The organism is Streptomyces sp. MA5143a (genome assembly GCF_900290235.1).
GTDB lineage: Bacteria > Actinomycetota > Actinomycetes > Streptomycetales > Streptomycetaceae > Streptomyces.
Genome location: NZ_OLMK01000109.1, coordinates 1 through 57,148 on the forward strand (window position 1 = coordinate 1; position 57,148 = coordinate 57,148).

At 71.8% G+C, this 57,148-nt stretch carries 50 protein-coding genes (1 of these 50 cut by a window edge); 36 read left to right on the forward strand and 14 right to left on the reverse strand.

Annotated features, from left to right (window positions below):
- Positions 1 to 40: 40 nt before the first annotated feature.
- From SMA5143A_RS36840 to SMA5143A_RS36900, 13 genes are all read left to right on the forward strand, one after another.
- The gene (locus SMA5143A_RS36840) at positions 41 to 1,105 is read left to right on the forward strand and encodes a sugar ABC transporter substrate-binding protein (RefSeq protein WP_107467159.1); all 1,065 of its coding nucleotides are present in this window, start codon (positions 41 to 43) and stop codon (positions 1,103 to 1,105) included.
- A 44-nt stretch (positions 1,106 to 1,149) separates the two neighbouring features.
- Positions 1,150 to 2,712 carry a sugar ABC transporter ATP-binding protein gene (locus tag SMA5143A_RS36845; RefSeq protein WP_107467160.1) on the forward strand — a complete coding sequence of 521 codons (1,563 nt, stop codon included), beginning with the start codon at positions 1,150 to 1,152 and terminating at the stop codon, positions 2,710 to 2,712.
- Positions 2,705 to 3,745, forward strand: coding sequence for an ABC transporter permease (locus tag SMA5143A_RS36850; RefSeq protein WP_107467161.1), 1,041 nt, complete (start codon positions 2,705 to 2,707; stop codon positions 3,743 to 3,745). Before SMA5143A_RS36845 ends, SMA5143A_RS36850 begins: the two co-directional genes overlap by 8 nt.
- Positions 3,746 to 3,839: 94 nt before the next feature.
- A complete protein-coding gene (locus SMA5143A_RS36855; protein WP_107467162.1) occupies positions 3,840 to 5,165 on the forward strand; it encodes an L-fuconate dehydratase in 1,326 nt (441 codons plus the stop codon).
- On the forward strand, positions 5,158 to 6,075 hold the full coding sequence (locus SMA5143A_RS36860; RefSeq protein ID WP_107467163.1) for an amidohydrolase family protein: 918 nt from the start codon (positions 5,158 to 5,160) through the stop codon (positions 6,073 to 6,075). The genes SMA5143A_RS36855 and SMA5143A_RS36860 overlap by 8 nt, the downstream gene beginning before the upstream one ends.
- Positions 6,066 to 6,503, forward strand: coding sequence for an RbsD/FucU domain-containing protein (locus SMA5143A_RS36865; protein WP_107467164.1), 438 nt, complete (start codon positions 6,066 to 6,068; stop codon positions 6,501 to 6,503). Before SMA5143A_RS36860 ends, SMA5143A_RS36865 begins: the two co-directional genes overlap by 10 nt.
- Entirely contained in the window at positions 6,500 to 7,543 is a 1,044-nt protein-coding gene (locus tag SMA5143A_RS36870) for a zinc-dependent alcohol dehydrogenase (RefSeq protein ID WP_107467165.1), read from the forward strand. Before SMA5143A_RS36865 ends, SMA5143A_RS36870 begins: the two co-directional genes overlap by 4 nt.
- Positions 7,540 to 8,301 (forward strand): SDR family oxidoreductase, encoded by a 762-nt coding sequence (locus tag SMA5143A_RS36875; protein WP_107467166.1) that lies wholly within the window; start codon positions 7,540 to 7,542, stop codon positions 8,299 to 8,301. Before SMA5143A_RS36870 ends, SMA5143A_RS36875 begins: the two co-directional genes overlap by 4 nt.
- Entirely contained in the window at positions 8,298 to 8,930 is a 633-nt protein-coding gene (locus tag SMA5143A_RS36880; RefSeq protein WP_107467167.1) for a bifunctional 4-hydroxy-2-oxoglutarate aldolase/2-dehydro-3-deoxy-phosphogluconate aldolase, read from the forward strand. The genes SMA5143A_RS36875 and SMA5143A_RS36880 overlap by 4 nt, the downstream gene beginning before the upstream one ends.
- On the forward strand, positions 8,927 to 9,964 hold the full coding sequence (locus tag SMA5143A_RS36885; protein ID WP_107467168.1) for a sugar kinase: 1,038 nt from the start codon (positions 8,927 to 8,929) through the stop codon (positions 9,962 to 9,964). Before SMA5143A_RS36880 ends, SMA5143A_RS36885 begins: the two co-directional genes overlap by 4 nt.
- 44 nt (positions 9,965 to 10,008) lie before the next feature.
- Positions 10,009 to 11,055, forward strand: coding sequence for an aldo/keto reductase (locus SMA5143A_RS36890; protein WP_107467169.1), 1,047 nt, complete (start codon positions 10,009 to 10,011; stop codon positions 11,053 to 11,055).
- A complete protein-coding gene (locus SMA5143A_RS36895) occupies positions 11,030 to 11,761 on the forward strand; it encodes a FadR/GntR family transcriptional regulator (RefSeq protein WP_107467207.1) in 732 nt (243 codons plus the stop codon). Before SMA5143A_RS36890 ends, SMA5143A_RS36895 begins: the two co-directional genes overlap by 26 nt.
- 347 nt (positions 11,762 to 12,108) lie before the next feature.
- Positions 12,109 to 14,388 carry a M4 family metallopeptidase gene (locus SMA5143A_RS36900; RefSeq protein ID WP_107467170.1) on the forward strand — a complete coding sequence of 760 codons (2,280 nt, stop codon included), beginning with the start codon at positions 12,109 to 12,111 and terminating at the stop codon, positions 14,386 to 14,388.
- A gap of 31 nt (positions 14,389 to 14,419) precedes the next feature.
- Here SMA5143A_RS36900 and SMA5143A_RS36905 read toward each other — a convergent pair whose 3' ends face one another.
- Complete coding sequence (locus tag SMA5143A_RS36905; protein WP_107467171.1) at positions 14,420 to 16,726, reverse strand: MMPL family transporter; 2,307 nt, start codon at positions 16,724 to 16,726, stop codon at positions 14,420 to 14,422.
- A gap of 143 nt (positions 16,727 to 16,869) precedes the next feature.
- On the opposite strand from SMA5143A_RS36905, the gene SMA5143A_RS36910 reads away from it, so the two are divergent.
- On the forward strand, positions 16,870 to 17,235 hold the full coding sequence (locus SMA5143A_RS36910; RefSeq protein WP_107467172.1) for a cupin domain-containing protein: 366 nt from the start codon (positions 16,870 to 16,872) through the stop codon (positions 17,233 to 17,235).
- Positions 17,236 to 17,310: 75 nt separating this feature from the next.
- Here the strand turns inward: SMA5143A_RS36910 and SMA5143A_RS36915 are convergent, their stop codons facing one another.
- Positions 17,311 to 18,270 (reverse strand): hypothetical protein, encoded by a 960-nt coding sequence (locus tag SMA5143A_RS36915; RefSeq protein WP_107467173.1) that lies wholly within the window; start codon positions 18,268 to 18,270, stop codon positions 17,311 to 17,313.
- 98 nt (positions 18,271 to 18,368) lie between these two features.
- Between SMA5143A_RS36915 and SMA5143A_RS36920 the strand changes: the two genes are divergently transcribed.
- Entirely contained in the window at positions 18,369 to 18,833 is a 465-nt protein-coding gene (locus SMA5143A_RS36920; RefSeq protein ID WP_107467174.1) for an SRPBCC family protein, read from the forward strand.
- Between the two features lie 49 nt (positions 18,834 to 18,882).
- Here SMA5143A_RS36920 and SMA5143A_RS36925 read toward each other — a convergent pair whose 3' ends face one another.
- From SMA5143A_RS36925 to SMA5143A_RS36950, 5 genes are all read right to left on the reverse strand, one after another.
- A complete protein-coding gene (locus tag SMA5143A_RS36925; protein WP_375136592.1) occupies positions 18,883 to 20,472 on the reverse strand; it encodes a hypothetical protein in 1,590 nt (529 codons plus the stop codon).
- Positions 20,473 to 20,636: 164 nt separating this feature from the next.
- Positions 20,637 to 21,599 carry a hypothetical protein gene (locus tag SMA5143A_RS44345; RefSeq protein WP_258193952.1) on the reverse strand — a complete coding sequence of 321 codons (963 nt, stop codon included), beginning with the start codon at positions 21,597 to 21,599 and terminating at the stop codon, positions 20,637 to 20,639.
- 131 nt (positions 21,600 to 21,730) lie between these two features.
- A complete protein-coding gene (locus SMA5143A_RS36935; RefSeq protein ID WP_107467176.1) occupies positions 21,731 to 22,462 on the reverse strand; it encodes a response regulator in 732 nt (243 codons plus the stop codon).
- A gap of 395 nt (positions 22,463 to 22,857) precedes the next feature.
- Positions 22,858 to 23,649, reverse strand: coding sequence for a sensor histidine kinase (locus SMA5143A_RS36945; RefSeq protein ID WP_107467177.1), 792 nt, complete (start codon positions 23,647 to 23,649; stop codon positions 22,858 to 22,860).
- A gap of 120 nt (positions 23,650 to 23,769) precedes the next feature.
- A complete protein-coding gene (locus tag SMA5143A_RS36950) occupies positions 23,770 to 25,845 on the reverse strand; it encodes a DUF1996 domain-containing protein (protein ID WP_107467178.1) in 2,076 nt (691 codons plus the stop codon).
- 327 nt (positions 25,846 to 26,172) lie between these two features.
- Between SMA5143A_RS36950 and SMA5143A_RS36955 the strand changes: the two genes are divergently transcribed.
- The 7 genes from SMA5143A_RS36955 to SMA5143A_RS36985 all read left to right on the forward strand — a co-directional run bounded on the left by SMA5143A_RS36955 (position 26,173) and on the right by SMA5143A_RS36985 (position 35,996).
- Complete coding sequence (locus tag SMA5143A_RS36955; RefSeq protein WP_258193954.1) at positions 26,173 to 28,938, forward strand: SpoIIE family protein phosphatase/ATP-binding protein; 2,766 nt, start codon at positions 26,173 to 26,175, stop codon at positions 28,936 to 28,938.
- Positions 28,939 to 28,999: 61 nt separating this feature from the next.
- A complete protein-coding gene (locus tag SMA5143A_RS36960; protein ID WP_107467179.1) occupies positions 29,000 to 29,875 on the forward strand; it encodes a Gfo/Idh/MocA family protein in 876 nt (291 codons plus the stop codon).
- A gap of 518 nt (positions 29,876 to 30,393) precedes the next feature.
- Positions 30,394 to 32,310 (forward strand): NHL repeat-containing protein, encoded by a 1,917-nt coding sequence (locus SMA5143A_RS36965; RefSeq protein WP_181362201.1) that lies wholly within the window; start codon positions 30,394 to 30,396, stop codon positions 32,308 to 32,310.
- A gap of 138 nt (positions 32,311 to 32,448) precedes the next feature.
- Positions 32,449 to 33,435, forward strand: coding sequence for a glycosyltransferase family 4 protein (locus tag SMA5143A_RS36970; protein WP_375136593.1), 987 nt, complete (start codon positions 32,449 to 32,451; stop codon positions 33,433 to 33,435).
- Between the two features lie 116 nt (positions 33,436 to 33,551).
- Positions 33,552 to 33,914, forward strand: a complete 363-nt coding sequence (locus tag SMA5143A_RS36975) for a hypothetical protein (RefSeq protein ID WP_146194011.1) — start codon at positions 33,552 to 33,554, stop codon at positions 33,912 to 33,914.
- 96 nt (positions 33,915 to 34,010) lie between these two features.
- A complete protein-coding gene (locus tag SMA5143A_RS36980) occupies positions 34,011 to 34,676 on the forward strand; it encodes a hypothetical protein (RefSeq protein WP_107467182.1) in 666 nt (221 codons plus the stop codon).
- 531 nt (positions 34,677 to 35,207) lie between these two features.
- Positions 35,208 to 35,996 (forward strand): hypothetical protein, encoded by a 789-nt coding sequence (locus SMA5143A_RS36985; RefSeq protein ID WP_107467183.1) that lies wholly within the window; start codon positions 35,208 to 35,210, stop codon positions 35,994 to 35,996.
- Positions 35,997 to 36,054: 58 nt separating this feature from the next.
- Here the strand turns inward: SMA5143A_RS36985 and SMA5143A_RS36990 are convergent, their stop codons facing one another.
- Positions 36,055 to 36,837, reverse strand: a complete 783-nt coding sequence (locus SMA5143A_RS36990; RefSeq protein WP_107467184.1) for an alpha/beta hydrolase — start codon at positions 36,835 to 36,837, stop codon at positions 36,055 to 36,057.
- A gap of 187 nt (positions 36,838 to 37,024) precedes the next feature.
- Between SMA5143A_RS36990 and SMA5143A_RS36995 the strand changes: the two genes are divergently transcribed.
- Complete coding sequence (locus tag SMA5143A_RS36995) at positions 37,025 to 37,990, forward strand: DUF1152 domain-containing protein (RefSeq protein ID WP_107467185.1); 966 nt, start codon at positions 37,025 to 37,027, stop codon at positions 37,988 to 37,990.
- 29 nt (positions 37,991 to 38,019) lie between these two features.
- Positions 38,020 to 39,003 (forward strand): aldo/keto reductase, encoded by a 984-nt coding sequence (locus SMA5143A_RS37000; protein WP_107467186.1) that lies wholly within the window; start codon positions 38,020 to 38,022, stop codon positions 39,001 to 39,003.
- A gap of 156 nt (positions 39,004 to 39,159) precedes the next feature.
- On the opposite strand, the gene SMA5143A_RS37005 is transcribed toward SMA5143A_RS37000, so the two are convergent.
- A complete protein-coding gene (locus SMA5143A_RS37005) occupies positions 39,160 to 39,624 on the reverse strand; it encodes a hypothetical protein (RefSeq protein WP_107467187.1) in 465 nt (154 codons plus the stop codon).
- 181 nt (positions 39,625 to 39,805) lie between these two features.
- Between SMA5143A_RS37005 and SMA5143A_RS37010 the strand changes: the two genes are divergently transcribed.
- The 3 genes from SMA5143A_RS37010 to SMA5143A_RS37020 all read left to right on the forward strand — a co-directional run bounded on the left by SMA5143A_RS37010 (position 39,806) and on the right by SMA5143A_RS37020 (position 42,506).
- Positions 39,806 to 41,170 carry an FAD-dependent oxidoreductase gene (locus tag SMA5143A_RS37010; RefSeq protein ID WP_107467188.1) on the forward strand — a complete coding sequence of 455 codons (1,365 nt, stop codon included), beginning with the start codon at positions 39,806 to 39,808 and terminating at the stop codon, positions 41,168 to 41,170.
- 155 nt (positions 41,171 to 41,325) lie between these two features.
- On the forward strand, positions 41,326 to 41,856 hold the full coding sequence (locus SMA5143A_RS37015; protein WP_181362202.1) for a GNAT family N-acetyltransferase: 531 nt from the start codon (positions 41,326 to 41,328) through the stop codon (positions 41,854 to 41,856).
- Between the two features lie 29 nt (positions 41,857 to 41,885).
- Positions 41,886 to 42,506: an L-threonylcarbamoyladenylate synthase gene (locus tag SMA5143A_RS37020; RefSeq protein ID WP_055511653.1), complete on the forward strand. Its 621-nt coding sequence runs from the start codon at positions 41,886 to 41,888 to the stop codon at positions 42,504 to 42,506.
- A gap of 55 nt (positions 42,507 to 42,561) precedes the next feature.
- Here the strand turns inward: SMA5143A_RS37020 and SMA5143A_RS37025 are convergent, their stop codons facing one another.
- Together SMA5143A_RS37025 and SMA5143A_RS37030 are read right to left on the reverse strand one after the other, a co-directional pair.
- Complete coding sequence (locus SMA5143A_RS37025) at positions 42,562 to 43,671, reverse strand: DUF6745 domain-containing protein (RefSeq protein WP_181362203.1); 1,110 nt, start codon at positions 43,669 to 43,671, stop codon at positions 42,562 to 42,564.
- 46 nt (positions 43,672 to 43,717) lie between these two features.
- On the reverse strand, positions 43,718 to 44,044 hold the full coding sequence (locus SMA5143A_RS37030) for a hypothetical protein (protein WP_055710768.1): 327 nt from the start codon (positions 44,042 to 44,044) through the stop codon (positions 43,718 to 43,720).
- 278 nt (positions 44,045 to 44,322) lie between these two features.
- Between SMA5143A_RS37030 and SMA5143A_RS37035 the strand changes: the two genes are divergently transcribed.
- From SMA5143A_RS37035 to SMA5143A_RS37055, 5 genes are all read left to right on the forward strand, one after another.
- A complete protein-coding gene (locus SMA5143A_RS37035) occupies positions 44,323 to 45,291 on the forward strand; it encodes an STM4015 family protein (RefSeq protein ID WP_107467190.1) in 969 nt (322 codons plus the stop codon).
- A 48-nt stretch (positions 45,292 to 45,339) separates the two neighbouring features.
- Complete coding sequence (locus SMA5143A_RS37040; RefSeq protein WP_107467191.1) at positions 45,340 to 46,506, forward strand: STM4014 family protein; 1,167 nt, start codon at positions 45,340 to 45,342, stop codon at positions 46,504 to 46,506.
- Positions 46,507 to 46,576: 70 nt separating this feature from the next.
- Positions 46,577 to 47,383, forward strand: coding sequence for an STM4013/SEN3800 family hydrolase (locus SMA5143A_RS37045; protein ID WP_107467212.1), 807 nt, complete (start codon positions 46,577 to 46,579; stop codon positions 47,381 to 47,383).
- Positions 47,380 to 48,720, forward strand: a complete 1,341-nt coding sequence (locus SMA5143A_RS37050; RefSeq protein WP_107467192.1) for an STM4012 family radical SAM protein — start codon at positions 47,380 to 47,382, stop codon at positions 48,718 to 48,720. Before SMA5143A_RS37045 ends, SMA5143A_RS37050 begins: the two co-directional genes overlap by 4 nt.
- An 8-nt stretch (positions 48,721 to 48,728) precedes the next feature.
- Positions 48,729 to 49,613, forward strand: a complete 885-nt coding sequence (locus tag SMA5143A_RS37055; protein ID WP_107467213.1) for an STM4011 family radical SAM protein — start codon at positions 48,729 to 48,731, stop codon at positions 49,611 to 49,613.
- Here the strand turns inward: SMA5143A_RS37055 and SMA5143A_RS37060 are convergent.
- Positions 49,591 to 49,902: a hypothetical protein gene (locus tag SMA5143A_RS37060; protein WP_107467193.1), complete on the reverse strand. Its 312-nt coding sequence runs from the start codon at positions 49,900 to 49,902 to the stop codon at positions 49,591 to 49,593. The two genes, SMA5143A_RS37055 and SMA5143A_RS37060, sit on opposite strands and share 23 nt — an antisense overlap.
- A 204-nt stretch (positions 49,903 to 50,106) precedes the next feature.
- Between SMA5143A_RS37060 and SMA5143A_RS37065 the strand changes: the two genes are divergently transcribed.
- On the forward strand, positions 50,107 to 52,314 hold the full coding sequence (locus SMA5143A_RS37065) for a hypothetical protein (RefSeq protein ID WP_146194012.1): 2,208 nt from the start codon (positions 50,107 to 50,109) through the stop codon (positions 52,312 to 52,314).
- Between the two features lie 78 nt (positions 52,315 to 52,392).
- On the opposite strand, the gene SMA5143A_RS37070 is transcribed toward SMA5143A_RS37065, so the two are convergent.
- Both SMA5143A_RS37070 and SMA5143A_RS37075 read right to left on the reverse strand, forming a co-directional pair.
- Complete coding sequence (locus SMA5143A_RS37070) at positions 52,393 to 53,091, reverse strand: response regulator (protein WP_107467195.1); 699 nt, start codon at positions 53,089 to 53,091, stop codon at positions 52,393 to 52,395.
- Complete coding sequence (locus SMA5143A_RS37075; protein ID WP_107467196.1) at positions 53,088 to 54,740, reverse strand: sensor histidine kinase; 1,653 nt, start codon at positions 54,738 to 54,740, stop codon at positions 53,088 to 53,090. The genes SMA5143A_RS37070 and SMA5143A_RS37075 overlap by 4 nt, the downstream gene beginning before the upstream one ends.
- Before the next feature lie 257 nt (positions 54,741 to 54,997).
- Between SMA5143A_RS37075 and SMA5143A_RS37080 the strand changes: the two genes are divergently transcribed.
- From SMA5143A_RS37080 to SMA5143A_RS37090, 3 genes are all read left to right on the forward strand, one after another.
- Complete coding sequence (locus SMA5143A_RS37080) at positions 54,998 to 55,996, forward strand: Bug family tripartite tricarboxylate transporter substrate binding protein (protein ID WP_181362204.1); 999 nt, start codon at positions 54,998 to 55,000, stop codon at positions 55,994 to 55,996.
- 89 nt (positions 55,997 to 56,085) lie between these two features.
- Positions 56,086 to 56,568, forward strand: a complete 483-nt coding sequence (locus SMA5143A_RS37085) for a tripartite tricarboxylate transporter TctB family protein (protein ID WP_181362205.1) — start codon at positions 56,086 to 56,088, stop codon at positions 56,566 to 56,568.
- A 1-nt stretch (position 56,569) separates the two neighbouring features.
- Positions 56,570 to 57,148 carry the 5' portion of a tripartite tricarboxylate transporter permease gene (locus tag SMA5143A_RS37090; RefSeq protein ID WP_107467199.1) on the forward strand. The gene runs 921 nt beyond the window's last position, so only the first 579 of its 1,500 coding nucleotides appear in the window; it begins with the start codon at positions 56,570 to 56,572; its stop codon lies beyond the right edge, outside the window.

The following is a 57,148-nucleotide window of genomic DNA, read 5'->3' on the forward strand; positions in this document are numbered from 1 at the left end:
GAAACATCTCCCGCTACGGGACCAGCGCGAGGAAACCCTCATGAGACTCAGAACAGCCCTCTGTTCCGCCGTATCCGCCCTGTCCGCACTGGCGCTGCTCAGTGCGTGCGGCAGCGGCTCCACCGACTCCTCGGCGTCGGGTGACAAGCCGCTGGTCGGCGTCGACTACCCGCGCTCCGACACCGACTTCTGGAACTCGTACATCAAGTACACGCCGGAGTACGCCAAGGAGCTGGGCCTCTCCCTGAAGACCACCAACTCGCAGAACGACGTCGCCAAGCTCACCGCAAACGCGCAGACGTTCATCAGCCAGGGCGTCAAGGGCCTCGCGATGGCCCCGCAGGACACCGCCGCCATCGCCCCGAGCCTGGCGCAGCTGGAGGCGAAGAAGATCCCCGTCGTCACCGTCGACACCCGCCCCGACAGCGGCAAGGTGTTCATGGTGGTGCGCGCCGACAACCGCGCCTACGGCGAGAAGGCCTGCCAGTTCCTCGGCACGAAGCTCGGCGGCAAGGGCAAGGTCGTGATGCTTCAGGGCGGTCTGGACTCCATCAACGGCCGTGACCGCACCGAGGCGTTCAACGAGTGCATGAAGAAGAACTACCCGGACATCACGGTGTTCGGCGAGGCCACCAACTGGGACGGCGCGGTCGCCGCGCAGAAGCTCCAGACCCGGCTGACCCAGCACCCGGACATCAAGGGCATCTACATGCAGTCCAGCTTCGCGCTGTCCGGGACCTTGCAGGTCCTCAAGCAGAAGGGTCTGCTGGTGGACCCGAAGGACAAGAAGCACGTGTTCGTCGTGTCCAACGACGGCATCCCCGAGGAGCTGAAGTCCATAGGCGCGGGCAAGATCGACGCCACGGTGTCCCAGCCGGCCGACCTGTACGCCAAGTACGCCCTCTACTACCTCAAGGCCGCGATCGACGGGAAGACGTTCAAGCCCGGCAAGACCGACCACGACAGCACCATCATCAAGGTCCGCGACGGCCTGCTGGAGGACCAGCTCTCCGCCCCGCTCGTCACCGCCGACGGCGGCTCCTACGGCGGTGTGCCCAGCGTCAAGAGCGACGACAAGTCGCTGTGGGGCAACAACCTCGGCTGATCCCTCACCGGAATGCGAAGGCTCACGAGAACAAGGCGGTTGAGATGAGCGACGGGGAGCGGACAGTCACCCCCGCGCCCGCCCCGGCGGACGGCGGACGGGCCCCCTCGGGCCCGCCCGTCGTCGAGGCGGCGGGCATAGTCAAACGATTCGGGCCGACCGTGGCCCTCGACGGCGCCCGGATCACCATCCGGCCCGGCGAGACCCACGCCCTCGTCGGCCGCAACGGAGCCGGCAAGTCGACCCTGGTGTCGGTACTCACCGGCCTCCAGGCCCCCGACGAGGGAACGGTGACCTTCGGTGGCCGGCCCGCTCCCCGGCTCAGCGACCGGGACGCCTGGCGGCGCCAGGTGGCCTGCGTCTACCAGAAGTCGACCATCATCCCCACCCTGACGGTCGCCGAGAACCTCTTCCTGAACCGGCACGACCGGGCCCGCGGCCGCCTCATCAGCTGGCAGGCCACCCGGCGCCGCGCACAGGAACTGCTGTCGACCTGGTCGGTGGACGTCGACCCGCAGACCCCCGCCGGGGAACTGGACGTCGAACAACGGCAGTTCGTGGAGATCGCCCGGGCCCTGTCCTTCGGGGCGCGGTTCATCATCCTCGACGAGCCGACCGCGCAACTCGACGGTGCCGCGATCAACCGCCTCTTCGACCGCATCCGCGATCTGCAACGCCAGGGCGTCACCTTCCTGTTCATCAGCCACCACCTCCAGGAGATCTACGAGATCTGCGACATGGTGACGGTCTTCCGCGACGCCCGGCACATCGTGACGGCGCCGGTCGCGGACCTCGGCCGGGCCGACCTCGTCGCCGCCATGACCGGTGAGGCCGCGACCGAGCGGCGCGCTGAACGGGCCGGCACCCTCGACGCCGCCGCCCCGGCCGCGTTGCATGTCAACGCCCTGCGGGGCGACGGCTACGACGACGTCACCTTCCGGGTCGGGGCCGGCGAGATCGTCGGCCTGGCGGGTGCCGCCGGCAGCGGACGAACCGAGGTCGCCGAGACCGTCGTCGGTCTGAGGGCCGCGGCGGCGGGCGAGGTGGAGATCGCCGGGAGCCGCCCCCGGCCGGGCAGTGTGCCCGCGGCGCTGGCCGCCGGTGCCGGGTTCGTCCCCCAGGACCGGCACCACCAGGGCTTCGTCCCCGACATGTCGATCGCGGACAACGCCACCCTTTCCGTTCCCCACCGGCTCGGCACGAACGGCTTCCTCAGCCGTGACCGACGCGACCGGCTGGCCGGCAACATGATCGAGAAGCTGGCGATCAAGACACCGGGACCCGAGCTGCCCGTCTCCGCGCTGTCGGGCGGCAACCAGCAGAAGGTCGTCATGGCCCGCGCCCTCGCTGACGACCCGCGCCTGCTGGTGCTGATCAACCCGACCGCGGGCGTGGACGTGCGCTCCAAGGAGTTCCTCCTCGGCAAGGTCGAGGAGACCGCGCAGACCGGCACGGGGGTGCTCATCGCCTCCGACGAACTCGACGACCTGCGCATGTGCGACCGGGTCCTGGTGATGTTCCAGGGCCGTGTGACCTCAGAGATCGCCCGCGGCTGGCACGACCACGAACTCGTGGCCGCGATGGAAGGAGTGGACCTCAATGCCTGAAACCGTCCTCGCGGACACAGCCGCCCAGGCCGTGGAACCCAAGCCCAGGCGGACGGCCCTGCTCGGCGGCCGGATCCCCCTGGCCCGGATGCGCGACCTCGCCCTCGTCCCGGCCATCGTGGTCATCGCGATCGTCGGACAGATCGTCAACCCGGTCTTCCTCCAGGCCGACAACCTCGTCAACGTCCTCCAGACGATGTCCGAGATGGCCCTGCTGGTCCTCGCCCAGACGATGATCCTGATCGTCAAGAAGATGGACCTGTCGCTGGAGTCCACCATGGGCCTCGCGCCCGGCGTCGCGGCCTGGCTGGTGGTCCCCACGGGCGCCGGCCACGGACTCGGGCTGCTGCCCGGCGCCTGGTCGATCCCGGTCACCCTCGCCGTGGGCGCGCTCGTCGGCGTGATCAACGCCCTGCTGATCATCCGGTTCGGCCTCAACGGCTTCATCGTCACCCTCGGCATGCTGATCGTGCTGCGCGGTGTCCTCACCGGCATCTCCGGCGGCCAGACCTTCTTCCAGCTGCCCGGGTCGATGCTCTACCTCGGCACCGCCGAATGGTTCGGGATGCCCGCCTCCATCTGGATCTGCCTGGCGCTGTTCGCCGTCGCGATCGTCGTCCTCGGCTGGACCGGTTTCGGCCGCTCCCTGTACGCCATCGGCGGCAACGTGGACGCGGCGAAGGCGGCGGGCATCCGCACCGACCGGGTGCTGTGGATCGTCATCGTCGCCGGCAGTGTGCTCGCCGCGCTCGCCGGGCTGATGCTCTCCGGGCGTCTCGCCTCGGTCGCCTCCGCGCAGGGGAACGGCTACATCTTCACCGTCTTCGCCGCCGCCGTCATCGGCGGGATCAGCCTCAACGGCGGCAAGGGCACCATGTTCGGCGCGTTCTGCGGCATCCTGCTGCTCTTCATGATCCAGAACGTGCTCACCCTCGCCGGCGTCCCCGCCCAGTGGATCGGCGCCCTCAACGGCCTGATCATCCTGGTCGCCCTCGCCATCTCCCGCATCACCGGCGGCAAGGTCCAGGAGTGACCCGGGCGGCCGTCGCCGGCCGCCCGACCTCCGCCGCGTTCACGTCTCGTCGCAAGGGGACCGATCCCCCTTGCCCCTCACAGGAGTTGCCGCCATGTCCTCCACCGTGCCCTCATCCGCCCGCATCACCGCCCTGGACGTCCTGGACGTGCGGTTCCCCACCTCCGAACACCTCGACGGCTCCGACGCCATGAACCCCGAGCCCGACTACTCCGCCGCGTACGTCGTCCTGCGCACCGACGCCGGTGACGGGCTGGAAGGACACGCCCTGGCCTTCACCACCGGCCGCGGCAACGATGTCCAGGCCGCCGCCATCGCGGCCCTCGCCCCCCATGTGGTCGGCCTGTCCGTCGAGGAGGTCTGCGGCGATCTCGGGGCCTTCTCCCGCACCCTCGTCCACGACCCCCAACTGCGCTGGCTCGGCCCGGAGAAGGGCGCCATCCACATGGCGACCGGAGCCGTCGTCAACGCGGCCTGGGACCTCGCCGCCAAGCGGGCCGAAAAGCCCGTGTGGCGCTTCCTCGCCGAGATGACGCCCGAGGAACTGGTCGCGCAGGTCGACTTCCGCTGGCTGTCCGACGCCCTCACCCCCGAGGAGGCACTTCAGATCCTGCGCCGCGCCGAGCCGGGCCGCCAGCAGCGGATCGCCCACCTGCTGGAACGGGGCTACCCCGCCTACACCACCACCCCCGGCTGGCTCGGCTACTCCGACGAGAAGCTGTCCCGCCTGGCCCGCGAGGCCGTCGCCGACGGCTTCACCCAGATCAAGCTGAAGGTCGGCGCGGACCTCCAGGACGACATCCGCCGCATGCGCACCGCCCGCGAGACCGTCGGCCCGGACATCCGCATCGCCGTCGACGCCAACCAGCGGTGGGACGTCCAGCCCGCCATCGACTGGATGCGCGAGCTGGCCCCCTACGACCCGTACTGGATCGAGGAGCCCACCTCCCCCGACGACATCCTCGGCCACGCCGCCGTCCGCAAGGCGCTCACCCCCATCAAGGTCGCCACCGGCGAACACGTCGCCAACCGGGTCGTGTTCAAGCAGCTCCTCCAGGCCGGCGCGGTGGACATCGTGCAGATCGACTCCGCGCGGGTCGGCGGCGTCAACGAGAACCTCGCCATCCTGCTGCTCGCCGCGAAGTTCGGCGTACCGGTCTGCCCGCACGCCGGCGGGGTGGGCCTGTGCGAGATGGTCCAGCACCTGTCGATGTTCGACTACGTCGCCGTCTCCGGCACCACCGAGGACCGCGTCATCGAGTACGTCGACCACCTGCACGAACACTTCGTCGACCCGGTGCGCATCGCCGACGGCCACTACCTGGCGCCGACGCTGCCGGGGCTCGGCGCGCAGATGCACCCCGCCTCCCTCAAGGAGTACACCTACCCCGACGGCCCGGTCTGGTCGGCCCGTGTCTGAGGTGCCCGGGCTGGTCGACGCCCACCACCATGTGTGGGACCTCGACCGCCGCCCCCAGCCCTGGCTGAGCGAGCCGGGCCACGCGCCGATCCACCGAAGCTTCGGCACGGATGACCTGCGATCGGCCGCGACCCGGCCGATCGCAGGGCGGCGGCTGCGGCGCACCGTCGTCGTCCAGTGCGTCACGTCCGTGCCGGAGACCCGCGAACTCCTCGCGCTGGCCGAGCGGGACCCCCTGGTCGGCGCGGTCGTCGGCTGGGTCGACCTGACCGCACCGGCCGTCGGCGACGTCCTCGACGAGCTGCGGGCCGGCCCCGGTGGCGGGTGTCTGCGGGCCGTACGCCATCTCGTCCAGGGCGAGTCCGACCCCCGGTGGTTGCAACAGCCTTCCGTGGAGCGGTCGTTGCGTGCGGTGCGGGAGCGCGGGCTGGCGTACGACATCCTCATCCGTGATCACCAGTTCGACCAGGCGGTGCGGCTGGCCGAGCGTCTCCCCGATCTGCCGGTCGTCCTCGACCACGCGGGCAAACCGCCCATCGCCGCAGGTGAACTCGGTGCCTGGGAGCAGGGGCTGAGGCGGCTCGCCGCCCATCCGCAGGTGCGGTGCAAGGTCTCCGGTCTGGTCACGGAGGCCGACCACGAGAAGTGGACCGTCGAGGACATCCGGCCGGTGTGGGAGTTGTTGCTCTCCGTCTTCGGCCCCGACCGGCTGATGTTCGGCTCGGACTGGCCGGTGTGCGTCCTCGCCGGCGACTGGAACGCGTGGGCGGCGACCGTGGAGGAACTGCTCGACGGCTGCTCCGCGACCGAGACGGAGGCGATCCTCGCCGGCACCGCGACCGCCTTCTACGGCCTCGATCCCCTTGAACCACCCACCCCCGAGAGGAAGGAGGGAACATCGTGCTCCTGACCGATCTGCTGCACCCCGGCATCCTGCAAGCGCTGGCCGGCGCCGGCCACGGTGCCCGTGTGCTGCTCGCCGACGGCCACTACCCGGCGAGCACCGCCACCGGCGACCGGGCGAGGACCGTGCACCTGAACCTGGCCCCCGGGCTGCTGGACGTCACCACCGTTCTCGACGTCCTGCTGACCGCGCTGCCCGTGGAGTCGGCCCAGGTGATGGTGCCGCCCGAGGGCGAACCGGAACCACCGGCCATCGCCGAGTACCGCGCGCGTCTGGCGCCCGCCCCGGTGGAGGCCCTCGACCGGTTCGCGTTCTACGACGCCGCCCGCTCCCCCGACCTGGCGCTGGCCGTCGTCACCGCCGACATCCGCACCTACGCCAACCTGCTGCTGACCATCGGCGTCCGCGCCGTAAAGACCCCGGGAACGCCATGACACTCGCCGTCCGCTACACGGCCGCCCGTACCCTGGACACCGCTCCCGCACCGAGTGTGCCCCCGGGCTCCGGCGAGGTGGTACTGGCCCCCGCCTACGTCGGTATCTGCGGCACCGACCTGCACATCTTCCACGGCGACATGGACGCCCGCGTCGCCACGCCCGCCGTCCTCGGGCACGAGATGTCCGGCCGGATCGTCGGGGTCGGCCCCGACGTGGAAGGCTGGCAGGTCGGCGACGCGGTGACCGTGATGCCGCTGCGCTGGGACGACACCTGCCCCGCCTGCCGGGCCGGTCACCAACACGTCTGCCAGCACCTCGACTTCATCGGCATCGACTCCCCCGGCGCCATGCAGCAACGCTGGACCGTACCCGCCGCCACCCTGATCCGCCTCCCGGAATCACTCCCCCTGGACCGGGCCGCGCTGGTGGAGCCCACCGCGGTGGCCGTGCACGACGTCGGCCGGGCGCAGGTCGGCGAGGGCGAGAAGGTCGTGGTCGTCGGCGGCGGTCCGGTCGGAGTGCTGATCGCACTGGTCGCGCAGGCCGCCGGGGCCGAGGTGCGGGTGGTGGAGCTCAGCGCCCACCGCCGTGCGCTGGCCGAGGGACTGGGGCTGACCGTCTGGGACCCGGCCGCCGACGACATCGGCACCCTCGTCGGCACATGGACCGCCGACGCGGGCGCCGACGTCGCGTTCGAGGTGTCCGGTGCGGCCGGCGGTGTGGACACCGCCGTCGAGGTGCTGGGAGTGCGGGGCCGGCTGTGCCTGGTCGCCATCCACCCCCGGCCCCGCGAGGTGAACCTGCACCGCTTCTTCTGGCGCGAACTCACCCTCGTCGGAGCCCGGTTGTACGACCGCTCCGACTTCGAGAAGGCCGTCGCCCTGGTCGCGGACGGCACCATCCCCGCCGACCGGCTGATCAGCAAGGTCGTCCCCCTCACCCAGGCACCCGCCGCGTTCGAGGCGCTGGAGGGCGGCGGTGACGTGATGAAGATCCTCGTGGACTGCACCGACGACACCCAGGGAGCGGCCGTATGAGCGCCTTCGACCTCACCGGCAAGCTCGCCGTCGTCACCGGCGCCCGCCGCGGTATCGGCCGGGCCATGGCCCGCGCCCTCGCCGAAGCCGGAGCCGACATCATCGGAGTCAGCGCCAGCCTGGAGGAATCCGGCAGCGACGTGGAGAAGGACGTCAACGCCGCGGGCCGCACCTTCGAGGCGATCCGCGCCGACTTCGCCGACCCCGACGCCGTCCGCGCCCTGGGCGCGGAGCTGGCCGGCCGGGAGCGCCCCGTGGACATCCTGGTCAACAACGCGGGCACCATCCGCCGCGCCCCCGCGGCCGAACACACCGACGCTGACTGGGAGTTGGTGCTCCAGGTCAACCTGAGCGCCCAGTTCGCCCTCACCCGCGCCGTCGGCGCCGGCATGGTCGCCCGCGGCCAGGGCAAGGTCATCTTCACCGCCTCCCTGCTCAGCTACCAGGGCGGCATCACCGTCCCCGGCTACACCGCCGCCAAGCACGGCATCGCCGGGCTGACCAAGGCCCTCGCCAACGAATGGGCACCGCACGGCGTCAACGTCAACGCCATCGCCCCCGGCTACATCGCCACCGACAACACCCAGGCCCTCCAGGACGACCCCGTCCGCAGCAAGGCGATCCTGGAGCGCATCCCCGCCGGACGCTGGGGCAGCGCCGACGACCTCGCGGGTGCCACCGTCTTCCTGGCCTCCGACGCCGCCGCCTACGTCCACGGCACCACCCTGCCCGTCGACGGCGGATGGCTCGGCCGATGACCGGCACCCACCTCGCGGGCGTCCTCGACGGCTGCCGCATCATGCCGGTGCTGACCGTGCCCGACCCCGGCACGGCCGGCCCGCTCGCCGACGCGCTCGCCGCGGGCGGCGCGCGGTGCGCTGAGGTCACCTTCCGCACGCCGGACGCGGCGCAGGTCCTGAAGACGATGGCCACGCACGGTGGCCTGGTCGTCGGTGCCGGGACCGTGCTCACCGCCGAGCAGGCGGAACGGGCGGTGGCGGCGGGCGCGCGCTTCGTCGTCTCCCCCGGTTACGAGGGGGACGTCGTCGCGCGCTGCCGCGAGCTGGGGGTGCCCGTCGTGCCGGGCATCGCCACCGCGACCGAGCTGATGCGCGCCCTCGCGGCGGGCCTCGACACCGTCAAGCTCTTCCCCGCCGAGCCGCTCGGCGGGGGCGCGCTGCTGCGGGCTCTGGCCGCCCCCTTCCCCGGGGTGCGTTTCGTGCCGACCGGCGGCATCGGCCTCGACCGGATGTCCGACTATCTCGCCCATCCGGCGGTCCTCGCCGTCGGCGGCAGTTGGATGGCCACGCCGGGCCATCTGGAGCGCGGCGACTTCGCGGGGATCCGCCGGCTGACCGCCGAGGCCGTGGAGAGGAGTGCCCGGTGATCGACGTGCTGGCCCTGGGCGAGGTGATGCTGCGCTTCGACCCGGGTGAGGGGCGTATCCGCACCACCCGCACCTTCCAGGTGTGGGAGGGCGGCGGCGAGTACAACGTCGTACGCGGACTGCGCCGCTGCTTCGGACTGCGTACGGCCGTCGTCACCGCCCTCGCCGACAACGCGGTGGGCCGGCTCGTCGAGGACCTCGTCCTCCAGGGCGGCGTCGACACCTCGCTGATCCGCTGGGTGCCCGACGACGGCATCGGCCGCACCGCCCGCAACGGCCTGAACTTCGTCGAGCGCGGCTACGGCATCCGCGGCGCCCTCGGCGTCAGCGACCGCGCGCACACCGCGGTCTCCCAGCTGCGCAAGGGCGACATCGACTGGGACACGCTGTTCGCGTCCGGGCCCCGCTGGTTCCACACCGGGGGCATCTTCGCCGGCCTGTCCGACACCACCGTCGACGTCGCCGACGAGGCCATGGCCGCCGCCCGCCGCCACGGCGTCACCGTCTCCTACGACCCCAACTACCGCCCCAGCCTCTGGGCGGGCCGCGGCGGTGCCGACCGGGCCCGCGAGGTCGACCTGCGGCTCGCCCGGCACGCCGACGTGGTGGTGGGCGCCCTCGGTCTGGCCGGACCGTACCCGGGAGCGGTGCGGGTCGGCCGGGACGAGGTGCCCGACGCGCTCGCCGAGGTCGCCGGCCGGCTGCCGTCGGCGCGGGTGCTGGCGACGACCCTGCGCGCGGTGCCGTCGGCGGGCGTGAACGACTGGTCCTCGGCGGCCTGGTCGCCGACGGACGGTTTCGTCGCGGGCCCCGACCTGCCGGGCCTTCAGGTCCTGGACCGCATCGGCTCCGGCGACGCGTTCGCCGCCGGTCTCATCCACGGGCTGCTCACCGGCACCGGCCTGGAGCGCGCCCTCGCCTACGGCACGGCGCACGGGGCGCTCGCCATGACCACACCGGGTGATGTCTCCATGGCGTCGCTCGCGGAGGTCGAGGCGCTCATGGCCGGTGGCTCGGCCGCCGTCCGGCGCTGACCGGCGCCCCGTCCCCTCCGCAACCCCGCCTCCAGGAGCACGTCGTGCACAACCGCAGGATCGCGAACACCTCCATCGAGGTCACCGAGCTGGGCTTCGGTGCCTCCGTCATCGGCAACCTCTACCGGGTCACGCCGGTCCAGGACGCGGCGGCCGCCGTCCGGACCGCCCTGGACGCGGGCCTCAACTACTTCGACACCGCGCCCCACTACGGGCTCGGACTGTCCGAGCGGCGCCTCGGAGCCGCTCTGCGGGGCCTGCCCCGCGAGCGGTACGTCGTCTCCTCCAAGGTGGGCCGCCTCCTCGTACCCAACGAGCGGCCGCGGGGTGTCGACAGTGAGGGGTTCGTCGTCCGGGACGACCTGCGCCGCGCGTGGGACTTCAGCCGCGACGGCGTCCTGCGCTCCATCGACGCCACCCTGGAACGGACCGGCCTCGACCGGCTCGACGTCGTCTACCTCCACGACCCCGACGACCACTGGCGGCAGGCCGCCGACGAGGCCATGCCCGCCCTCGCCGACCTGCGCGACCAGGGAGTCGTCGGAGCGATCGGCGCCGGTATGAACCAGTCGGCCATGCTCGCCCGCTTCCTGCGCGAGACCGCCGCCGACGTCGTGATGCTCGCCGGCCGCTACACGCTCCTCGACCAGTCCGCCCTCGACGACGTCCTGCCCGCCGCCGTCGAGCACGGCAGGAGCGTGGTCGCCGTCGGCGTGTTCAACTCGGGTCTGCTGTCACGGGACCGCCCGGCCCCCGGCATGAAGTACGACTACGCGGACGCCCCACCGCACCTCGTCGACCGGGCGCGGGAGATCGCCGAGGTCTGCGAGAGCCATGGGACGACCCTGCCCGCCGCCGCCATCGCCTTCCCCTTCAGCCATCCCAGTATCATCAACGTCACCCTGGGAATGAGGAGCGAGGAGCAGGTCAGGCGGAACGTGGACCTGTACCGTCGGCGGGTGCCCGAAGGCCTCTGGGACGACCTTCGCGCCAGGGGACTGATCAGACCGGACGTACCCACGCGGAACAGCGCGGAGCACACTCCGGAGACGGAAGGGGTGGGCGTTGTCTCTGACGGACCGGGCCATTGAGCAGATTCGCGAGCTGATCCGCACCGGCGCGCTGCCGCCGGGCTCCAAGCTTCCGCCCGAACCCGAGCTGGCCGCGCAGCTGGGCCTGTCGCGCAACCTGGCGCGCGAGGCCGTCAAGGCGCTCGCCGTCGCCCGTGTCCTGGAGGTGCGGCGGGGCGACGGCACCTATGTGACCAGCCTCCAGCCCAGCCTGCTGCTCGAAGGTCTCGGTGGCGCGGTGGAGCTGCTACAGGGCGACACGGTGGCGTTGCTGGACCTGATGGAGGTGCGCCGGCTCCTCGAACCGGTCGCGACGTCCCTGGCCGCCACCCGGATCACCGACGAGCAACTGGCGGAGGTGAAGCGGCATCTGGACGCCATGCGCGCGGCGCGCGACGACGTCGAGCAGTTGAACGCGCACGACGCCGCGTTCCACCGCGCCGTCGTCGCGGCCACGGGCAACGAGACGCTGCTCACGCTGCTGGAGGGCATCTCGGGCCGTACGCTGCGCGCCCGTATCTGGCGCGGTCTGGTGGACGACCAGGCCTCGGGGCGCACCCTCGCGGAACACGAGGCGATCTTCGAGGCCCTGTCGTCCCGTGACGCCGTCCTCACTCACGCCGCCGCGCTGATGCATGTGAACCACACCGAGCAGTGGCTGCGCGACCACCTCAGGAACGCCGACTCCCTGGAGGACGGCCCGCAGTCGCCGCCCGTCCAGGGCTGACGCCGAACGCCCACGCTCCGCCGTCCGTGCCGGGCCCCCGACGGCACGGACGGCACGGACGGCACTCCGGGTCGCACCGTCCGCTCCTCGAACGCCGTGGGGGTCGATTCCGGGTCCGCCGTGGTCAGCCCGTCGGCGACCACTCGATAATCGAACAGTTTCCGGCCAAAGACTTGATATGCCCCTGACATAAGCGGCTCACGTCTGTCACTCTGTGCCCACTCCGTCTCACGACGGAGCACGCGCACCCGCAACGCAGCTCTCCCTGCACCACCCGGCGCCCCATCCGTGCACCGGGTCCTTCGTACGGCCGTTCGTCCAACGTCGGCCGCAGCAAAGGAGTTCGCGTGAGATCCACCCCCCACAGACGTACAACGGCCATGGCCACGCTCGTCGTCGCGACAGCGATGCTCGCGGTGGCGGTACCGGGCGGCTCGGCCAGCGCCCGCGGTGACGGCGGCGAAGGCACCGCCCGTCCCGTGGCCGCCAAGCTCGACCGCGGGTCCCTGCCCGCGAAGCTGAGCCCCGCTCAGCGCGAGACCCTGATCCGCAAGGCCGAGAAGGCCACGGACAGCACCGCCGACCGCCTCGACCTGGGCGGAAAGGAGGAGCTGCGGGTCCGTGACGTCGTCAAGGACGCCGACGGCACCCTGCACACCCGCTACGAGCGCACCTACGCCGGACTTCCCGTCCTCGGCGGCGACCTCATCGTCCACGCGTCGAAGTCCGGCGCGGTCGAGAGCGTCACCCGTTCCTACAAGCCCCGGCTGAAGGTGTCGGACCTCAGCGCCGCGGTCAGCAAGGCCAGCGCCGAGAAGCAGGCGCTCAAGGCGGCCAAGGACGAGGGCTCGGCCAAGACCGAGGCGGACAGCGTCCGCAAGGTCGTCTGGGCCGCGAAGGGCACGCCCACCCTCGCCTACGAGACCGTCGTCAGCGGCTTCCAGCACGACGACACCCCGAGCGAGCTGCACGTCATCACCGACGCGCAGACCGGCAAGAAGCTGTTCGACTACGAGGCCGTGCACACCGGCACGGGCAACACCCGCTACAGCGGCTCGGTGGCGCTCGGCACCAGCCAGTCGGGGTCGTCGTACACGCTGACCGACGCGGACCGCGGCAACCACCGCACCTACAACCTGAACCGGGGCTCGTCCGGGACGGGCACGCTGTTCAGCGGAAGCGACGACATCTGGGGCGACGGGACCGCCGCCAACCTGGAGACCGCCGGCGCGGACGCGCACTACGGTGCCGCGCTGACCTGGGACTACTACAAGAACGTGCACGGCCGCAACGGCCTGCGCAACGACGGGGTGGCCCCGTACAGCCGCGTCCACTACGGCAACAACTACGTCAACGCGTTCTGGCAGGACGGCTGCTTCTGCATGACGTACGGCGACGGGTCGGGCAACGCCAACCCGCTCACCTCCATCGACGTGGCCGCGCACGAGATGACGCACGGTCTGACGTCGGTCACCGCCAACCTCGTGTACAGCGGTGAGTCGGGCGGGCTGAACGAGGCGACCTCCGACATCTTCGCCGCCGCCGTGGAGTTCGCCGCCGGCAACAGCGAGGACGTCGGGGACTACCTGGTCGGCGAGAAGATCAACATCAACGGCGACGGCACGCCGCTGCGTTACATGGACAAGCCCAGCAAGGACGGCTCCTCGCGCGACTACTGGTCCTCCACGCTCGGCAACATCGACGTCCACTACTCCTCGGGCCCGGCCAACCACTGGTTCTACCTGGCCTCCGAGGGCAGCGGCGCGAAGGTCGTCAACGGCGTCTCCTACGACTCGCCGACCTTCGACGGGCTGCCGGTGACGCCGATAGGCCGGGAGGCCGCCGAGAAGATCTGGTTCCGGGCGCTGACCACGTACATGGTGTCCGCGACCAACTACGCCGCCGCGCGCACCTACACCCTGCGCGCGGCCGCCGACCTGTACGGGCTCGGCTCGCCGACGTACAACAACACCGCCAACGCCTGGGCCGCGATCAACGTCGGGTCCCGGATCCTCGACGGCGTGACGGTCGTTCCGCCGGCCGCGCAGTACAGCCTCACCGGGCAGGCGGTCACCCTGGACGTCCAGGCGTCGTCCACCAACGCCGGTGCCCTGTCGTACGCGGCCACCGGTCTGCCGGACGGGCTGTCCATCGACGCGGCCACGGGACGCATCTCGGGCACCCCGACCACGGCCGGGAACTGGACGCCGACCGTCACCGTGACGGACGCGGCCGACAAGACCGGGAAGGCGAGCTTCGCCTGGCGGGTGGACGAGGAGGGCAACCAGTCGGTCTTCGAGAACACCGCCGACTACCAGATCCCCGACAACTCCACCGTCGAGTCACCGATCAACGTCAACCGGGCGGGGGCCGCGTCCAACCCGCTCACCGTGGACGTGAACATCGTCCACACCTGGCGCGGTGACCTGGTCATCGACCTCGTCGCTCCGGACGGCACAACGTACCGGCTGAAGAACTCCGCGTCCTCCGACTCGGCGGACAACGTGATCGAGACGTACACGGTGGACGCGTCCTCCGAGACCGCCGCGGGCACCTGGAAGCTGCGCGTCCAGGACGTGGCGAGCCTCGACACCGGTTACATCAACAGCTGGAAGCTGACCTTCTGACAGAGCGACACCTCGCTCTGCGACAGGTCGGTCAGGCGGTCGGTCCCTGCTTCACCGGGGCCGGCCGTTCCGCCGTGCCGCCCTCGGCGTCGATGTGCGGCAGCACGCGGTCCAGCCACCGCGGGGTCCACCAGGCGCGGCTGCCGAGCAGGGTCATCACCGCGGGGACCATGAGCAGGCGGACGACCGTCGCGTCGATCAGGACGCTCACGGCGAGGCCGAGGCCGAGCATCTTCACCACGATGTTGTCGCTCACGATGAACGCGGCGAACACGCTGACCATGATGAGCGCGGCACACGTGATGACGCGCGCGGTGATCTCCAAGGCGTGGGCGACGGAGGCGCGGGCGTCCCCGGTGCGCTGCCAGGCCTCGTGGACACGGGAGAGGAGGAAGATCTCGTAGTCCATGCTGAGGCCGAAGATGATGGCGAACATCATCATCGGGACGTAGCTCTCGATGGGCACCTTGCCGTTGACGCCGAGGGCCGGGCCGCCCCAGCCCCACTGGAAGACGGCGACGACCACCCCGTACGAGGCCCCGATGGACAGGACGTTGAGGACCGCCGCCTTCAGCGCGACGAGCGGACCGCGGAAGACGGCGAGGATGATCAGGAAGGCGAGGGCGACGACCACGGCGATGATGACGGCCAGCCGGCTCGCCACGATGTCGCGGAAGTCGACCTGGGACGCGGTGGTGCCGGTGACATAGCCCTCGGCCTTGGTGCCGGAGACCGCGCCGGGCAGGGTGTCGTCGACGAGGCGGTTCACCAGGTCCGTGGTGTCGGCGTCCTGGGGGGACTGAGTGGAGTAGACCGTGCCGACCAGGACGTCCCCGTCCTGGGTGGGGGTCAGTGGCGTGACCGCGTACGCGCCCTTCACGTCGTCGAGGTCCTTCTGCACGGTGCTCTGCAGGGACTGCCGGTCGGAGGACGGGACGGACGTCTGGTCGACGACGACGGTGAGGGGCCCGTTGGAGCCGGGCCCGAAGGCGTCAGTCATCAGGTCGTAGGCGCGCCGGTCGGTGAAGGAGGTGGGGTCGGCGCCGTCACCGATGTGGCCGAGCTGCATGGAGAAGACGGGGATCGCGAGGATCGCGACGGTCACCACACCGGCCGACAGGAACCACCAGGGGTGGTGCTCCACGCGCTGGGCGTAGCGGTGCCAGGTCCCGGTGATCTCCTCGCCCTCCTGGACGCCGGTCTCCGCGACGGGACGACGCACGTGGTAGCGGTCGATGCGTCGGCCGATGAGGCCGAGCAGGGCCGGGAGCAGGGTGAGGGCGCCGGCGATCGCGGAGACGACGGTCGTCGCGGCGGCGAGCCCCAGCTTGCCGATGAAGCTCACCCCGGACGCGTACAGCCCGGCGAGGGCGACGATCACCGTGCAGCCGGAGACGAGGACGGCGTGCCCGCTGGTGGAGGTGGCCCGGCCGGCGGCCCGCACCGGGTCGGCGCCGTCCATGAGGGCCTGCCGGTGACGGGTGATCAGGAACAGGGCGTAGTCGATGCCGACGCCGATGCCGATCATGGTGGCCAGGGTCGGCGAGACGGTGGCGAAGGTGAACGCGGCGGCCAGCAGACCGAGGCAGGCCAGACCGCCGACCACGCTGAGCAGCGCGGTCACCAGGGGCAGACCGGCCGCGATGACACTGCCGAAGCCGATCAGCAGGACGACGATCGCCACGCCGAAGCCGATGAGTTCGCTGACCCGGTCGTCGGGGGCGGGCCGGGCCAGTTCGCCGAGTGGACCGCCGTACTCGACCTCGGCGCCCGCGGACCTCAGCGGCTGCACCGCGTCGTCGACACCGTGGAGGTAGCTGTCCTGGAGGGTCGACGGCTGTACGTCGAAGCGGATGGTGATGTACGCGGTCTTCTGGTCCGAGGACAGCGGGCCGACATTCGGCTGCTTCGACTGGTCGGACTGGCCCGACTGGTCCGACTGGTCCGACGACTGGGAGGAGGCCGTGGTGAGGGGGTTCTGCACCGACAGCACGTGCGACAGTTTCTGCAGGTCGTCGACCGTGTCGGACATCTGGGAGCCGAGCTGGGTCAGCGGCTTGTCCTTGTCGTGGACGACGATCTGGCTGCTGTAGCCGCCGGCCTGGGGATCGTGCGCCTTCAGTACGTCCAGGCCCTTCTGGGACTGCACGCCGGGCAGGGAGAAGTTGTCCGAGTAGTCGCCGCCGAACGAGCGGTTGAGGACCTGGAGGGCCGCCAGCACCACCAGCCAGGCGACGATCACGATCACGAAGTGACGGGCGCACCACTCGCCGAGTCCGCGCAGCCCGCCGGTACCGCTCGTGCCGCCGCCCTTGCCGTGGGAACGCCGTGCGCTCATCTCTCTCCCTGGGGACGATCTCCGACCCTCATTACACGGTCCTCACGGCACTCCGGCATCTCCTGCGCCGCCGGTCCCCCGGATGGCGGCCCCGGCTTGACGGGCGGACGATGGGGAGGTGGGACGGAACGGAAGGAGCCGCCATGCTGGAGATCAAGACGGTCGAGAAGCCGGACGAACGCCGGGACTTCCCGCGGGGGCACCTCGAAGCCGTCCACCTCACGGGGCTCGACTTCGCCGTGGGTGTCTTCGAACCGGGATGGCGCTGGTCGGAGTCGGTCGCACCGATCGCGGGCACGGACAGCTGCGAGGTCCACCACAACGGCTACGTCGCGCAGGGGCGCATGCACATCCGTATGGACGACGGCGGTGAGGGCGAGCTGGGACCGGGCGACGTCTTCGTCTGTCCGCCGGGCCACGACGCGTGGGTCGTGGGCGACGAACAGTGCGTCGTCTACGACTTCGCCGGGCAGATGGCCAAGGACTACGCCAAGGCCGCCGGTGACTGAACCGGGTGAGGGTGAGAGGGAAAGGAGGCGGGGGCGTTCGCGCCCCCGCCTCCGCCGTGTTCCGCCGTTCCCGCGCTACACCCCGTCGATCTCCTTGAGGTTCTCCAGCGTCGCGGTGGTGTCGGTCTTGAGCCAGTCGGTGACCTCCGCCACCTCCGGAAGACTGGCCGCGTCGTCGTCGTAGGACGACGCGTACGCGCTCCAGCTCATCTCGTACGTCACCCAGCCGTCGCGCACCGCGAGCGTGGCCGAGCGGCTGCCGCTGCTGTCGCCGCCGGAGGTGGTGTCCTCCGTGACCAGGTACGCCTCGTCGCCGAAGCCGCTGATCCGCTCGACCTCGTAGTCGTCGTAGCGCTGGTCGTACTCGGCCCAGCGGGCGGTGAACTCGGGGCCGGGGTCGGTCTTCTTGTGCAGCTCCAGTTCCACGGAGAAGTACGCGTCGGAGAGGGTGGAGGTCGAGGACTTCTTCAGGGAGAGACTGCAGTAGCTCTGGTCGAGGGCCTCGTGCTCCAGGGACTGGTTCACGGGGCTCGAGTCCTCCTCCGGGTACTCGTCGTCGAACGAGGAGTGCTCCACCTCCCGGCAGAGCTCGGACTTGGCCTCGTATCCGCGCAGGTCGGCCTTGTCGTCGCGGCCGAGGAGGAAGACGCCTCCGGCCCACGCGGCGGATGCCAGCACCGCGCCCACCACGGCCCAGAGCACGGCGCGTCCGGCGCCGCCCGAGCCGGGGGCGGCGGGAGCCGTGGGATAGCCGGCGGGCGGGTAGCCGCCGGGCTGCGGCTGCCCGTAGGGGTTGTGCTGGGTGGGCAGGGAGGCGGCCGGCGGGCCGAATCCGGCGGGCGACTGGGGGTTGGGGTACGGGTAGGCGCTCGGCGACGCCGGGAGCTGGGCCTGGGTCGGCGTCTGCGGCTGCGCGGCCGGCTGGGGCTGCGCGGGGTACGCCGGACCGGGCTGTCCGGGCGGGCCGGGCGGGGTCGCGGACGGCTGGTCCTGCGGCTGGGGCTGGGCCGGGGCACCCTCGGGACGTTCGGTCATCGGCTTCTCCTCATTTCGGGGGTAGGGGGGTGCTCCGGACGGGGGCGCCGGCCGTCGTCCTGGGGCGGTGGTCGGGGCCCGGTGCTTTCATGGGAGTCATGACCAGCGCGAGTGTCGTCGTGGAGCGGCGAGTAGCCGCCTCCCAGGGGCGGGTGTGGGAGGCCCTGACGGACCTCGCCGGCATGGAGCGGATGCTGAGCGGCGTCGTCAGGGTGGAGGTCCTCACCGGCGGGGGGTTCGGGGTGGGCACGCGATGGCGGGAGACCCGCCGTATGTTCGGCAAGGACGCCACCGAGGAGATGGGCGTGACCCTGAGCGAACCGCCCGAGCGCTATGTGGTGGAGGCCGAGTCCCATGGTTCCCACTACGTCTCCGCGTGGGAGCTGCGGCCCGACGGCCCCGCGTCGACGACCATCCGGATGACGTTCACGGCGGTGCCGACCGGCGCCGTCTCCGGTCTGCTGGCCAAGGTGCTGGGCGGCGTCGGTGCCCGTGCGGTGCGCAGGGCCGTCGCGAAGGACCTCGACGACGTGGCCGGGTGGCTGGAGGGCCGCAGGGGCTGAGTCCGCCCCTGCCGGCCCTCCGGTCTGCCGCCCTGCCGCGCTCGTCGTCTCACGAGTTGGTGCCGAGACCCGTGGTCACGTAGGCGCACTCGGTGTAGATGTAGCCCGACTGCAGCTTGGCGGTGTCCGAGGCGGGGCTGGAGGAGGTGCCGCCCTGCGGCTTGTGCAGGAAGTACGTGGTGCCGACCGGGAGGGTGATCGTGCGCTGCGGGTACTTCTTGCCGCCGCTGCACGGTTTGAAGTTGGGGTCGAGGGTGCGGCTCCAGTCGTAGCTGGTGCAGCCGCCGCAGCCCTTCAGGGTGAAGGTGCCGGTGACCGGGCCGGTGTACATGACCTGGATCTCGTCGGGGCTGTCGTTCTTGACCGTGACGGTGATGCTGCCGCCCGTACGGGTGGTGGGCAGCTTCTTGCCCGCCGCCGGCACCTCCTGCGCGATCTCGGCGGCGATCGCGATCTTCTTGGCGCGGGGCGCGTTCTTGTGCTTCTTGTTGGCCTTGACGAAGTCGTTCATCGAGGTGACCGCGTCGGCGAACTCGCCGTCCTCGTACTGGGACACGCCGCAGGTGTAGACGCCGGTGGAGGCGGACCGGTCGGCGCGTGCGGCGTCGTCGGCGAGGGCGTCGCCGACGCCCGCCTTCTCACCGGGCAGGCCCTTGACCTGGAGGCTGAGGGACTCCAGCTGCTGCACGGCGTTGCACGGGTCGTCGCCGCCGACGGCCTTGATCGCCTTGTCGACGGCCGTCTTGACGTCGGGCTCGACCTTCGCCGCCTGCTCGGAGTCGGGGAACTCGTTCAGCAGGTCGCGGAAGTGGTCGGTCCAGTCGCCCGTGCCGCTCGCGAGGGTGCCGGAGGCGCACTCGTACAGGGAGGTCGCGAGCCGGTCGTCGGGCCAGGTGGCCAGGGAGCCGACGTCCTTCCTGCTCAGGGTCTGCGGGACCGTGCGCAGGTACTCGAGCGGGGCTATCGCGTCGCAGTACTCCTGCTTCTCGTAGGGCGCGCCGACCGTCGTGTAGAACGTCTTCAGCCGGTCCGGGATCTTCTCGGCCGCCCGCGAGTCGGGGTGGTCGGTGCTGAGGTCGTCGTAGGCGCTCAAGGCCCTGCGGTACTCGGACTGGGTGGTGCTGAAGGACTCGCCGGAGGCCTTGCGCACGAGGTCGTCGGCGGTGTCGAGACGGTCCAGGAGCATCTGCTCGGCGGCCTCGTCCCGCGCGCTCTCGTACAGCAGGGAGCCGGCGACCGGGACGCCGAGGAGCAGGACGCCGAGCGCGATCGCGAGCGGGGATTGCGCGGGCCACACCAGCCGGTTGCGCAGGCCGACCATGGCCCCGTGGACGGCTGTGAGGACGAGGAACAGGCCGTAGACGACGAGGGTCGTGCCGGACACGCCGTCGGGGTCGGCCGGCAGCACCGTGAAGAGCAGGATGCCGGTGGCCACCCAGCACAGCAGCGTCAGCAGGGGCCGGCGCACCAGGGCGTAACCGAGGCCGAGACCGCTGAGGTTGAGCAGCCCCACGCCGATGGCGCGCCAGGGGTCGGCCGGACCGGGCGGCGGCGCCGACGGCATCGGTGGCACCACATAGCTGTGGCTCCAGCCGTCCTGGTCTCTCGTTCCGTATGGCCCGTACTGGTCTCCGGACATGTCGGATCCCCCCGTCAACTACACCCGCATGCCTACGAATTGTCAGTGTACGGCTGAAACCATATGGCGCGACAGCCGATTCCGGTCGCCAGGGGCCAAGATCGATGACCTTTCGTGACCACCGGCGCGGCAACCCTCCGGGGTGATCGCCCATCGCGGCCGCGTCAGCCCGGTGGGCTGCCGGAGGGCTCCGGGAGCGGGCCGTCGAGCGGTGTCGCCGCAGGGTCGGGCGCCCGGCGCGCGGGGGCCGCGTGGACGACGGCCACGGTCGCCGCCGCGCAGGTCAGGAGGGCGCCGGAGGCCAGGAGGGTCCACATGGGGGCCGTCGCGTCGAAGGGGGCGCGTCCGGCGTAGGCGGTCGCGGTGACGGCGCCCAGCACTGCGGCGTAACCGGCGGCCGCGGCCGCGACGACGACGCCCGCCGTACGGCGCCGCAGGGCACCCGCGTCGCACACGATCGCGACGAGGGCGAGCACCTGGAGGCCGTGCAGCCCTGTGGCGTGGGCCAGTTTGGCGCTGCCCGCCGCCCCGAACAGCACCTCCCACGGGACGCGACCCGTCTCGTCGAACGCGGCCTCGCCGAGGGCGGCCATGTCGCCGCCGATGTAGCCCGCGACCAGTACGGCGGCCAGGCCGACGCACGCCGCGACCCGGGACGCCGGGCTGCCGTAGAACCGTACGAGGACGGCGACGAGGAGCCACACCAGGCCGAGGATCAGCGGCAGGATCAGGGTGCCGATCGCGGACCAGACCGCTGCGTCCGTGTCGGTGGCCTGGTTGAAGTGGGAGGCGACTCCGCGCCAGCGCTGGGCCGAGATGAGCACGGTCTCGGCAAGGGAGGTGCCGACGACGAGGCCCGCGGGAACCCGCACCCACCAGCGGTCGGGCAGTCCGCGCAGGATCCACACCACCGACCACACCAGCACGCCGAAGGACACCCCGAACACCACCGGCTTGCGCCACGACACCGGCCCCCACCACGGACCGCCGTCCACGACCGCCACCAGACCGTGCAGGACACCGGAGGCCAGCAGCGCGGTTCCGCACCACCACAGCAGCCGCTGGTAACGGCCGACCGGCCGCACGGCACGCCCTATGTCCCCCACCAGGACGGCGCCTGTCTTCATCCCTTCCCCCCTCCCTCTCGGGCCGGCCCCGACCGTAGGGCGGCGGCGGGAACCGGGGCGTCCCCCTGCGGGGGTGCGGGGGTGTACCCCCGTGGGGGTACACCGGGCAGTGCGGGTGGGGGACCGCCGGGTCAGCGGAGGTGGGTGGTCCGGCAGTCGCCGCGTTCCATCAGGCCCGAGCGGTAGGCGAGGACGACGGCCTGGGCGCGGTCACGGGCGCCGATCTTGTGCAGGATGCGTTTGACGTGGGTCTTCGCGGTCGACTCGGCGATGTTCAGCCGGGCGGCGAGTTCGGCGTTGGACAGCCCTTCCGCGATCAGACGCAGGACCTGTGCCTCGCGGACGGTGAGGTGACGCAGCCGGGCGCGGTCCGCGGCGGCCGTGCCGGGGCGGGCGACCTCCCCATCACCCCCGCCCCCGCTGCCGCCGTCGCCGTCGCCGTCGAGTACGAAGCGTTCGACCAGGGCGCGGGTCACCGACGGGTCCAGCAGGGTGTCGCCGGCGGCCACCGTGCGGACGGCGTCGATGAGCCGCTCGGGAGCGGTGCGCTTCAACAGGAAGCCGCTGGCGCCCGCGCGCAGGGCCCGCCAGACGTAGGCGTCGTCGGGGAAGGTCGTCAGGACGAGGATCCGGGACGCCGGCCCGGCGTCGACGATCCGCGCGGTGGCCTGGATGCCGTCGATCCCGGGCATCCGCACGTCCATCAGGACGACGTCGGGGGCCAGCGAGCGGCAGAGTTCCACAGCACACAGACCGTCCCCCGCCTCCCCGACGACCTCGATGCCGGGGGCGGTACCGAGGATCACCGCGACACCGGCCCGCAACAGCGCGTCGTCGTCGGCCAGGAGCACCCGTACGGTCATGGCAGCGGCAGCTCGACGCTCAGGGCGAAGCCGCCGCCGTCCGCCGGGCCGTGGGAGACGGATCCGCCGAAAGCGACGGCCCGTTCGGTGATGCCCCGCAGTCCCCGGCCCGGCCGGTACCCCGGGTCGGGGCCCTTTGCCGCCGTCCACGATCCGTACGAGGACCGCCCTCCCGGACCGGTCCGACCGGTCCGACCGCACCGACGGCTCCGACGGCTCCAGTGGCTCCGTGCGGACGGTCACCTCGGCGGACCGGGCGTGGCCGTGGCGCAGGGCGTTGGTGAGGGCCTCCTGGACGATGCGGTGGACCGACAGCCGTATCGCACGGGGCAACGTGCCCGTCTCCGGCTCGATGTGGAGGCGTACGTCCATGCCGGCGTCGGCCAGCGGACGGATCAGTCGGGCGAGGTCGGCGGGGCCGGGTTCGGCGGGCCGGCAGGGGCGTCGGCCCCGGCGCCGGGCTCGGCGGCCGTCCCTGCACCGGGCTCGGCGTCCTCGGCACGCAGGAGGCCGAGAAGGTGGTCGAGTTCCGTGAGGGCGTCGCGGCCGGTGCGCTCGACGCTCATCAGCAGCTCACGGGTCCGGGCCGGGTCGGTGTCGAGGACCAGGCGTCCGGCGCCCGCCTGCACGAGCATGGCGTTGACCGAGTGGCCCAGGACGTCATGCACTTCCCGTGCGATGCGGACCCGTTCGGCGACGACGGCCTCACGCCGCAGCAGCTCCGCCATCTCCTCGCGCCTCCGGGCCGTGGCACGGCCCGCCCCCCACACCAGCAGCCAGACGCACACCACCGCGACCTGGGTCACGGACGAGTCGTCCTTCGGGGCGAAGTGGGCGAGGACGCCCGGCAGGACGAGAGGCGCGCCGAGCAGGGCCCGGAAGGGGGTCGCGTACAGGCCCAGGGAGTACACCCCGATCAGGTTCGCGACCGGGGTCAGCGGGCCGGGTCCCACCGACAGGGCCTCCGCGACGAGACCGGCCGAACCCAGCGCGTAGGCGGTCAGCGGGGCACTGCGTCGGAGGGCCACACCGGCGGCGATCACCGCGCTCAGCGCGAGCACCGCGGCGAGGGGGGCGTCGGTCTCCCGCTCCGCGCCCACCCTCACCGCCGTCATGGCCACCAGCAGCACGGCTGCCGCCGCCATGTCGCCCGGCGGCGGCAGCCGCCGGGCCCACCCCTTCGCCATGGTCCGCCTCGACCGTCATCCGACACGGGATCAACTCCCGTTCAAATTAACAAGGTTGGCGGGCCTTGGGGACTGGTCCGGATGGCGGAGGGGTGGCGGTACGTCAGCGGCTCCGCGGCTTCAGCTGATCGCTCCGCGCCGCACACGGCGGAGCAGGACGACACCGCAGAGCGCGAGGACACCGCCGAGCACGGCCGGCCACATCTCGGCACCGGTGTCGGCGAGGTCGCCCGCGGCCGACTGGGAGCCCGTGGATCCCTCGGCACCCTGGGAGCCGGCCTGGCCCGCGCCCGCCGCCGAGGGGATGTTCCCGGCCGGGGTCTGGTCGGCGGCCTCGTCGTCCTTGTCTTCGCCCCCGCCCTGGCCGGCGTCCTGCCCGGCGTCCTTGTCGCGCTCGCGCTGGGTCGCCTTGGGCGAGGCGAAGGTCTTGGGCGTGTCGGCCTTGTCCGTGGGCTCGCCGGCGTCACCGTTTTCGCCCTGGTTCTGACCCTGACCCTTGTCCTGGCCCTTGTCCTGGCCCTTGTCCTGGCCCTGGTTCTGGCCCTCCTGGTCGCCCGGCTGCTCCTGGCCCTGGTCCTGGTCCTGGTCCTGGTCCTGGTCCTGGTCCTGACCTTGGTCCTGGCCACCGTCCTGGTTCTGGTCGCCGCCGTCGCCCTGGTCGCCGCCGGGCTGCTCCTGATCCTTACCCTGGTCGCCACCGTTGCCCTGGTCGCCGCCGTCGCCGCCGTCACCGGCACCCTGGCCGCCGCCGAGGTCCGCCGCGTCGCACTCGCGGCCCTCGTTGATGCAGTCGACCATCTCGCGCATCAGGCCCTCGTCGAAGACGTTGATGAAGTCGCCGTGGTCGGTGATCGGCTTGTGGACCTGCTCGGGGAAGGAGTCCACCGCGAACAGCGGGGTCGTACGGCCGCCGTCCTGGAGGCTCGGGGCGTCGACGTCGTAGACGATGCGCTGGACGAGCTGGGGAATGGCCTTGAAACCGCCGGGGCAGCTGCCGTCGGCGGCGGCGAAGGCCACGTGCGTGCGGTGGTTGGCGCTGTCGATGTTGCGGCCGTCCCAGCAGCTCTGGAACTTGAAGGTGCGCACGACGTCGCTGCCGTCGGGGCAGAGCGGGTACTTGTCCTTCAGCTGCCGGTCCTCGAACCCGGTGCAGCTCCACGAGGCGTTGGCGTTGGCCGGGCCGTTGACGAACGCCTTGGCGTCACCGGTGATGATGCGCAGGAGCCGCGGCATCTCGGCGACCTCGCCCCGCGGGCTGCCCACGAAGGTCATGGTGACCTGCTTGGGGGTCACGATCTCACCGGCGTTGCCCTCGATGCCGCCGCCGGGCGAGTTGGCGTCCTGCTCGACGGTGCCGTTCTGCACACGCAGCACCGGCCAGAAGTAGGACGACTTGTCGTCCTGGTTCTCGCAGCTGGTCTCGGCGGCCGCGAGGTCCTCGTCGCTGGCGAAGGCGTTGTTGGCCTGGTTGCCGACGTAGTCGTGGAAGTGGTGGGCGCCGTTGCTGACGCCGGGGGCGACGATGACGTTGTCCGAGTTGAACACGCCGTTCGCGTTCACCCCGCAGGCGGTGGTGAAGGAGCCGCGCGAGGCGTTCTGCCCCCGGGCCCCGCCCTGCCCGCCCGGCTGGACGGAGGTGATGTCGGCGAAGTCCGCTGCCACCGGGCCGTTGCCCGCCTGACCACCGTTGCCCTGCTGGCCCTGCTGACCGCCCTGGCCCTGCTGACCCTGCTGACCGTCCTGACCCTGCTGGCCGCCCTGGTCCTGGCCGGCGCCGTCGCCGTCCTGGTCGCCGCCCTGGTCGCCCCCGTTGTCGTTGCCGGTCTCGCGCAGCGTGCAGGAGGCGAGCGAGTCGAGCCCCTCGGGGCGGTCCCCGACGCGGTCGATGGCGATCGCGATGCGCTCGATCGTCGCGGCCCGCTTCTCCTTCAGCGGGTTCATGATGGCGTTCTCCGCGAACCCGCCGTCCTGCTGCTGGGCCTGCGCGGAGTTCTGCAGCCGCTGGTAGGCCTCGGCTATCTGCCCGTCGAGCGCGGCGAGTTCGTTGTCCACGTCCCCCCGCGCGCCCTCGGGCACGTCGGTCAGCTCACTGCCGACGTCCGGGCAGTCGATCGTCGCGGCAGCGGAGTTGGCCCACTGGCCGGACTCCTCGCCACCGCCGTCCTCGGTGGCCGACGCGTAGACGTTCGCGGCCACGAGCCCGCCTCCGCCCAAGATCAGCGCGATCGCGGCGGAGGTCGCGCGCCGTGCTCCTGTCGGGCGTCTGCGCCTGGTGGTGCGTCCCACGGTGACTCCTACAACGTCGTGGTCGGTCCGGGCATATAAAACCCCGGCCTTATACGGAGCTGGAGGCCGGGGTGTTCAAGCGACTCACGGATTCACAGGAAACTCATGGGAATCGGCCTGTCGGAGGCGTTCGGGGCCGCGTGGGGCACCTTCCCGGCCGTAGGGGCGGCGGCACCGCCTGTCACAGGGCGTGACCCCCTCTCGCCTCCGGGCGCGGGGCAGTGTAGACATGGGCACATGGTCCGTCTCCTGGGTCGATCCCGTGCTCAGTCGACCCGCCGCCCCCATGGTCAGCGCGAGCAGGGCCGGGACGACGGCGCCCGGCGCGTCCCGCACGGATCCGCCGCCGACGGCCAAGGACCCCGCTGGCGGCCGCTCGGAGGTCTGCGGACGGCGCTGAGCGGGCGCAGTGTCGCCGGGCAGGTGTTCCTGCTGCAGGTCGTGATCGTGTTGGTACTGGTCGTGTCAGCCGTGGTGGCGCTGGTCCTCCAGGTACGGCACGACAGCACCAAGGAAGCCAAGAACCGTTCGCTCGCTGTCGCCGAGACGTTCGCCAACGCCCCGGGCACCCGGGAGGCGCTGAGTTCCAGCGATCCGACGGCGGTGCTCCAGCCGAGGGCGGAGGCCGCGCGGATCCAGTCCGGGGTGGACTTCATCGTCGTGATGAACACCGACGGAATCCGCTACACCCATCCGAAGCCCGACCGTATCGGCAAGCAGTTCGTCGGCACCCTCGAACCGGCGCTGAAGGGCGAGTCCTTCACGGAGGAGATCACGGGGACCCTCGGGCCGCTCGTCCAGGCCGTCGTGCCGGTCAAGGACCCGGACGGGAAGGTCGTGGGCCTGGTCTCGGCCGGGATCACCACGGAGAAGGTGGGTGGGGTCGCCGAGCAGCAGCTGCCGCTCGTGCTGGCCGCCGCGGCCGCCGCGCTCGCCCTCGCCACGGCGGGCACGGCCCTGGTCAGCAAGCGGCTGCTGCGGCAGACCCATGGCCTCGGCCCCTCCGAGATGACCCGCATGTACGAGCACCACGACGCCGTGCTGCACGCGGTGCGGGAAGGCGTGATGATCGTCGGCGGCGGGGGCCGGCTCCTCCTCGCCAACGACGAGGCACACCGCCTGCTGGACCTGCCGGGGAACGCGGAGGGGCAGGACGTCTCGGCCCTGGGCCTGGAGACGCCCATGGCCGATCTGCTGGCCTCGGGTCGGATCGCCAACGACGAGGTGCATCTGGTGGGCGACCGGCTGCTCGCGGTCAACCAGCGGCCCACCGATCTCCAGGGCGAGCCGACGGGCAGTGTCGCCACGCTCCGGGACTCCACAGAGCTGCGCGCCCTGTCGGGCCGGGCGGAGTCCGCTCGGGGCCGTCTGAAGCTGCTGTACGACGCCGGGGTGGGCGTCGGCACCAGCCTGGACGTGACCCGTACCGCCGAGGAGCTGGCCGAGGTGGCCGTCCCCCGGTTCGCGGACTTCGTGACGGTGGACCTGGCCCCCGCGGCCCTCAGCGGTGAGGAACCGGAGGCGGTCACCACGCTGCGGCGCACGGCGCTCAGCGGCATCCGCAAGGACGCACCCCTCTACAAGGTGGGCGAGAAGATCGACCTGGTCGCGTCGTCCCCGCAGGCCCTCAGCATCGAGAGCGGGCACTCGATCCTGGAGACCGACCTCAGCAGGTCGCCCGGCTGGCAGGCGCAGGACCTGGAGCGGTCGGCGCAGGTCGTCGAGTACGGCATCCACTCGCTCATCGCCGTGCCGCTGCGCGTGGGCCCCCTGGTGATGGGCGTCGCCACCTTCTGGCGCTCCCAGAAGCCGGAGCCGTTCGACCAGGAGGAGCTGGCCCTCGCCGAGGAGCTCGTCGCCCGGGCGGCGGTCTCCATCGACAACGCGCGGCGCTACACCCGCGAGCACACCATGGCCGTGACGTTGCAGCGGAGCCTGCTGCCGCGCAGTCTGCCCGAGCAGAGCGCGCTGGAGGTCGCCTACCGGTACCTGCCCGCGCAGGCCGGGGTGGGCGGCGACTGGTTCGACGTGCTGCCGCTGTCGGGCAGCCGGGTCGCGGTGGTCGTCGGTGACGTCGTCGGGCACGGGCTGCACGCGGCGGCCACGATGGGACGGCTGCGGACCGCCGTGCACAACTTCTCCGCGCTGGACCTGCCGCCCGACGACATCCTCGGGCTGCTCGACGAGCTGGTCAGCCGCATCGACCAGGACGAGGCCGAGGACGGCTCGGCCCCGATCACCGGCGCCACCTGTCTGTACGCGATCTACGACCCGGTGTCGCGGTGCTGCACCGTCGCCCGGGCCGGTCACCCGCCGCTCGCGGTGGCCCGGCCCGACGGCCGCGTCGACTTCCCGGACGTACCGGCCGGTCCCCCGCTCGGGCTCGGCGGTCTGCCGTTCGAGACGGCCGAGCTCGACCTCGCCGAGGGCAGCCGGCTGGTGCTGTACACCGACGGGCTGGTCGAGGACCGTGGCCGGGACATCGACGCCGGTCTGGAACTGCTGCGCACCGCGCTGACCGGCGCCGACACCTCCCCGCAGGGCACGTGCAGGGCGGTGCTCGACGCGCTGCCGCCGAGCCGGGCGAGCGACGACATCGCGCTGATCGTCGCCCGTACGCGGGCGCTGGACGCCGGCCGGGTCGTCGACTGGGAGGTGCCCGCCGAGCCGGCGGCCGTCGGCCGGAGCCGTGCGGACGCCACGCGGAAGCTCACCGAATGGGGGCTGGACGACCTGGTGTTCACCACGGAGCTGATCCTCAGCGAACTGGTCACCAACGCCATCCGGTACGGCAGCGGCCCCATCCGTGTCCGACTGATCCACGATCGCAATCTGATCTGCGAGGTCACGGACAGCAGTCACACCTCCCCGCACCTGCGGTACGCGGCGACGACCGACGAGGGCGGACGCGGCCTCTATCTGATCGCCCAGCTCACCCAACGCTGGGGCACCCGCTACTCCCCCACCGGCAAGACCATCTGGACCGAGCAGACACTGCCCTGAGGCACCGGGTCACCGGGCGGTCGGGGGCACGGATCACATCGCGTCGAGGAGAGACAACGGCATGCGTATCGGACTGCTCGGAACAGGCCCGTGGGCGGAGATGGCGTACGCCCCCGCGCTGAGCGCGCACACGGAGCTGGACTTCGCCGGGGTGTGGGGCCGCCGCCCGGAAGCGGCCAAGGTGCTCGCCGACCGGCACGGCGGGGTGCCGGTGTACGAGGACGTGGACGCGCTGTTCGCCGATGTGGACGCGGTCGCCGTCGCCCTGCCGCCGTCGGTCCAGGCGCCGCTGGCGGTGCGGGCCGCGCGGGCGGGCTGTCATCTGCTGCTCGACAAGCCGCTCGCCACGGACGTCACCGAGGGGCGGGCCGTCGTCGAGGCCGTCGAGCGGACCGGGGTGGCCTCGGTGGTCTTCTTCACCGCCCGCTTCCAGACCGCGATCGAGGCGTGGATCACCGAACAGGCCGAGGCCGGCGGTTGGTTCACGGGCCGCGCGGAGTGGCTGGGCTCGCTGTTCGACGGCGACAGCGACAGCCCGTTCGCGGCGTCGCCGTGGCGGCGGGAGAAGGGCGCCCTGTGGGACGTGGGCCCGCACGCCCTGTCGGTGCTGCTGCCCGTGCTCGGGGACGTGGAGGAGGTCACCGCCGTGCGCGGGGCGAAGGACACGGTGCATCTGGTCCTCGCCCACACCGGTGGGGCGTCGAGCACGGTGACGCTCAGTCTGTCCGCGCCGCCCGCGGCGTCGGGGGCGACCGCCGAGTTCCGGGGCCGGGCCGGGACGACCGTCCTGCCCTCGTCGGACGAGGGGGGTGTCGTACCGGCTCTGGTGCGAGCCGGTGACGCCCTGCTGGCCGCGGCGCGTGGCGGCCGGCCGCACCCGTGCGACGCGGCGTTCGGTCTGCGGGTGACGGAAGTACTGGCCGCCGCCGAGGTGTGACCGTGCGCCATGGTTGACCCGGCTGGACAACTCCGATGCTCAGTGCCCGGAGGGCGATCCACCGCGCAGGAGGAGTGGTGCGATCGCGGTCGAGCGGCACTCACGCGGTCCACGTCGTGACGGATGGTTGGACGGGAGCTCCCCGAAACAAATGGTGTTCCTGGTCGAGGTGTTGAGGGTTCCGGTGCGTTGTCTGGCGAGCCCGGCCTTCGGGTGCCCAAGTATTTTCATACAAAGTCGATCAGAAGTGGCTATTCTGATTCCGCCTCGAAGCACGGCGAATGAGAACGGTGGGGGGAATGCTGCCCCGGGGGCGGGGTGGTGCTATTTCTGATTCCCGAGGAAACTTCCGTGGCGCGCGTTGTCATATTATCTTGCGATCTGCGCGCCAACCTCCATGGCGAGATAAACACGCACAGTAATCGTTCCACTACATTCGGTGAATGATCTCCCGATTCTGCTGGGTAGGAACTGCACGGGAACGCTGGTCCGCGCGTTTCAGCAGAAAGGAGAACGCCATGAGTGAATCCCTCGATGTCGAGGACCCTCCGGAGTCGGTGAAGGTGCCACACATCGCCACTCTGGCGGGCAACGGCAATTCCGAGTACTCCGGTGACGGTCAGATCGCCACTGCGGCCGGAATTCAGCCCAACAGCACCGCCGTGGACACTTCGGGTAATTTTTACATCGCTGACACCGAGAACCATCGGGTGCGGAAAGTGGACGCGAAATCCCGGAAGATCACCACCGTCGCGGGGAATGGCGACCAAGACTACTCCGGAGACGACGGGCCCGCTGTCGACGCGGCCCTCAACTACCCCCGTGGTGTCACGGTCGATCCCGCGGGCAACCTCTACATCGCGGACACCGAGAACAACCGCGTACGCAGGGTCGACGCGACGACCGGCACGATCAGGACCGTCGCCGGCGACGGCACCGCTGGTTCCGGTGGCGACGAGGCAGCCGCGATCGCGGCCCAGCTCTACACCCCGTTCGGGGTCGCGTTGGACGCCGCCGGCAATCTGTACATCGCCGACACCGACAACGCCCGAGTGCGGAGGGTGGACGCGGCATCCGGGGTGATCACCACTGTCGCGGGCAACGGTGCCACCGAGTACTCCGGAGACGATGGGCCCGCCATCGAGGCGGCGCTCAACGGCCCCCGTAGTGTCATGGTCGACAGCGGAGGCAACCTCTACATCGCGGACACCGACAACCACCGCGTACGGAGGGTCAGCGCCGCGACCGGCACCATCACGACCATCGCCGGCAACGGCACCGCAGCCTTCAGCGGCGACGACGGGCCGGCCGCCGACGCCGCGCTCAACGGACCCCGTAGTGTCATGCTCGACAGCGGAGGCAACCTCTACATCGCGGACACCGACAACCACCGCGTACGGAGGGTCAGCGCCGCGACCGGCACCATCACGACCATCGCCGGCAACGGCACCGCAGCCTTCAGCGGCGACGACGGGCCGGCCGCCGACGCCGCGCTCAACGGACCCCGCGGCGTGACCTTGGATGCCTCGCGTGGCCTCCTCGTCACCGACACCGACAACCACCGCGTACGAGTGGTCACCGGTCTGTGCGCTCCCGGCGCCCCGTTCCTGGTGTATTCGGGCGGGAGGACGAGGGTGGTGCGCGGCACCGGTGCACTTGCCTGGCCGGGCGTGTACGTGAAGTCCCTCGGCGAGGGCAACGTCGCACCGCAGACGGTCCGCGTGACCCTGCCCCCGGGCAAGGGGCTGCAGTTCCACGGCAGCGGCAACCTGATCGTCCTGGGCGAGGACGAGAACGGCGCCTTCCGCCAGTTGGCCTCGTACGACGGCACGTTGTCCGATGACAAGCAGACTTTCACCACCCACGGTCCCGTCGACCTCCACCTGCACAAGGCCGGCGCCAGCAACTCGCTGCTGATCGGTGTCGTCGCCCCCGCCGACGCGGTACCCGGCGAGACGGAGCTGACCTTCACCGTGGGCGACCACCCCCCGACCGCCGCGCCCGTCGAGATCACGGCCACGTTCTCGGTGTCGCCGGGCGGAAGGACGAGGGTGCAGCGTGGCACCGGTGCGTTCGCCTGGCCGGGCGTGTATGTGAAGTCCCTCGGCGAGGGCAACGTCGCACCGCAGACGGTCCGCGTGACCCTGCCCCCGGGCAAGGGGCTGCAGTTCCACGGCAGCGGCAACCTGATCGTCTACGGCGAGGACGAGAACGGAGTCTCCCGTCAGTTGGCCTCGTACGGCGGCACGTTGTCCGATGACAAGCAGACGTTCACCACCCACGGTCCCGTCGACCTCCACCTGCACAAGGCCGGCGCCAGCAACTCGCTGCTGATCGGTGTCGTCGCCCCCGCCGACGCGGTACCCGGCGAGACGGAGCTGACCTTCACCGTGGCCGACCACCCCCCGACCGCCGCGCCCGTCGACGTCGAGTGACTGAAGGGGATACACGTGAACCCGGCTGCGTCCGACTCGCGCATGCCTTTTCCGGCCCCGTTCACTCAAGCCCCAAGTCTGTCCATCGCGGCCCGGGTGTACGGCTATCCACCGGCTCACAACGCGGGGTCCGAGTGGATGCTCCACTCGATGCTCCGCCCACTGGTCGAACGCGGCCACCGGGTGACGGTCTGGCTGTCCCACCCCGGAAGCATCGAGAAGAGCTACGAGATCGACGGCGTGTGCGTCATCCCGTACCAGGAAGGCACCGACTTCGCCGCCGCCGCCCAGAAGGCGGATGTGCTCCTGTCCCACTACGAGAACGTCCCCCTGGTGACAGGTCTGGCCCAGGCCCGGCAGATCCCCGTGGTCGTGATCTGCCACGACAACTTCGCGACGACCTTCCACAACGCGGCAGGCGCCGACCTGCTCGTCTACAACAGTGAATGGATCAGGCGCGACGGGGAGATCTTCTACGCTCGGTACCCTCAGGAATTCCTGCCCAGAAGCACCCTCGTGGTCCGCCCTCCGGTGATCGCGGACCACTACCGGACCCAGCCGGGCGACTGCGCGACCTTGGTGAATCTCAACCCCGACAAGGGCGGCGACCTCTTCTGGCAGATCGCGGCCTGGACCCCGGACTGGCATTTCCTGGGCGTCCGCGGCGCCTACGGACAGCAGATCCTACCGCCGCCCCGACTGGCCAACTGCGAGGTCGCCGAGAGCGTTCCGGGGTCGGACATGCGGGGACACGTCTACAGCCGCTCGCGGGTGATCCTCATGCCCAGCCTGTACGAGTCCTGGGGACGGGTGGCGGTGGAAGCGTTCGCGTCCGGCATCCCGGTCATCGCCCACCCCACCCCCGGACTGGTCGAATCCCTCGGAGAGGCGGGCATCTTCGCCTACCGCGACGACGTGAACGCCTGGATCCACGCCTTGATGGTGCTGCGGGACCCGCGGAACTGGGCGGCCGCATCCCGCCGGGCGAAGGCGCGCTCCGACGAACTGACCAAGAACCTCGACCTCGACATCTGGTGCGACGCCGTCGAGTCGTTGGGCGACGCACGGCGGCCGACACCGCTGCGCGCGGCGGTGTCGGCACGCCACCTGCGGCCCTCTTCCTGACCACCCGGCCGGCCCGGAGCAGGAGATCCCCGCTGCCGAGGAGGTGATGAGCCACACACCTGGACAACGCCCCGGAGACCCAAGCAAGTCACCCGGTTCACACGAAAGGAAAGGCAATGGCCATTGAGTTCAGGACAGTGACGTTCAAGGTGGACTCCGTCCCCATGGCGGCACCCACCGAAGTGATGGAGAACTTCTATCTCAAGGGGAAGGTACGCAGGATCGACGGCAGGCCGGTCATGAACGTGGCACTGCAGTCGTTCTCGGTGGAGGTGCTTGAGAACGGGAACCCGAGCCACACTTTCATGTCGCTCGACAAGGTGTCCGTGGAATCCGTCACCCCCGCGAGCTCGGAGTACGACGGTTGCATCAAGCTGACCATCTGGCGTCGCAACCACCCCGACACCTCGAAGCTCGTCAACTGGAGGTTCAAGTACACCGTCACCGCGCTCGTCATCGCTGACATCGTCAGCGCCTGACCCGGCAAGGCCGTCCGGCAGACGCGACCGTCGGCCGGACGGCCTTCGCCACGCCCGCCCCACCCCTGCGGGCAACGTGACACCTCAGGAGGAGCCGTGCACATCACCGTCGTCATGCCCTTCCGGCCGCAACCCAGCCGGGAGTACGCCCATGACATCAGCGTCGCCCACTGGCGTCGTCTGCTGCCGTCCGTCCCCGTGACGAACGTCGACACCGGCGACGAGCCGTTCAACTCCGCCGCCTGCCGGAACGCGGGCGTATACGGGGCCGCACAGTCCGAGGCCGACGTCGTCGTCATCGCCGATGCCGACACCCTGGTCGCGGAACGACCGCTGTGGCAGGCGATCGAGGGCGCCACGAGGAGCGGCCTCGTCCACCTCCCGTACACCGAATACCGGGCTCTCGGCGCCGAAGGCAGTGCCCAGTATCGCGCGGGTGTACCGCTGCACGACTGCGCCGCCGTCACCGTCCCGGGCGCGTGCAGTGGGATCTACGTGACCACTCCGGAGACCTGGTGGGCCCACGGCGGACAGGACGAGCGGTTCCGCGGCTGGGGGTTCGAGGACGCCGCCTGGGAACTGGCCCACACCACCCTCCTCGGCGCACCCCCCGTCCGCCACGAGGGCAACGTCTACTCCCTGCACCACTCACCGGCGGCCAAAGAAGGTCCGCAGTACGAGGCCAACGCCGCGCTGTGCCACCGGTACCACCAGGCGGCGAACGACCCCACCGCCATGCGCGCCCTCATCGAAGGCCGGTGACGCCGCGCCAAGGCGTTGTGTACGTGCTGACACCGGCGCGGCCACGAGCGCCCGCCCCCCGACCTGTCCAAGAGGACGGAAGATCCCGGCCCGCTCACGGGCGTGTACGACCCCAACTCGCCGTCGCCGCCCAGCTCGACAGCAACTACAGGCAGGCCCTGCCAACCTGCGGATGACGGCCTCGTCCGCGAGGATCGAGCGTAGGCCGGGTGAACAGTGCGGGGTGAGACGCCGCAGGCGCGGCCGGCCCAGGCCAGCGGCCGGGATCCGGCCGAGGAGACGGGCCAGGACCGTCTCGCCGTCGGGGTGGTCGAGCAGGCGGACGACGATGCTGAGCGATGCGGCTGCCGCACATCAGCGTGCTCAGGGGCCAACTGCCGCGCACAGTCACACGAGGGACAGTCGACCCGCTGAGGGAGCCTCACTCACCGACCGTGTTCGGGTTTACGTTCGATGACTTCCGGTCATCGTCCGGTGGCGGGCGTCGCGGGCACACCTTCGCCTGGCGCGTTTCGGTGAGGAGGTGCTCGGGTGAGCACGGACGGAACCGTCACCGTGCCCCTGCGGGACAGGGTGGCGACAGCACAGCGGGATCAGGACGCGCGCACGGTCATGCGGCTGCGCCTGGGGGTCGGGATCATCGGTGTCCTGTTACCCCTGGCGCTGCCGCTCGGCAACTGGATCGCCGCGCTGCTCGACGGCCGTACCGGGGACGACGTGTGGCCCGGTTCGATGAGCGGCGCGTACCACACGAGTACCCGGGACGTCTTCGTCGGCAGCCTCTGCGCCCTCGGGACCTTCCTGATCATCTACCGCTTCAATTGGGTGAACGACCTGATGGGGACGGTCGCCGGGTGCTGCGCACTCGGTGTCGCCCTCTTCCCGACGGCACCCGGTTCCGGCGCGGACTCCGGGCAGCTGACGGCCTCGGTGATCCATCTGGTCTTCGCCGTCGGGCTGTTGACCTCGATGGCCGGGTTCTGCCTGCTGATGTACTGGGCGCCCGGCATCAAGGACCGGTCGTACGTCCGGCGGCCCTATCGGGTGGCCGGTGTGCTGATCCTCGTCTTCATGGCGTTGGCGGGCGCGGCGGCCGTCACCGGGGTCGGCGACGACTGGGCGGTCACGCCCCTCTACCTGTGCGAGTGGCTGTCGGTGTGGTCCTTCGGCTTCGCGTGGACGGGGGCGGCGCTGTCCCTCGCCGAGGACATCGGCCGGCTGTCGAGGACGAGGGCCGTGGTCGGTGCCGTACTGCGGTGGTTGCGGTCGCCCGGCGGACCGCTCGGCCGGGGGAGGTCGCGGTCGCGTCCGGCGGTCTGAGCCCGGCCGCACGGGCGGTGTGTCTCGCCGCCCGGGGTGCGGGCGGCGAGGCACGGCGTCAGACTCGGGCTCCCGTGAGGAAGCGGTCCAGCGTGGCGGTCAGTTCGGCCGGCTTCTCGACGGGGAGCTCGTGGCCGGCGTCCAGGATGCGCACCTCGGCGTCCGGGTAGGCCTTCGCCATGCGCAGCATCTGGGAGACGGGCAGCTGGATGTCGTGGTAGCCGTGGACGAGGAGGGTGGGGACGCGGATCTCGCCGAGCCGGTCCAGGACGTCGAAGGCGCGCATGGCGCCGTACAGGGTCATGACGACCTCGCGCGGGGTCGCCGAGGAGGCGCGGATGTACTCACGGATCTCCTCGCGCGGGTAGCCGGGGGCGAAGGCGCGCTGGATGTTGGCGGCGACGAACAGTTTGAACGGCACCCGGGTCGAGACGGCCATGAGCAGGCCCCGGCCGCGGCTGTAGGTCATCCGGCTGATGGAGTTGACCAGCACCAGGCGCTCCACGCGGTCGGGGTGGGCGAGGGCGATGGTCTGGGAGATCATGCCGCCCATGGAGTGGCCGACGAGGACGAACCGCTCGACCTCCAGGTGGTCGAGGAGCGCGAGGACGTCGTCGGCCAGTTCCGCGATGGTGCGCACCCCGGCGCCGGTGCTCTCGCCGTGCCCGCGCAGGTCGAGGCGGATCACCCGGCGCTTCTCGGAGAAGTGGGCGAGCTGGTGGTCCCAGCGGTGGCGGTTCGCCGTCCAGCCGTGGATGAACACCAGGGGCACCCCGTCGCCGTCGCGGGGGCCCTCGTCGTCGTACGTCAGGCTCGCTCCGGCGACTTCGAGCTGCGGCATGGGTGCCTCCTGGATACGCTCCGGTTACTGCCCGGTACGGTAACCGCAGGTGCGGCCCTTCGTCACCGTCGTGAGCGGGGGAAAACCGAGGTCCGTGGTTCTCCGGCGCCCTCCGGCCGACGCCCGCCGTGACCGGCCGTCGGGAAATCCCGGGCCCCGGGGCCGGTGCCCCTGCTAGCTTCCCCCGGTGTTCTCCCTCCACGAGCCCGCGTTCTTCACCCGGCTGAACGACGCCCGGCGTGTCCTCGTCGCCGGCGCCGGCGGCGGTTTCGACGTCTACGCCGGTCTGCCGCTGGCCCTCGCCCTGCGCTCGGCGGGCAAGGAGGTGCACCTCGCCAATCTCTCGTTCGCCGATCTCTTCGGCCTCGACCTCGACGTCTGGGTGGAACAGGACGTCGCCGCCATCGGCCCCGACACCGCCTCCCGCGGCGACTACTTCCCCGAGCGCACCCTCGCCCGGTGGCTCGACCTGCACGGGATGCCCGCCACGGTGTACGCCTTCTCCCGTACGGGTGTGGCGCCTCTCAGGGACGCCTACCGGGCGCTCCTGGACCGTCTGGGCGGTGTGGACGCGATCGTGCTGGTGGACGGCGGCACCGACATCCTGATGCGCGGCGACGAGCACGGGCTCGGCACACCGGAGGAGGACATGGCGAGCCTCGGCGCCGTCGCCGGTCTGGAGGAGGTCCCGGACCGGCTGGTGGCGTGCCTCGGCTTCGGTGTGGACGCCTACCACGGGGTCAACCACGCGCTGGTCCTGGAGAACCTGGCGGCACTCGACCGGGACGGCGCCTATCTGGGCGCGTTCTCGCTGCCGCGCGACAGCCGTGAGGGCGCCCTGTACCTGGACGCGGTGGCCCACGCCCAGCGGTGCACCCCGGAGTATCCGAGCATCGTCAACGGTTCCGTGGCGGCGGCCGTGCGCGGCGACTTCGGGGACGTCCGGTTCACCGAGCGGACCCGCGACAGCGAACTGTTCGTCAATCCGCTGATGGCCCTGTACTTCTGTGTGGACGCCGTCGGTCTCGCCCGCCGCAACCTCTATCTCGACCGACTGGACAAGACCGTCCTCACCCGGCAGATCAGCTCCGTCATCGAGCGGTTCCGGGACGAACTGCCCCGGCAGCGCCGACCGCGTGCCTTCCCGCACTGAGCAGGGGGAACGGATGACAGACTGGCCGCATGGAAGAACGCGCATTCGGTAGGTCGGGTCAGCACGCGTCCGTGGTCGGGCTCGGTACATGGCAGCTGGGCGCCGACTGGGGAGACGTCGACGACAAGGAGGCCCTGACGGTCCTGGAGGCGGCGGCCGAGGCGGGGGTGACCTTCTTCGACACCGCCGACGTCTACGGCGACGGGCGCAGCGAGCAGACCATCGCCACGTTCCTGCGCAGCCGGCAGGACCTTCATGTGTTCGTCGCGACGAAGATGGGCCGCCGCGTGGCCCAGATCCCCGAGAACTACGTCCTCGACAACTTCCGGGCCTGGAACGACCGCTCCCGCCGCAACCTCGGCGTGGACCGTCTCGACCTGGTGCAGCTGCACTGCCCGCCCACCCCGGTCTACTCCTCCGACGAGGTGTTCGACGCGCTCGACACCCTCGTCGAGGAGGAGCGCATCGCCGCGTACGGCGTCAGCGTGGAGACCTGCGCGGAGGCGCTGACCGCGATCGCCCGGCCGAACGTGGCGAGCGTGCAGATCATCCTCAACCCGTTCCGGATGAAGCCGCTCCTGGAGGTCCTCCCGGCCGCCGAGAAGGCGGGCGTCGCCGTCATCGCCCGGGTGCCGCTGGCCTCGGGGCTGCTGTCGGGCAAGTACACCAAGGACACGGTCTTCGCGGAGAACGACCACCGTACCTACAACCGGCACGGCGAGTCCTTCGACCAGGGCGAGACCTTCTCCGGTGTCGACTACGAGACGGGCGTCGAGGCCGCGGTGGAGTTCGCCGGGCTGGCCCCCGAGGGTTTCGCCCCGGCCCAGTTGGCGCTGCGCTGGATCATCCAGCTGCCGGGGGTCACGACCGTGATCCCGGGCGCCCGCACGCCTGAGCAGGCGCGGGCCAACGCGGCCGCCGCCGCGCTGCCGGCGCTCTCGGACGAGACGCTCACCGCGATCCGGGACCTGTACGACCGGCGCGTCAAGGACCAGGTCGAGGGCCGCTGGTAGGACCGACCGCCCGGCGCCGCGGTGGAGTCGCGCCGGTGGGCAGTCACGCAGACGCCAGGGAGGCGGCGCTCTCGCCGCCTCCCTGGCGTCGGTACGTCACCGCTGCCGCGATGTGCGGCTTGGTGCCGCCCTGTGCGGGCGTCGTGCGGGTGGACGTCAGATGCGTCCGCCGGTGAGCCGGGTCAGCGGGCCGTGCACATGGCGTTCCGACCGGCGTCCGGCCAGGTAGGAGGCGGCGGTCAGCGCGGTCAGCCCCGCGCCCACACCCGCGGCGACGAGCTTGCGGTGGGCGAGCACGGTCACCGCCGTCTTGGCGGTCGCGGCCACCTGACCGGAGGCCTGGACGACCGCCTGGCGGCCCGCCTCGACACCCTTGACCGCGCTGTGCACGGCGCTGTTCGCGGTGTCGGCCGCGCGTCCGGCCCCGTTCTTGGCGGCTGACGCGGTGTCACCCGCCTTGTCGGCGGCCTTCTTGGCGGTCCCGGTGGCCGGGGCGGTCGCCTTGCCGGCGGTCCGGCGCGCCTTGGCGGCGGCCGTCTCGGCGGACGAGGTGCTCTCGTTGGTGTCGTTGTTGGTTCGGCTCATGGAATCCGCGTTGCCGTTCACCGCGCGGGCAAACACATCGCGTCCACATCCATGGCCGACGCCCTGGTCGGGCGCGGGCCCCGTCGCCCGCCGGGGGCACCCCCATGCCATAAGATCGGCTTATGAGGTCATAGACCCGACCCGCGTACCAGGTAAGGGTTGCCTTAGTTTAGGGTTGCCGTCGAGTCGCTTGTCTCCGCTCGAAGGGAACCTGAACATGCCCCGCCCTCTGCGGGTAGCCATTGTCGGAGCCGGCCCGGCCGGTATCTACGCCGCCGACGCGCTGCTGAAGTCCGGCGTTGCCGCCGAGCCCGGTGTCTCCATCGACCTCTTCGAGCGGATGCCCGCCCCGTTCGGACTGATCCGCTACGGCGTGGCCCCCGACCACCCCCGCATCAAGGGCATCATCACCGCCCTGCACCAGGTGCTCGACAAGCCGCAGATCCGTCTCTTCGGCAACGTCGACTACCCTTCGGACATCAGCCTCGACGACCTGCGCGCCTTCTACGACGCGGTGATCTTCTCCACGGGTGCCACGGCCGACCGGGCGCTCGACATCCCCGGCATCGACCTCGACGGCTCGTACGGCGCGGCCGACTTCGTCTCCTGGTACGACGGCCACCCGGACGTGCCGCGCACCTGGCCGCTGAAGGCAGAGAAGGTCGCCGTCCTCGGCGTCGGCAATGTCGCGCTGGACGTGGCCCGCGTCCTCGCCAAGACGGCCGACGAGCTGCTGCCGACGGAGATCCCGCCGAACGTCCACGACGGTCTGAAGGCCAACAAGGCGCTGGAGGTCCACGTCTTCGGCCGACGCGGCCCCGCGCAGGCCAAGTTCTCCCCGATGGAGCTGCGGGAGCTGGACCACTCCCCCAACATCGAGGTCATCGTCGACCCCGAGGACATCGACTACGACGAGGGCTCGATCGCGACCCGGCGCGGCAACAAGCAGGCCGACATGGTCGCCAAGACCCTGGAGAACTGGGCGATCCGCGACATCGGCGACCGCCCGCACAAGCTGTTCCTGCACTTCTTCGAGTCCCCCACCGAGATCCTCGGCGAGGACGGCAAGGTCGTCGGTCTGCGCACCGAGCGCACGGCTCTGGACGGCACCGGCAATGTCAAGGGCACCGGCGAGTTCAAGGACTGGGACGTCACCGCGGTCTACCGCGCGGTCGGTTACCTCTCCGACAAGCTGCCCAAGCTGCCCTGGGACCTCGAGTCGGGCACCGTCCCGGACGCGGGCGGCCGGGTGGTCCAGGAGACCGGCGAGCACCTGACGTCGACGTATGTCACCGGCTGGATCCGGCGCGGTCCCGTCGGCCTCATCGGGCACACCAAGGGCGACGCCAACGAGACGGTCGCCAACCTGCTGGACGACTTCGCCAACGGCCGTCTTCAGGAGCCCTCCGCCCCGGCGCCTGAGGCCGTGGACGCCTTCCTCGCGGAGCGCGAGGTGCGCTTCACGACGTGGGAGGGCTGGTACAAGCTGGACGCCGCCGAGAAGGCGCTGGGCGAGCCGCAGGGCCGCGAGCGCGTGAAGATCGTCGAGCGTGAGGACATGCTGCGGGAGAGCGGCGCGTAAGGCTCCGCCGGGGGACCTGGGGGGACTGCGGACCGTGGTTCGGCTACGGATCGTCTGTGGCTGGTCGCGCAGTTCCCCGCGCCCCTGGGAGCGGACGTCGCCCCTTGAGAAAAGGGTGCGCGGCGGTGGCGTGGGAGTGTCTAGGCTTCTGCGGCGTGGACGACGTGACTGAAGGACTGCGGATACGGCCGGGCGCCCTCACCGACGCGCCGGCCGTGCTGGACATGCTCGACGGGGCCGTGGCCTGGATGAACGCCCGGGGCAACACCGAGCAGTGGGGCACGATCCCGTACTCGCGGCGGCCCGACGGGGTGGAGCGGATCGAGCGGTACATGACGGAGAACGCCCCGCACATCGCGGAGCGGGACGGCACTCCGGTCGGCGCGCTGGTCCTGGACTCCGGGCCCAGCCCGCAGATGCCGATCGCCCCCGCCGAGGAGCCCGAGGTGTACGTACGGCTGCTGATCTCCGACCGGAGACTGGCCGGACAGGGCATCGGGGCGGCCCTGCTCGCCCACGCCGTCGAGGAGACCCGGCGGGCCGGTGTGGAGCTGCTGCGGGTCGACTGCTGGGCGGGCGGCGGAGGCGAACTCGTCGCGTTCTACGAGCGCAACGGCTTCACACCCACCGACCGCTTCCTGTCCGGCACCTGGCCGGGACAGGTACTGGCCCGGCGGGTCCGCTGACGGGCCCCGCGGAGGCATAAGCTCGGAAGATGGCCAAGTACATCGACGTGCACCCCGACAACCCCCAGCCGCGCGCCATCGGGCAGGTGGCCGAGAGCGTCCGTCAGGGTGGGCTGATCGTCTATCCGACGGACTCGTGTTTCGCGCTGGGCTGCCAGCTGGGCAGTCGTGACGGCATCGAGCGGATCCGTACGATCCGCCGGCTCGACGACCGCCACCACTTCACCCTCGTGTGCCAGAACTTCGCCCAGCTGGGCCAGTTCGTGCACGTCGACAACGACGTGTTCCGCGCCGTCAAGGCGTCGACGCCCGGCAGCTACACGTTCATCCTCCCCGCCACCCGGGAGGTGCCGCGCAAGCTGCTCCACCCGAAGAAACGAACCGTCGGAGTGCGCATCCCCGACCACCGGGTGGCCCAGGCCCTGCTCGCGGAGCTGGGCGAGCCGCTGGTCTCCAGCACCCTGCTGCTCCCCGACGAGGAGGAGCCGCTGACGCAGGGCTGGGAGATCAAGGAACGGCTCGATCACCAGGTCGACGCCGTGGTGGACTCCGGGGACTGCGGCACGGAGCCCACGACCGTGATCGACTTCTCCAGCGGCGAGGCCGAGATCATCCGCAAGGGAGCGGGCGACGTCTCCCGCTTCGAATGACCGGGGCGACGGTTGACGTGACCGGGGCGGGCGGCGGGCGCCGCGTGGCGGGGGCTCAGGTCTGGCGCAGCGGCTCGTACTCCTCGGCGCTGAGCCCGAACGTCCAGGCCACTCCCTCGCGGGCCGTCCGCGTCGCCGGGGGCACCCGGAGCCAGTAGGTGCGGCTCGTGCCGTCGGGCTCCGGGGTGGAGTTGACGACCTCCACCATCACCACGTCCTCGTCGCCGGGCAGTTCCACGCGCCAGAGCACACCCGTCTCGTCCCGGTCCACCGGCTTCGCGCCCGACTCCTCCAGGTAGCGGTCGTAGCCGTAGTGCTCCAGCATGACCCGGCGCAGCTCGGCGTTCTCCTCGTCGCGGATGCGCGCGGGCGTCAGCGTGGCCAGGGAGTCGAGGAACTCGCCCGGCACGGGCAGCCCGCGCCAGGCGTGCAGGGCGAAGCCGTCGGAGTAGGCGAGGGCGGGGCCGTCACCCCGGTCCAGCCGGCCCGCCTCGTCCCGGTGCAGCTCGGTGGGGCGCTCGGCGACGACCGCCACGGTCTCGTAGGGCCACCACCAGCCCGCCGTGCGGGCGACCTCGGCGAGTCCGTCGAGGCCCGGGTGCGGGCCCGTCGTCGCGAGTCCGGCGCTCGTGTCGGGGGTGGGTCCGGTGTCGTTGGCGTCCAGGTCGTCGAAGGCGGCGAGCCAGGCCGCGTCGTGCTGGCCGAGGACCGCGTCCAGGAGGAGGAGGCGGACACGGGTCTCCTCCTTGCGGTCGTCCGGCGCCAGTGCCTCGACCACTCCGGTGCGGACACGGTCGACGAGCGGCCGGGTGGTCTCCCACAGGTCCGCGCCGGTCGCCCGCCAGTGGTCGCTCCACCCCGCCGGGCCCAGACGGGTGTGCAGCAGGCCGCGCGCGGCGGCGACCGGACGGTTGCGGACGGCGTCACGGACGCTCGCCCCGGTGCCGGTCACCGCCTCGCCGCCCTCGGTCGGTGTCCCCGACAGCAGGCGCACCGCCTCCAACGGCGAGCGGGCCCACACGATCCGCCCGGGCTCCGGCAGCCCGGCCCGCCGGTAGGCGAGCCGTACGCCCGCCTCGGTCCGTGCCCGGTCACCGGCTCCCGTGGCCGCCGCCACCGCACGCCAACTCGTCCGCTCCGTCACGCCGTTCCTCCTGGATGTCATGTCCGGTCCCGATGTCCTGTGCCCTGCCCCCGTCGGCCGCCGCCGTTCAGTCCGCGACGATCCGCACCGAGCCCGGCACGTACTCGCGCTGGCGCACGACCCGGTACCAGCCCTTCGGCAGGGAGATGGGCGCGTGCTCCTCGTGGACGACCCGGGCGCCCTCCGGGACGTGCAGCAGCATCGGGCCGAAGGCGTCCGTCTCGCGGATGAGGCGGCCCGGACCGACGACGGCGTGGGCGTGTCCGGTGACCTCGCCGAGGGCGAGGACGAGCCGGCCCCGTCCGTCGCGCGGTTCCGACGCGGCGTCACGCGCCGTGTCGGGCACGGCGGTCTCGGCGATCGGCGCGATGAGGACGTCTCCTTGCCGGTACATGGGTCTCCCTCCCGTCGGGGCACTCGCTGTGCTCCGGATGGAAAGGACCGTAGAGGCAGGCACTGACAATCGCCCCGGACGCGGTGTCCTCGGTCCTTCCTTCAGCGCCTGTTCACGGGGCCTGTCCACAGGGAACGGGGTCCGCTGTCCGCGTTGTCAGAGGGGCTTGGTAGAACTCCCCTACCCGACGGCGCCGTGCGCGTCCCGGGGAGCAACGGGGGGATCCGCGCACGGGCTCGGGTCCCGCCCACCGACATGGAACGAAGGGGCGGGCACACATGACCATCGGAAGCCACTTGCGGGAGTTCCACGACCTGCCCGTCGTCCAGTTCCCCGACTCGGTGAAGGGCCCCGAGGGCACCGGTCGGCTGCCCGCTCCGGGCGAGGTCGCCTGGTCCGTCGCCGTGGACTCGTACGAGAGCGACGAGGCGTGGGAGGACGCCTTCGCGCGGTTCCTCGCCTCGATCGACACCACGAAGGTGCGGGCGCTGGTCGTGGGCGCGTGGAGCGACGCGTACGACAGCGGGCCCGAGCCGGTGATCGAGGCCCTGGTGGCGGCGAAGGACCGGCTGCCCGCGCTGCGCGCGCTGTTCCTCGGCGACATCGTGATGGAGGAGTGTGAGATCTCCTGGATCAACCAGGGCGATGTCGGCCCGCTGCTCTCGGCCTTCACGGAGCTGGAGGAGTTCGGTGTGCGCGGCGGTCAGGGACTCGTGTTCCCGGCGCTGCGGCACGAGCGGCTGCGGAGGCTGACCGTCGAGACGGGCGGCATGCCCGTCGAGGCGGTGCGCGGTGTGGCGGCGAGCGATCTGCCGGCCCTCGTCCACCTCGACCTGTGGCTGGGCACGTCCGAGTACGGCGGTGACTCCGAGGTGGCCGACCTGGCGCCGATCCTGGCGGGCACCCGGCTGCCCTCCCTCCGGCATCTGGCGCTGCGCAACAGCGAGATGCAGGACGACATCTGCACGGCACTGGCCTCGGCCCCGGTGGTGGCCCGTCTGGAGGTCCTCGACGTGTCGATGGGCGTCCTCACCGACGACGGCGCGACCGCGCTGCTCACCGGGCAGCCGCTCACCCACCTCACGACGCTGGACCTTCACCACAACTACCTCAGCTCGGCGATACGCGACCGTCTGCGGGACTCCCTGGAGGCCGAGGGCGTCCAGGTCGACGTCGACCCGGACGACGCGGACTCCGACGAGGACGACGACGGCACGGTCTGGCGCTTCGTCGCGGTCGGCGAGTAACGCGGCGCGGCACAGGGTTTCGGGGGGTACGAGGTGAGGGGGGTCGGTGTGTCCGGTCGGACCGGCGCGGGTGCGGGCCCGTCCAGGTGGGCGGTCGTCGGCAACGGCGAGAACCGCCGGGTCGGGCTGTTCGTCGCGGCGGCCGAGGCCGCGGGCGTGGGGACGCCGCGGGTCGTCGAGTGGCGGGACGTCCTGCGCGACGGCGGCCACGCGTTCGCCGACGACGAGGTCGTACGGCTGGACTCGCCGGGCGAGGACGCCGAGGTGGACCGGCTGCTGCGGGGTGTCGACGATCCGACGCGTGTGGAGGGCTCGGCCACCTGGTACGGGCGTTTCCTGGACGCGGTCGGGTCGTTGCGGGGCGGGGTGCGGCTGGACGACCCGGCGGATCTGGCGGTGCTGTTCGACAAGCGGCTCTGCCACGCCCGGCTCGACGCGGCGGACGTCCCGGTGCCGCCCTCCCCCACCTCGGGGGACCGCACGGCGGTGCGCGGCTGGGACGACGTACGGGCGCTGATGCGGGAGCACGGCATGCCGCGTGTCTTCGTGAAGCCCGCGCACGGCTCCTCCGCGTCGGGTGTGCTGGCCGTCGAGTCGTCGGCGAGCGGCCGGATCCGGGCCACCACCTCGGTGGAGGTGGCGGCGGACGGCCGGCTGCGCGCCCCGCTCCGGCTGCACAACTCGCTACGGGTGCGCCGGTACACGGACGAACGCGAGATCGCCGGCATCGTCGACGCCCTGGCGCCGGACGGGCTGCACATCGAGCGGTGGCTGCCCAAGGCGTCCGCCCAGGGCAGGTCCGCGGATCTGCGGGTGCTGGTCGTGGCGGGCCGGGCCACCCACGCCGTGGTCCGCACCAGCCGCTTCCCGATGACCAATCTCCATCTCGGCGGCGCGCGGGGCGATCTGACGTCGGTCGTCGACGCGGCGGGCGACCGCTGGCGCCAGGCCCTCGACATCTGTGAGCGGGCCGCCGCGTGCTTCCCGGACACCCTGAGCGTCGGGGTGGATCTGCTCCCCGCCATCGGCTGGCGCCGGTTCGCCGTCGGCGAGGTCAACGCGTTCGGCGATCTGCTGCCCCGGCTGACCGGCCTGCCCGGCGGCCCCGCGGAGGGCCTGGACACCTACACGGCGCAGATCGCGGCCGTGCGGGGCCGGTTGCCGTCGGCGCTCTCGCACCACTTTCAGGCAAGGAAAGACCATGCACCCTTCTGACACGGCCCCCCGGCCGCCCGCGGCCGACGCCGAGCCCGGACCCCACGCCGAGCCCGTGCCCGTGCCCGACATGAACGAAGTGGTCGGCCGGGACGACCTGTTGCTGCTCACCCTCGACACCCTGCGGTACGACGTGGCGGTGGAGCTGGCCGCGGCCGGGCGGCTGCCGAACCTGGCGGCCCGTCTGCCCGGCGGTGTCTGGGAGAAGCGGCACGCGCCCGGCAGCTTCACCTACGCCTCGCACCAGGCGATGTTCGCGGGCTTCCTGCCGACCCCGGCGGCCCCGGGACCGCATCCCCGGTTGTTCGCGAGCCGGTTCGCCGGCAGTGAGACGACCGCGGGCCGCACCTTCGTCTTCGACACCCCCGACCTGGTGTCGGCGCTCGCCGGGCGCGGCTACCGCACGGTGTGCGTCGGCGGTGTCGGGTTCTTCAACAAGCAGGGCGCCCTCGGCAGCGTCCTGCCGGGCCTGTTCCAGGAGAGCCACTGGGAGCAGGAGTTCTCCGTCGCGTCCCCGACGTCCTTCGAGGCGCAGGTGGCCCGCGCCGAGGAGGTGGTGGCCGCGCTGCCCGACGAGCAGCGGCTGTTCCTGTTCCTCAACGCCTCGGCGCTGCACCAGCCGAACTGGTTCCATCTGCCGGGCGCCACCCGTGAGACGGGCGACAGCCTCGCCACGCACGCGGCGGCCCTGGAGTACATCGACCGGCACATCGGGCGGCTGTTCGCCGCGATGAGCGCGCGGCGACGCTGCTTCGCCGTCGTCTGCTCCGACCACGGGACGACCTACGGCGACGACGGCTACACCGGGCACCGGCTGGGCCACGAGGCCGTCTGGACCGTCCCCTACAGCCACTTCTTCCTGGAGCCGTCCGCATGACCGTGACCGCACCCCCCGTTCGCCCGTACCAGCACTACGTGTACGCCTATCCCCACAAGACGGCGTACCGCAGGCTGCCCGAGCGGCCCCGCCTCGCCGACCTGTGGGCGGGCGAGTCGAGGGCGGCCCTGTCGCTGTACGCGCACATACCGTTCTGCGAGGTGCGCTGCGGGTTCTGCAACCTGTTCACGCGGATCGGCGCCCCGGACGGGTTGACCGGGCGCTACCTCGACGCCCTGGAGCGGCAGGCGATCGCCGTCCGGGAGGCGCTCGGCGACACGGAGCCGGTGCGGTTCGCGAACGCCGCGTTCGGCGGTGGCACCCCGACATATCTGGAGGCCACCGAGCTGGAGCGGCTCTGCGACATCGCGGAGCGGCACATGGGCGCGGACCTGCGGGCGATCCCGCTGTCGGTGGAGGCGTCCCCCGCCACGGCGACCGCCGACCGGCTGTCCGTGCTGGCCGCACGGGGCACGACCCGGCTGAGCCTCGGCGTGCAGAGCTTCGTGGAGGAGGAGGCGCGCGCGGCCGTACGACCGCAGCGGCGTGCCGATGTGGAGGCGGCCCTGTCCCGCATCCGCGACACCGGCATCCCCGTCCTCAACATCGACCTGATCTACGGCATCGACGGGCAGACGGCGGCCAGTTGGCGACTCTCCCTGGACGCCGCCCTCGCCTGGCGGCCGGAGGAGATCTACCTGTACCCGCTGTACGTGCGGCCGTTGACCGGTCTGGGCCGGCACGCCGACCCCGCGACGGCGGACCGCGACTGGGACGAGGCCCGGCTGCGCCGCTACCGGGAGGGCCGCGACCACCTGCTCGCCCGGGGCTACGAGCAGGTGTCCATGCGGATGTTCCGCCGCGCGGACGCGCCGCCGCAGGGCCCGGACGACTACGCCTGCCAGACCGACGGCATGATCGGCCTGGGCTGCGGCGCCCGCTCGTACACGTCGAGGCTGCACTACTCCTTCGACTACGCGGTGGCCATGCGGGAGATCCGGGGCATCATCGACGACTACACCGCCACCGAGGACTTCGGGCGGGCCGTGCACGGCCGCGAGGTCGACGGTGACGAGGCGCGCCGCCGTCATCTGTTGCAGTCGCTGCTCCAGGCGCGGGGGTTGCCGGTGGCCGACTACCGGCGGCGATTCGGCGCCGACCCGTACGACGACTTCCCGGCGGAGCTGGAGCGGCTGGCCGCGCGCGGCTGGCTCGCCGGGGCGGGCGGGGAGGTGCTGAAGCTGTCCGACGAGGGGCTGGCGCACTCGGACGCCATCGGGCCCGACTTCTTCTCCCCCGCCGTTCGGGCCGCGATGGCCGACTACGAGCTGAAGTGACGGCCGCCATGGACCTGACGCTGCTGTACCGCGGCCCGCTCGCGTCGTGCGACTACGACTGCCCGTACTGCCCGTTCGCCAAGCGCCGCGACTCGACGGAGCAGTTGCGGGCCGACCGGGCGGCGCTGGAGAGGTTCACCGGCTGGGCGCGGTCGTCGACCGGTGACCGGCTGTCGGTGCTGTTCACCCCGTGGGGCGAGGGGCTGACGCGGTCCTGGTACCGGCGGGCGCTGGTCGAGCTGTCGCACGAGCCGCACATCGACCGGGTGGCGATCCAGACGAACCTCAGCTGCCGCACGGAGTGGCTGGCCGAGGCCGACCGGGACACGGTGGCGCTGTGGTGCACGTACCACCCGGGCCAGACCCCGTACGAACGGTTCCTCGGCAAGACCCGGCGGCTCACCGCGATGGGGGTCCGCTTCAGCGTGGGCGTCGTCGGCCTGCCGGAGCACCTGGAGGAGGCCCGCCGACTGCGCGGGGAGCTCCCGGAGGAGGTGTACCTGTGGGTGAACGCCGCCGAGGGGCACACTTACACCGACGAGGAGGCGGCGGCGTGGGCGGCGTTGGATCCGCTGTTCCCGTTCAGCCGCCACCCGCACCGGTCGGCGGGCCGCGCGTGCCGCACCGGCTCGACGGTGGTGTCCGTCGACGGTGACGGCACCGTCCGACGGTGCCACTTCGTCCGGGACGAACTCGGCAACCTCTACGACGGCTCCTTCCGTACGGCGCTCGCGCCCCGCGTCTGCCCGCTGGCCGTCTGCGACTGCCACATCGGGTACGTCCATCTGGAGACCCTGCCGCTGTACGACGTGTTCGCGGGCGGCGTCCTCGAACGGATACCCACGGCGCGGGCCCGCCTCGGGCTGCCGCTCACTCCTCGCGCTCGTAGGTGAGTGTGCAGCCGTCCGGGGTGGTGACCGTGAAACGGTCGGCGGTGGCGTCCAGCCGGTAGCTGACCAGCTCGTCGCTGGACGTGCTCATGGTCAGCGTCGTCCCGTCGGGCATCCGGGCCGTGCCCACGTCCCACACCGGCAGCCCACGGTCGGCGCCGCCCACCGCCCGGTAGCGGGATCCCGGGCCGATGACGAGTCCGGCGGGATAGGCGCGAGCGCAGTCGGAGTCGGACACACGGCGCCAACGGCCCGTCAGGGGCCCTGGCTCGGACGCGCTCGGATCGGCCATAACCGTTCGATTCTATGCACGTACGCCAACCGGCGCATTACGGCCAAGCATTACCCGACCGGACTATTGCGGCACTTCTGCTTCCGGACGAAGTTGAGCAGGTACTCGAGACTGTCGCGTGCAGCCCACGCCCGGGGCGCGGAGACGGAATCGGTCGATCAGGGGGGCTCCTGTCACCCATGTCTCGGCCCCAGGAGGGCGACCATGCACAACGAAGCACCACACGCACCGCAGATGTACGCCGCCGACCCACGGCTCGCGCCGAACGCCGTGAACGTCTCCCCGTCCGCGGTGCCGGTCGCGGCCCCGATCGCCGTCGAGGACGCCTCGCCGGCCGAGGGCGCCGCCGAGCGGGGCGACCGGCCCGTCCCGCTGCCGCCACCGCCGCTGCGGCCGTGCCGCCCTGACTTCCGTGACGGCTGCTACCGGGTGACGTTCCGGCCCGCCCAGGCGTCCCTGCCGCACCTCGTCGGCACGCTGCGCGTCGACCGCAAGGCGCCGGCCGCCGGCCCGGACGGGGTGATCGTCAGCGGGGACCTGTACCGGCAGCCGCCGTCCCTGGTCCCCGACCAGGCGTCGGGCGACGGCGCCACCGCGCCCGGCGGCGCCCCCCTCAGCGGCGGCGGGGAGTCCGTCGCGGCCGCGGCGAGCCGCCCCGGCGCGCCCTCGCCCCTGCTGCCGCGCATCCCGGTCTTCCCGCGGGACCGGTACCACTCGTACCTGAAGGCGACGCGCCTGGTCGTGCCCCTCTTCGGGCTGCCGGGCCGACCGTGCCAGGTGACCCTCGACGTGGACGAGTTCGACTACACCCAGCCGCCGGCCGGTTCGTTCAAGGGGTCGTTCCCCTCCTCCCCCAGCAGGTCCCTGCGGTTCGTCCTGACCCGGGTGCCGGGTTCCCCCCTACCCCTGCCCGGTCTGGGCGGGCCCCGCTTCGAGGGCCGGGTGTTCGAGGGCGACGTGCTGCGCGGGACGGTCACCCTGACGTGGGTGTCGAGCTTCCTGCGCCGCGCCGTCCTGGAGATCGACACCCTGCGCGGCGCGGTCGGCCCCCAGCCGGTGCCCGCCGCGTCCGGCGGCGGGACGGAGTTCTTCGACACGGTGTACGCCACCGCCGGGTGGGACCTGGCGATCGACCGGGTCGAGGCGCAGGTCGACATCCCGGTGCCGGTCGGGGTGAACCCGACCGCCTGCTGGTCGGCGGCGAACCTGCACGCGCTGATGTCGGGCGTGCGCAAGTCGAGCACCGACCTCGACGCCGAGTGGCGCACCCACCTCGTGGTGGTGCCCGCCGCCCTGGGCTGCTCGCGGGGCGTGATGTACGACCAGATCGGTGTGCCCCGCGAGGGGTCGGCGAGCTTCAGCGACGACGGCTACCCGAGCTCGGACTCGTCGAACTTCGGCCTCGCGGAGAACCAGCGGCAGCGCGACTTCCCGCGCGCCTATCTGCGGTCGGCGACCCATGAGGTGACGCACGCGTTCAACCAGATCCACCAGGAGACGGAGACCGCCGCCGACAACTCGATCATGACGACGACGCCGAGCGTGGCCGATGTCCTCGGCGGGCCCGCCACCGGAGCGCCCGGTGTGTTCCCCGACCAGATCAACCTCGGCTTCAACCCCACCGTGCGCAACCATCTGGCTCATATGCCGGACCCGGTGGTGCGCCCCGGCGGCTGGCCGTTCGCGAGCTGGTTCCCCGCGGGAGCCCCGCAGGCGTCCGACCGCAACCTGTTCCGTTCGGACGAGCTGGACTTCGAGGTGTGGGCGGAGGCCGGGCGCGTCCCGCTCGGGGCGCCGGTCACCGTGTCCTGGCGGCTGACGAACACCTCGCGGGGCGAGCTGGTGGTGCCCACCGATCTGCGGATGGAGGCGCTGTTCGCCACCATGTCGTGCCTCGACGAGTCCGGGGAGGAGCGGCCGGTGCGGCCGTTCGTCATCACCTGCGAGTCGGCGAGGCTGGCCCCGCTGGCGCCGGGCGAGTCGCTGAGCGCCGAGTACCGGGTGTTCTGGAGTTCCGACGGGTTCCCGTTGGAGCGGCCGGGGCGGCACAGGCTGACGGTGACCGTCGCCTGGTCGGCGGGCGGGGTGCCGGTCGGGGTGACCGGCGGCTGCGAGGTGTGGGTGGACCGGCCGACGACCGACGCGGAGAACCGTGACGCCGCCCTCGTCATGCACCCCGAGGTGGGCAAGTGGGTCGTCCTGGGCGGCGGCGCCTACCACCTCCTCGAGGCGGTCGACCGGCTGCGCACCCTGGCCGCCACCGGCGTCCCCTCCGTGGCCGGCGCCACCGACACCGACCGCTCCCGCGTCGCGGACGCCTTCGCCGAGCTGAGCCTGATGCCCAGCCCTACGGACGTGAAGAACGGCGGGAACGGGAACGGAAACGGAAACGGCGAGGCCGACGGGAGGTAGCGCGCGGGAGCGCTCCGCGTCCCGTCGCACCCCCGTCAGGCGTACCGGCGGTTCATCCCCGTCAGGCGTACCGGCGTCTCACACCCGCCAGGTGTACCGGCGCTCCGGGCGTCCCGCCACGCCGTAGCGGAGGGACACGTCCGCGGTGCCGGTGGCGTGGAAGTACTCCAGGTAGCGGCGGGCGCTGACGCGGGAGATGCCGGCGAGGGTCGCGCACTCGGTGGCGGACAGGGTGCCGTCGGCGGCGCGGAGGGTGCGTTCGATGAGGTCGGCGGTCTCGACGCTCATGCCCTTGGGCAGGGCGCCGGCCGCCGACGCCGGTGGTGCCGACGCCCCGGCGAGGACCCGGTCGACGTCGGCCTGGCTCTGCACTACCGCGGTGAGCAGCCGGCCCCGCTGGGCGGCGTACCGCTGGAGCCGGGAGCGCAGTTCCTCGAACTCGAAGGGCTTGAGGAGGTAGTCGACGACACCGTGGCGGACCGCGCCGCGCACGGTGTCGGCCTCCCGCGCGGCGCTGATGACCATGACGTCGCAGTCGTGGCCGGCCGTGCGCAGCCGGGGTATGACGTCGAGGCCGAAGACGTCGGGCAGGTACAGGTCGAGCAGGACGAGGTCGGGGCGCAGTTCGTCGACGGCGGCGGCCGCCTGCTCCCCGGTGCTGGCGACGCCGACGACCCGGAACGGCTCGACCCGTTCGACGAAGGTGCGGTGGACCCGGGCCACCATGAAGTCGTCGTCGACGACGAGCACGTCGATCGCGGCGGGACCAGGACTCATGGTGTCGCTCCTTCCGCCACCGCGTCGGCGAGGTGGCTGACGGTCATGCGGGCGGTGAACATGGCCCCGTCGGGGGTGTTGGTCACCGAGATCTCGCCGCCGTGGCGTTCGCAGACCAGGCGGGTGAGGGCGAGACCGATACCGCGTTCGCCCTCCTGGGCGGCCTTGGTGGTGAAGCCGTGGGAGAACACCTCGCGGGCCAGTTCGGGGGCGACGCCGGGGCCCGAGTCGCGGACGACGATCTCCACGCTGGAGGCGTCCTGGCGCAGTTCCACCTCGACCCATGCCTCGCGGTCGCCGGGTTCGCCGGGGGCGGCCGCGGCGTCCACCGCGTTGTCGACGAGGTTGCCGACGACGGTGGCGACGTCGGCGGCGTCCTCCGGGGCGAGCCGGTCGAGCGCGGTGCTCTCGGAGATCCGCAGACTGACCTTGCGTTCGGCGGCCAGTGACGCCTTGGCCATGAGGAGCGCGGCGACCGCGGTGTCCCGGACGCGGCGGCTGAGGGTCATGTCGAGGGACTGCCGGTGGCGGCTGAGCGCGCGGATGTAGCGGACCACTTCGTCCTGCTCGCCGATCTGGATGAGTCCCGAGATGGTGTGCAGCTGGTTGGCGAACTCGTGGGCCTGGGCGCGCAGCAGCTCGGAGGAGCTGCGGAAGGAGCCCATCTCGCGTTCCAGGCGGGCGAGTTCGGTGCGGTCGCGCAGGGTGGTTACCGAGCCGAGGTGGCGGCCGTCCTTGGTGACGGTCATCCGGTTCATGACGAGGACACGGCCCCGGCGGATGACGACCTCGTCGCCCTTGTGGCCGGGGATCTCCTGCGCCCCGGTGAGGACGTCGCGCAGTCGCCCCGTGACGCCCAGCTCGCTGAGGCTCTTGCCGACGCAGTCCACGGGCAGGTCGAGCAGACGCAGGCCCACCTCGTTGACGAGGGTGACGCGGGCCTGCGGGTCCAGGGCGACGACACCCTCGGCGATGCCGTACAGCATGGCCTCGCGGTGTTCGGCGAGGCCGGCGATCTCGCGGGGTTCCAGGCCGAGGGTCTGGCGTTTGACGCGGCGGGCCAGCAGCCAGGAGCCGGCGAGGCCGAGGCCGCTGGCGACGCCCAGGTAGGCGAGGAGGTACGAGGAGGCGCCGCTGAGGCGCTGCCACACGGTCGGGGAGGCCTCGCCGACCATGACGGTGCCGAGGAGCACGCCGAGGTGGTCGTCGGTGGCGCCGAGGACGGGCACCTGGGCGACCAGCTCGCGGCTGCCGTCGAGGGTGAGCGGGCCGGACCAGCCGCGGCCCCGGGCGGCGCCCGCGCCGAGCGGGAGCCGGTCGCCGAGGACGGTGGGGTCGGTGGAGCTGACGATCCTGCCGTCGGCGTCGGCGACGGTGACCGAGGTGACGCCCGACTGGGTCTGGGTGGAGTTCACCAGGGGGGCCAGGGCCTCCTGGGGCAGGGCGCGGGCGAGTCCGTCGCGGACCAGGGGGTTGGCGGCCAGTTGCTCGGCGAGGGCGGTGACGCGGCGGCCCTCGACGCGGTTGAAGGTGGCCGCGGACTGGGTGAGGGAGACCCCGGCGACCGCCAGCAGCACCACCACGACGATGGCGAGCTGGAGGACCAGCATCTCGCCCGCGAGGGTATGGCGGCGGAACTCGGCGACCACGACGGACTCATCTCTCGTGCGGAGGCGACGCCCGGGCGGCTCGGGCGTCGGCGGTGCGGTGGGTCGCACAATGATGGCGCTCGTGTGGGGCGAGGAGAAGAGAGGTGGGGGGAGAGTGCCCATAAGGTGACAGAGGCCGCGACCACAAAGACCACAACGTCCGTTGCCTCCGCAACCGGTACACACCCTCTCCGGGTGGGCACGCTGTGTCGCGGGTCACTCTCCTCCATCGACGTCCACGACAGGTGGTGACACTCGTGCGTCTGCGCACCCCTCGGGGGCGACACGCCCTCGCCCTGTTCGGTGCCGCCGTGCTCGTGTTCGTGGGGCCGCCGCTGCTGACGACCGGCGGCGGCGGTGACACGGGCACGCAGATACCGGGCCTGCGCTTCATGGTGCCGAACACGCCGGGCGGCGGGTACGACATCACGGCCCGCACGGCCGCGAAGAACGCCGAGGACGCGGGGCTCACCCACAACATCGAGGTGTTCAACCTGCCGGGCGCCGGCGGCACGGTCGGGCTGAGCCGGCTGGTCGGCGAGCACGGCAACGGCAGGCTCGCGATGTCGATGGGGCTCGGCGTCGTCGGTGCCGTGCGCTCCAACGACGCGCCGAAGACCCTCGCCGACACCACTCCGATCGCCCGGCTCACCGAGGAGCAGGACGTCGTGGTCGTCGCCAAGGACTCGCCGTACCGGACGATCGACGACCTCATCGGCGCGTGGAAGGAGAGGCCCGGCAAGCTTCCCGTCGGTGGTGGCTCGGCGCCGGGCGGGCCGGACCATCTGGCGCCGATGCTGATGGCGCGGGCGGCCGGGATCGCGCCGCGGGACGTCAACTACATCCCCTTCGACGGCGGCGGTGAGCTGCTCGCCTCCATCCTCGGCGACAAGGTCGCCTTCGGGGTGTCCGGCGTGGGCGAGTACCTGGACCAGATCAGGGCGGGCGAGCTGCGGCTGCTCGCGGTGACCGGCCCCGAGCGGGTGGCGGGGCTGGACGCGCCGACGCTCCAGGAGGCGGGCTACGACGTGAGCTTCACCAACTGGCGCGGCATCGTCGCCCCACCGGGTCTCACCGACGCCGAGCGGGCCAAGCTGACCCGGCTGATCGAGGAGCTGCACGACTCCCCTCAGTGGCGGCAGTCCCTGAAGCAGAACGGCTGGGACGACGCCTTCCTCACCGGCGACAGGTTCGGTGAGTTCCTCAAGGCCCAGGACGAACGCGTGGTGTCGGTGCTGAAGGAGCTGGGACTGTGACGACGCCCCCCACCGACACACCTCACTCCTCGGACACACCGCACTCCACCGGCACTCCCCCGGCGCCCGCGGCGGACCGCGGGTCATGGCTGCGGAACCACTCCGAGCTCGGCGTCTGCGTGCTGCTGCTGGCGCTCGGTGTGCTGGTCCTGACGGACGCGCTCACCATGGACGTCGACATCGCGCAGCGCGGGCCCGTCGGCCCGAGGACGGTGCCGGTGGTGGTCGGCGCCGGGCTGCTGGTGATCGCGGCGCTGCTCGCCGTGGACGTGCTGCGCGGCGGGCGGGGGCAGGCGGAGGCCGGGGAGGACGTCGACCTGTCGGAGCCCGCGGACTGGCGTACGGTCCTGCTGCTCACCGGGGTGTTCCTCGGCTCGGCCGTCCTGATCGAACCGCTCGGCTTCCCCGCGGCGGGCGCCCTGCTGTTCTGGGGCGCGGCGTTCGCCCTCGGCAGCCGCCGCCACGACCGCGACCCGCTCGTCGCGGCCGTCCTCTCGCTCGTCACGTACGCCGTCTTCAACAACCTCCTCGGGGTACCCCTGCCCGGCGGCCCGCTGATGGGAGTGCTGTGACATGGACGCCCTCACCTCGCTCCTGGACGGCTTCGGTACGGCCCTGACGCCGGTCAACATCCTGTGGGCCGCGGTCGGGGTGCTCCTCGGCACGGCGATCGGGGTGCTGCCCGGCATCGGCCCGGCCATGGCGGTCGCGCTCCTGCTCCCGGTGACGTACGGGCTGGATCCGATCGGCGCGTTCATCATGTTCGCGGGCATCTACTACGGCGCGATGTTCGGCGGCTCGACCACCTCGATCCTGCTCAACACCCCCGGTGAGAGCGCGGCGGTGGTCGCGGCCATGGAGGGCAACCCGATGGCCAGGTCGGGGCGCGGCGCGCAGGCGCTGGCCGCCGCCGCGATCGGGCACTTCGCGGGCGGCATGGTGGGCACGGTCCTCCTGGTGGCGCTGGCGCCGGCGGTCGCCGAACTGGCCGTGGACATCGGCGCCCCCGACTATTTCGCGATCATGGTGCTGGCGTTCATCGCCGTGACGTCCGTGCTGGGCTCGTCCCGGGTCCGGGGGCTCGCCTCGCTGCTGATCGGCCTCACGATCGGCCTGGTGGGGCTGGACCGGATGACCGGGCAGCAGCGGTTG

Excerpts from the sequence above, each read along its gene's own strand:
- SMA5143A_RS36990 (WP_107467184.1), bottom strand. The coding sequence starts at position 36,837 with ATGCCGCAGCTCGAAGTCGCCGGAGCGAGCCTGACGTACGACGACGAG.
- SMA5143A_RS37050 (WP_107467192.1), top strand. The coding sequence starts at position 47,380 with ATGACCGTGACCGCACCCCCCGTTCGCCCGTACCAGCACTACGTGTAC.
- SMA5143A_RS36925 (WP_375136592.1), bottom strand. The coding sequence starts at position 20,472 with ATGTCCGGAGACCAGTACGGGCCATACGGAACGAGAGACCAGGACGGC.
- SMA5143A_RS37025 (WP_181362203.1), bottom strand. The coding sequence starts at position 43,671 with ATGACATCCAGGAGGAACGGCGTGACGGAGCGGACGAGTTGGCGTGCG.
- SMA5143A_RS37000 (WP_107467186.1), top strand. The coding sequence starts at position 38,020 with ATGGAAGAACGCGCATTCGGTAGGTCGGGTCAGCACGCGTCCGTGGTC.
- SMA5143A_RS36975 (WP_146194011.1), top strand. The coding sequence starts at position 33,552 with ATGGCCATTGAGTTCAGGACAGTGACGTTCAAGGTGGACTCCGTCCCC.
- SMA5143A_RS36955 (WP_258193954.1), top strand. The coding sequence starts at position 26,173 with ATGGTCCGTCTCCTGGGTCGATCCCGTGCTCAGTCGACCCGCCGCCCC.
- SMA5143A_RS36970 (WP_375136593.1), top strand. The coding sequence starts at position 32,449 with ATGCTCCACTCGATGCTCCGCCCACTGGTCGAACGCGGCCACCGGGTG.
- SMA5143A_RS37045 (WP_107467212.1), top strand. The coding sequence starts at position 46,577 with ATGAACGAAGTGGTCGGCCGGGACGACCTGTTGCTGCTCACCCTCGAC.
- SMA5143A_RS37035 (WP_107467190.1), top strand. The coding sequence starts at position 44,323 with ATGACCATCGGAAGCCACTTGCGGGAGTTCCACGACCTGCCCGTCGTC.
- SMA5143A_RS37065 (WP_146194012.1), top strand. The coding sequence starts at position 50,107 with ATGCACAACGAAGCACCACACGCACCGCAGATGTACGCCGCCGACCCA.
- SMA5143A_RS37010 (WP_107467188.1), top strand. The coding sequence starts at position 39,806 with ATGCCCCGCCCTCTGCGGGTAGCCATTGTCGGAGCCGGCCCGGCCGGT.
- SMA5143A_RS36965 (WP_181362201.1), top strand. The coding sequence starts at position 30,394 with ATGAGTGAATCCCTCGATGTCGAGGACCCTCCGGAGTCGGTGAAGGTG.
- SMA5143A_RS37020 (WP_055511653.1), top strand. The coding sequence starts at position 41,886 with ATGGCCAAGTACATCGACGTGCACCCCGACAACCCCCAGCCGCGCGCC.
- SMA5143A_RS37030 (WP_055710768.1), bottom strand. The coding sequence starts at position 44,044 with ATGTACCGGCAAGGAGACGTCCTCATCGCGCCGATCGCCGAGACCGCC.
- SMA5143A_RS36960 (WP_107467179.1), top strand. The coding sequence starts at position 29,000 with ATGCGTATCGGACTGCTCGGAACAGGCCCGTGGGCGGAGATGGCGTAC.
- SMA5143A_RS36905 (WP_107467171.1), bottom strand. The coding sequence starts at position 16,726 with ATGAGCGCACGGCGTTCCCACGGCAAGGGCGGCGGCACGAGCGGTACC.
- SMA5143A_RS36855 (WP_107467162.1), top strand. The coding sequence starts at position 3,840 with ATGTCCTCCACCGTGCCCTCATCCGCCCGCATCACCGCCCTGGACGTC.
- SMA5143A_RS37060 (WP_107467193.1), bottom strand. The coding sequence starts at position 49,902 with ATGGCCGATCCGAGCGCGTCCGAGCCAGGGCCCCTGACGGGCCGTTGG.
- SMA5143A_RS37070 (WP_107467195.1), bottom strand. The coding sequence starts at position 53,091 with ATGAGTCCTGGTCCCGCCGCGATCGACGTGCTCGTCGTCGACGACGAC.
- SMA5143A_RS36945 (WP_107467177.1), bottom strand. The coding sequence starts at position 23,649 with ATGGCGAAGGGGTGGGCCCGGCGGCTGCCGCCGCCGGGCGACATGGCG.
- SMA5143A_RS36845 (WP_107467160.1), top strand. The coding sequence starts at position 1,150 with ATGAGCGACGGGGAGCGGACAGTCACCCCCGCGCCCGCCCCGGCGGAC.
- SMA5143A_RS36870 (WP_107467165.1), top strand. The coding sequence starts at position 6,500 with ATGACACTCGCCGTCCGCTACACGGCCGCCCGTACCCTGGACACCGCT.
- SMA5143A_RS36915 (WP_107467173.1), bottom strand. The coding sequence starts at position 18,270 with ATGACCGAACGTCCCGAGGGTGCCCCGGCCCAGCCCCAGCCGCAGGAC.
- SMA5143A_RS36910 (WP_107467172.1), top strand. The coding sequence starts at position 16,870 with ATGCTGGAGATCAAGACGGTCGAGAAGCCGGACGAACGCCGGGACTTC.
- SMA5143A_RS36880 (WP_107467167.1), top strand. The coding sequence starts at position 8,298 with ATGACCGGCACCCACCTCGCGGGCGTCCTCGACGGCTGCCGCATCATG.
- SMA5143A_RS36920 (WP_107467174.1), top strand. The coding sequence starts at position 18,369 with ATGACCAGCGCGAGTGTCGTCGTGGAGCGGCGAGTAGCCGCCTCCCAG.
- SMA5143A_RS37055 (WP_107467213.1), top strand. The coding sequence starts at position 48,729 with ATGGACCTGACGCTGCTGTACCGCGGCCCGCTCGCGTCGTGCGACTAC.
- SMA5143A_RS36935 (WP_107467176.1), bottom strand. The coding sequence starts at position 22,462 with ATGACCGTACGGGTGCTCCTGGCCGACGACGACGCGCTGTTGCGGGCC.
- SMA5143A_RS44345 (WP_258193952.1), bottom strand. The coding sequence starts at position 21,599 with ATGAAGACAGGCGCCGTCCTGGTGGGGGACATAGGGCGTGCCGTGCGG.
- SMA5143A_RS36840 (WP_107467159.1), top strand. The coding sequence starts at position 41 with ATGAGACTCAGAACAGCCCTCTGTTCCGCCGTATCCGCCCTGTCCGCA.
- SMA5143A_RS36875 (WP_107467166.1), top strand. The coding sequence starts at position 7,540 with ATGAGCGCCTTCGACCTCACCGGCAAGCTCGCCGTCGTCACCGGCGCC.
- SMA5143A_RS36850 (WP_107467161.1), top strand. The coding sequence starts at position 2,705 with ATGCCTGAAACCGTCCTCGCGGACACAGCCGCCCAGGCCGTGGAACCC.